This is a genomic window from Undibacterium sp. GrIS 1.2 (assembly GCF_040544435.1).
Lineage (GTDB): Bacteria > Pseudomonadota > Gammaproteobacteria > Burkholderiales > Burkholderiaceae_D > Undibacterium.
Window position 1 is genome coordinate 1 of sequence record NZ_JBEONP010000015.1, and the last position, 57,671, is coordinate 57,671.

The following is a 57,671-nucleotide window of genomic DNA, read 5'->3' on the forward strand; positions in this document are numbered from 1 at the left end:
ATTGGGTCGTGGCTCATGCCTTCTCCTTAACTTTGAAACGAAGGAGTGTGGCGCGTTCATTTCATCATTGCTAGATGGTTGCGTCGGACGCTTACGGTTGATCTACATCAAAGCTGATAACTCGTCGCAGTATTAAACTTCTTGCCATACAAACGATGATTGATGGAGAAGTAAGAATGAAAAACACTATAGCGTTATCGGTAGTAACAGCCGCGCTGTTAAGCATGTTTTCTGCAACTACGTGTGCACAAGAAAGTCCTTGGTTGGTACGAGTAAGGGCAGAGCATTTGTCAACCGCAAATAAGTCAGATCCTATTGGTGGAGTCGGTGCAGCAGACCGTTTACAGGTCTCCGACAAAACGATTCCTGAGTTGGATATTTCTTACTTTTTTAGTCCAAATATTGCGGCAGAATTGGTACTGACTTATCCGCAAAAACATGATGTTTATCTCGATGGCACAAATATCGGTAGCTTTAAACATTTACCTCCGACTTTGCTGATTCAATATCATTTTTTACCCGATGCGCAGTTCAGTCCTTATCTTGGTGCTGGTATAAATTACACCCGTATTTCTGACGTGAATCTACTTAACGGCGCAGGTTCTTTGGAAAACAGCAGCGTCGGTCTAGCGTTACAAGCAGGTGTGGATTACAAGATAGACAAACGATGGTCAATTAATGCTGATATCAAAAAGGTGCAGATACGTAGCGATGTATTTATTTCTGGTACCAAAATCAGTGCAGTAAAAGTCGACCCTTTGATGATAGCTGCTGGTGTAGGTTATCGCTTCTAAATAATCGCCAAAGGCACATAGAGCGCTGTTCTAAAAGAAATTCTGGGTTAACAGGCAATCGAGGCATAGTCTCGATTGCCTGTTTCCGATTAAGTACAATCGATTAATACCATGCTGTTGGAAAAATAGGGATATATATCCACCTTCTTAGGGTGATTTGAGTTCAGAGACCGCTTTCATGTTGCAATAATTTAAATAAAATTTAGCGATGCATTTGCGCTAAACTCAATTCATTGATTACAGTCTCAGGGTTGCAACTTATGAACGCACATCTTCCTCATCTGGCTACGCCAGCAACCACCTCAACGATCCCACCAATCAAATTACAAGATATTCGGGTTCACTGTGCCGCCTGTAGTCTGCATCAATTATGCCTTCCCATGGGATTAGCCGAAGCGGATATGGATAAGTTGGACAGCATCATTGGCCGTAGAAGGCGGATTAAGCGGGACGATGCCTTGTATCGCATGGGTGAACCGTTCACCAATTTATACGCGATCCGGGTTGGGCATTTTAAAACCTCTCAAACAAACTCTATCGGTCAGCAACATATAACCGGTTTTCAAATGGCTGGCGAGTTGCTAGGGATGGACGCGATTGGTAGTAACGCCCATCACTGTGAGGCAATTGCACTGGAAGACAGCGAGGTGTGTGAGATCCCTTTTAATAGCCTGGAGCATCTATTTGGTGAAGTACCAACCTTACTGAGTCATTTTCATCGCATTATGAGTCGTGAAATTAATCGAGAGCAAAACGTGATGCTGCTGTTGGGTAGCATGCGTGCCGACCAGAAATTTGCCGCTTTTTTGGTGAATCTATCCTCGCGCTATGCTGCGCGAGGATATTCGGCAACACGTTTTCAACTTCGCATGTCACGCGAAGAAATCGGTGGTTATCTGGGCTTGACGATAGAAAGTGTCAGTCGCCTGTTAAGCAAATTTAAAAAGTTAGAGTTACTGTCAGTCGGTCAGCGCGATATAGAACTCCTGCAATTACTCACTTTAAAATCAATTGCGGCAGGTACTGATCATTGTGCTTAGACCTTACCTAAGTATTGTTTAAGTATTGTTTGAGTCGAGCTTGATGCCAGCATTTTTTTATCTGCTTCATTTTATTTTCCTTCAGAAAATAACAGTCTTCCTATTCAGCTCACCGCAGGCTTGTACTAAAAAGAGGGTTGGCTCTTAATGCTGCTATCGGAATTAGCCAACAGCAAATAGCAGGTAAGCGCGCTGGATAGTGCACAACATATCCAGAAGCTAAAAAATCCCAAGGTATAGATCGCGGGTCTGGACAACTCAATCGGCACGCCAGAAAACACCAGATTATGCGGATCAAAAATAGAAAAGAACAAACCTTCGGCAGCAACTGCAACCAAAAAAGATGACCATAATATTGCTATAGCGCGTCGCATGTTTGTCTCCTTTGTTATTGTAAAAACTGCTGATCAGTTTGTTGGCTTACTTGCGTATTCAATCAAAGCGGATCTAGGACGATTGCTTGCTGTAAGGGCCAGTTCCAGACTCCACTAAGGCGCCATTGCTTAGGCTGATCTTCTAGCGTGACTTGCCAGGCTGCTTTATCTAATAACGGTAGTGCTAAAGAAAAATTACCTGAATCATCTACTTGCGTTTTGATCGCCAGATCTTTAGATGGTTGGGTAGGGTGAACTAATTTCATCGTTAAGATACCGTTTGATATTTTTTGATTGCTACTGAGTTTTCCTTTAATGATCCCGCTCGCAGCATCGTATTGTATGGATGCGTTTAACTTTAATGCCGCAGCGACCTTGTCACGCCGCAGGTCCTGATTGATTGCCTGGCCTTCTTTATAATAATCATCCACCACCATCGCATCTTGTTCGCGGAAGGCGATCGAAACCATATACGAGCCGGCAACCACGGCAACAATCGGTGGGGCTAACAAGAACCAAAGCCAGATTTGTTTAAACCAAGGTGCTTGCTTAGTGTTGATTGAGATGGGTACTGAAATAGGTGAGGTCGACATCACACGCTCCTAATTGTGGGGAATAATAAATACAGCTTTTTCTTTGACCTGCAAGGCCGGATTATCGATCGCTTCAAGTTGAAACCAAATTTTGTTACTACCTTGCTTACCGTGATCGTGGTCTACATGCACCCGTACTGGTATCGCTTTTGTAGTAGCTCCCGGCAGCTCGATTTGGTCGGGGCTGTCTAAACGGATTGAGTCCAGCCCCGATACTTTGATGCGATAAATATGATTTGCTTCCGCCGTGTTCATAATTTGTAGCTTATAAACATTCTCAATCACGCCTTCATTTAATTCTCTACCCATAGAGCCACGGTCACGGATAACGTCTAGTTTTAAGGGGACACGTGTTAGCAAATTGATCGCTAATACCGATACGATGACGACCAAGATAGCGCTATAGATCAAGACTCTTGAGCGGAAGATTGACTTCAAAACCTGTTGTTCTGACAGATTATTTTTGATCGCATTTGCGGTAGAAAAACGAATCAAGCCCCTTGGTGCTCCGATCTTATCCATCACCGTATCGCAGGCATCCACGCAGGCGGCACAGCCTATACATTCGTATTGCAGGCCGTCCCGGATATCGATGCCGGTCGGGCAAACTTGAACACAAATTGAGCAATCGATACACGACCCAAGTACAGGATTTTTAGCTGTCTTTGTGCTACGAGGCTCCCCGCGCTGTTGATCGTAGGTCACGATCAACGTGTCCTGGTCAAACATCACACTCTGGAAGCGTGCATAGGGGCACATGTATTTACACACTTGCTCACGCATCCAGCCCGCATTGCCATAAGTCGCCAGCGCATAAAATAAAACCCAGAATAATTCCCATGGTCCCAGTGTGACCAATAATATTTCTTGCATTAATGTTTTGATCGGCGTGAAGTAGCCTACAAAGCTGATACCTGTCCACAAAGCGATTCCTAGCCAGATCGCATGCTTGGCACATTTTTTACTGACTTTTGCCAACGTCCAATTTTGCTTACTTAATTTGATACGGGCGCTGCGGCTACCTTCAATCTTCCGTTCTACCCACATAAAAATTTCGGTATAAACCGTTTGTGGGCAAGCGAAGCCACACCAAAGACGGCCAGCAACCGTCGTAAATAAAAATAATGAGTAAGCGCAAATAATTAACAGCGCGGTCAGATAAATAAAATCCTGTGGCCACAACACGATGCCAAACAAATAGAACTTCCTTGCGGTCAAATCAAACAACACTGCCTGACGATCATTCCATGCCAGCCAAGGCAAACCATAAAACACTAGTTGGGTAAGCCAGACGCAAGCCCAGCGCCAGTTGGCAAAAAAACCTGTTACTTCGCGCGGATAAATATCCTCTCTTGACGCGTACATTTTAATGGTCGCGTATTGAGGTTCTACAGGATCTGCGTGATCTCGTATTTCGGGCGGCTGTATATCAGACATAGCGCACAAGATCCCATTGAATGATGATTAGCAAGTTCATTTTTGTGCAGCTTTTGTCTCTGTTTCATTCGATAAACTCCAGACATATGCCGCAAGCACTTGTACTTTTGCCTCACCCAAAAAATCTTTAAATGGCGGCATCGTATTTTTACGACCTTTATTAATCGTCTCCATAATCGTGTCTAGGCTACCGCCATATAACCAGATTTTGTCGTTCAGTGCCGGGGCACCTAAGGCTTGATTACCGATGCCGCCAGCGCTATGGCAGCCAATACAGGCGGTAAATTTAGATTTGCCAAACGCGGCTTTAATCGGGTCATGAGTAGATCCAGACAAACTCAAGACATAGTGAGCCACGTTTCTAACCTCATCATCCGTACCGACAGCCGCGCCCATCGGCGGCATTTGGCCGTTGCGTCCATACATGATGGTCGTTTTGATGACATCTGGAGCGCCGCCATACAGCCAGTCTTTATCCGTCAGATTTGGAAAGCCTTTATTGCCATGCGCGTCCGACCCATGGCACTGCGCACAATAGGTCAGAAATAGCCGCTCACCAATCAGATGTGCTTGTGGATCTGCTGCTACTGCTTTCAGATCTTGATGTAAATATTTTTCAAACAGCGGGCCATATTCAGCATCGGCAATTTTCAATTCTTTTTGGTATTGCCCGCTTGATTGCCAGCCCAATTTACCGGCATAAGTTCCTAAGCCGGGATACAGATAGAGATAAATTCCGCCGAAGATAATCGTCAACACAAACAGCCACATCCACCAGCGGGGAAGAGGATTATTTAACTCGCCCAAATCCTCATCCCACAGATGACCTGTCGTTTCAACAGGGCCTGGTTCCCCATTTGCATCGGTCGATATTTTGACTTTTGCTGTTGCCTGCGTCCACAGCAATACTCCGCAACCAATAATACTTAGCACCGTCAACAGAGCAATATAAGCACCCCAAAAATCACTTGTAAAATCAGCCATGATGAGACTCCGCTGTGTGAGTACTATTGTTGCTATTAGCGGACTGTGCTTGAGGTGTGTCTGGAAGCCCATCTACAAACTCATCTGCAAAGGGCAGATTTGCTGCCTCATCAAATGCAGTTTGTTGTTTGCCGTTATATGACCAGTACACAATGCCGAGAAATACAAGCAAACAAGCAACCGTCGTAATGCTGCGCATGTCAGTTAAGAAAGTGACGAATTCCATTTTTATCTCCTGCTCTTAATTAAGATGCCCAATTCTTGAAGATAGGCAATCAGTGCGTCTTGCTCTGTTTTTCCTTCTAAGGCCTCCGGTGCGTGCAGAATCTCATCGTCGGTGTAGGGATCGCCCAAGCGTTTTAAAGCACGCATTTTGGGGGCAATATCAGCTGGGTCGAGTTTGGTCTTAGCAAGCCATGGATAGCCAGGCATATTCGATTCTGGTACCAGGTCACGCGGGTTGTTTAAATGCGTTTGATGCCATTCATCGCTATATCTTCCACCGACCCGCGCCAGATCAGGACCGGTACGTTTTGATCCCCATTGAAAAGGCCTATCATAGACAGACTCGCCAGCGACCGAATAATGTCCGTAACGCTCGGTCTCGGCACGGAAAGGGCGGATCATTTGTGAGTGACAGTTGTAGCAACCTTCACGTATATAAATATCCCTGCCGGTCAGTCGCAGTGCTGAATAAGGTTTCAGCCCCGTGACTGGTTCGGTCGTCGATTTTTGGAAAAATAGCGGTACGATTTCTACCAGTCCGCCAAAGCTGACAACCAACACAATCAGTACGATTAATAACCATGGATTTTTTTCTATCCACTCGTGTGAGAACTTCGGTGAAAACTTCGATGACAACTTAGAAGGGGACTTCATTGATTACTCCTCAATAGTGTTATTTTCTGTTGCGACTGAGCTAATTCTGCAAAGTGAGTCAAGCTATGCATGCGCACCAGCAAAGACAGGGATGCGGGTATTTACCGGCTGACTATCGCGCATCGTCATAAACACGTTAAATGCCATCATCAACATGCCGCTCAGGTACAACAAACCGCCACTAAATCTCACTACGTAATATGGATAAGTCGCTTTCACGCTCTCTACAAAGGTGTAGGTCAAGGTGCCGTCAGGATTGACTGCACGCCACATCAAGCCCTGCATCACACCGGCAATCCACATAGCAGCGATATATAAAACGATACCGACGGTGGCGACCCAGAAGTGGAGTTCTATCAAGGACTTACTCCACATTTCTACTTTTCCAGACAGGCGAGGGATCATGTAATACATCGAACCCATCGTGATAAAGCCAACCCAACCCAAAGCACCTGAATGCACATGCCCTATCGTCCAGTCGGTGTAATGCGATAAAGCATTGACCGTTTTGATCGACATCATCGGACCTTCAAAGGTAGACATACCGTAGAAGGACAGCGATACCACCAGAAATTTAAGAATAGGATCCGTGCGCAATTTGTGCCATGCGCCAGAGAGGGTCATGATGCCGTTGATCATGCCGCCCCACGAAGGCGCCAGCAGTATCAGAGAGAACACCATGCCTATCGATTGTGTCCAATCAGGCAAAGCGGTGTAATGCAAATGATGCGGGCCCGCCCACATATACGTGAAGATCAGCGCCCAGAAATGGACGATCGACAGACGATATGAATACACAGGACGCTCCGCCTGTTTAGGAATGAAGTAATACATCATTCCCAGGAAGCCCGCCGTTAAAAAGAAGCCGACCGCATTGTGGCCGTACCACCATTCAATCATCGCATCCTGTACGCCGGAATAAGCAGAATAGGATTTGGTCAGCGAGACAGGCATCGCAGCGCTATTCACAATATGTAATAACGCGACTGTCAGAATAAACGCACCGAAGAACCAGTTGGCAACGTAGATATGCGGCACTTTACGTTTAAGCAGGGTGCCAAAAAATACCACTGCATACGACACCCAGACCACCGCCAGCAACAGATCGATAGGCCACTCCAGCTCGGCGTATTCTTTACCTTGAGTCATCCCCAAAGGTAACGTAATCGCTGCCAGCACAATCACCAGCTGCCAGCCCCAGAAAGTAAAAGCGGCTAAGCCATCGGAGAATAATCTGACCTGACAAGTGCGCTGCACGACATAAAACGAGGTCGCCATTAATGCGCTGCCGCCAAAGGCAAAAATCACCGCATTAGTATGTAGTGGCCGCAAGCGGCCGTAGGTAAGCCAGGGGATATCAAAATTCAGTTCCGGCCATGCCAACTGAGCGGCAATCAGCGCACCAACCAGCATACCGACCACACCCCAAACAATAGTCGCGACAGAAAACTGCTGCACGACTTTGTAGTTATAGTTTAGTGCTTTGTCCACTCAGATTCTCCCAGGATATTTCGATCATGGAGGTAGCATAAGTGGCGGTTGATAAAGATTCCTTGATGTGTATCAAGTGAGGCTCAACTTGTCGCTATTGATGTAGAGATTAATGCGTATTTAGTCTGATGGCGCAAACAAGATCGCATTAAACCCAGATTTTCCATTAGACCGCTACCACTTCGCAAAAACGCAGACGGCGTGCGGTCTTCAGAGGGATAGCACGACCGCGATTTGAGTGGGAACGCTACAGCGACAATTGCACTTTTGGCGAACTGCCTGGCGTTGTTGCTCCTCCTAGCAAGATGCAGCTTGCGTCGTCGTCGCGTCTAGCCAGCCAGTTCGCCAAAGGCACACTTGTCGCTGTTCCAATGGAAAATCTGGGTTAAAAGCAATTTGTCTGAATTGATGTGATGGGTATTTTTGTTAGAAGCTCAATTCTTTTGCATGTCATTCCAGCATGGGTTTAGCTGGAATCCCGTGTCGTTATTTTCAGAATGGGGTCGCTAATTTCTAGCCATGTTTTTCTATCCATATAGGTCGCGCAACAAACGTCGCTGGATTCCGGCTAAACATTGCCGGAATGACGCGCTACTTCTTTTTAATCTCAATGTGATTGGCACCAACATTTAATCTGAAAGTAGCCTGTAAATCCATATACTCCCATTAAAAAATATAAAAATAGCTCAATAGTCCATTAAAGATATGGACACCTATAATATACATGGTAGTAGTATAAATTTATGTGATGGATGTTTTGAATCTTAACCCACATCAGCAAAGTCAATGTGACGAATAGTTTTGTGAGCGTATCTGTTAAAAAAATAGTTTGAAGAGGCCTTTGAATTTGGCCCCGAAGATGGCTTTGAAAAAGGCTTTGAAGGTGACCTGACAACTTTTTAAGGTGGATTTTCTATTGGCTTGATTACTGTGTCTGTCGGTACTTCTGTCAATGTCTCTGCTGGTACTTCTGGATTATCATCATCTTGCAAAATTCTCAAAGCTGGACCAACCATGTCGTCAAACTGACCACTATCCGACATCTTAAGAAATACCCAAATTGAAAAAAATACGATGAGTACGCTGACGGGAATGAGCAAATAAAGTGATTCCATTTTGGTTTTCAGATTTCAGGCGATGGTGTTGATGTCGTCAGCGTAATCAGACGATTTTTTTCTACACTCATTTTTTCTAAGTTAAGCTTTTCTGAGTTCGATGCTGGCGTTGCCTTATGCGATTTGGGTAAGCGATGCAAACGTAGTGCATTGAGTACAACCACCATTGAACTAATCGTCATGCCCACGCCAGAGATCAGCGGAGGCAAATAACCGAACGCAGCCGCAGGTATGACGATCAAATTATAGATACTCGCCCAGACCAAATTTTGCCGGATAATCGCCGTAGTTTTTTTTGCGTGATTGATGGTATCAATTAAGGCACTCAGCTTATCCGATAGTAATACAGCATCTGCGCTGACTTGCGCCAACGAGCTTCCGCCCCCCATCGCAAACGAGATATCTGCCGCACTCAGCACGGCAGCATCGTTGATGCCATCACCCACCATCGCCACCACCGCACCTGCGTGTTGTAGCGTCTGGATAAATTGCAATTTTTGTTCTGGCAGGCGATTGCCATACGCCTCAGTAATCCCCGACTGGCGGGCGATCGACTCCACTATGTTTTGATCATCGCCGCTCAGCAAGATGATTTTTTTCCCCATTGTTTGCAATTGTGTGACCGTCTCCAAAGCACCATCACGCAAGCTGTCTTGCAAATCAAAGCGAGCTAGTAATTCAAACTGATTTGCCAGATAAACTGACGTCACCTCCGGTAGCGCGGGATGCATCATTTTTTTGCCGAGCAGGTCTTCAATAAAATCTTGATTCCCAATTCTGTAGGTAATACCATCTTTGCTTGCCTGCAAGCCTTGACCTGGCTTGGAGTCGATATCGGCGACATGGATTGCGTAGTCCAGCGCCGCAGTAGTATCAGGCTTGATCAGATTTTTTATTGTAGCGGCCTTCAGCGCGCGGGTGATTGCATGGGCGATCGCGTGCGAGCTGGCTTGCTCTAAGCTGGCAGCCAGTTGCAGGCATTGATCTCCGGTCATTGCGCCAAATGTGCATAAGGATTGCACTGTAGGCTTGCCCTGAGTCAGCGTACCTGTTTTATCAAATACAACATGGCTGACATGGGTCATGGTTTCTAATGTAGCTGATCGCATAATCAGGACGCCTTGTTTTAACAGGCGATCAGTAGCCGACGCCAGGGCGGTGGGCGTCGCCAGCGACAGGGCGCAAGGGCAGGAGGCAATTAATACTGCAATCGTAACCGGCCAGGCTTGCGCCGGATCAACCAGGTACCAGATGCAAAAAACGAGCAGGGCGAAAACCAGCAGACAGGTCACAAACCTGGAGGCGACTTGATCTGCCCACAGCAGCATGTGCGGCTTAGTTGCGCTAGCATTTTCCGTCAGCCGGATGATGACGGCAAGATGGCTGTCGGCAGCACAGCGGCTGACTTTAGCGATGATGGTTTGCTCAATATTGATGGCGCCGCCGGGCAGTTCATCATTGGTATTTTTGCTGAGCGGCTTACTTTCTCCACTTAATAGCGAGGCGTCTATTGTCGTGCTGCCTTCAATAATCATGCTATCGGTCGCGATCACATCGCCTTGCCGTATCAGAACAATATCGCCTGCATGTAGCTCGCTTGCCGCTACCAGTTCGCTACTGTGATGATGCGGATAATCTTGCAGCCGCGTCGCTGTCACAGGTAATGCATGCTGTAGTTTTTCTAATCCGTCAAAGGCTTTACGTCTGGCACGCAACTCCAGATAGCGACTGCACAACAGCAGAAAGATGAACATAGTGACCGAATCAAAATATACATCTCCCTGCTGACGATAAGTCGCCACGGCGCTGGCAAAGAACGCTGCCAGTAATCCTATACTGACCGGCACATCCATACCCATTTGACGGGTTTTAATATTGAACCAGGCACCCTTAAAAAAAGGCTGTGCCGAATAGCCGATAGCAGGCAAGGTCAATAGCAGGCTTGCCCAACGTAGCAGAGCGATGTGATCTGCCTCCATCTCACCTGGATGAGAAAAATATAAAGGGAAGGTGTACATCATCACCTGCATCATTGACAAGCCAGCGATAAACAATTGACGGAATAATTGCTTGCTGTGGCGACGAATCAACTCTCCATGTTTGAGTGCCTCAAACGGATGCGCGGTATAGCCAATTTCGCGTAAGGTCGAAATGATCTGGCTCGGTTGGCAGAGTAACGTATCCCAGCGCAGAGATAATTTTTCGCTGGAGACATTTAGGTCGGCGCTCAGGATACCCGGCAGCTTACTCAAGCGCCGTTCAACTAGCCACACGCAAGCGGCGCAACGTATGCCTTCAATCGAAAAAATAGCGCTCGTGATACTGGTATATTCTGCCGTGTTTTTTCTATTAGTTAGGGAATTATCACTGGCGATTTGAGCAGACTGAGTTTGACCAACATCGTAAGCCCGTAGTTGTGCCGGAACGATAGTATCTATCTTGTCAGCCGTCAGCGAATACGCACTCCGCGTCAGATAATAATCCTCGCAACCGCTGGCAACGATTGCTTCTGCCACCGCCTGGCAACCCGGACAGCACATTGCTTGGGTAAGACCGTTAATTGTGGCGGTCCAATAGGTTGCCGCGGGTACTGGTTCACCACAATGAAAACAATCGTGACTGACATGGTTAGTGTTCATCACAGACCTACTTTGCGTGGAGCTATTGGGATGACGGAGGTGGCGGGGATGACGGCGGCAGGAGGATTAATACAGAAGGCATCAAGCCACAAGGCCTGCTGACCAGAGTGACCATAAAATGCGCGGAACAATCCTAGTAGTCCAAATACACAGAGCAGCGATCCGGCAAACAAGCGCCATTTTTTATTTTGTAAATGTGATTTGAGTTTTGCCCCCAAGTTTGATCCAACTGCTGCCATCAATAGCAGCGTCGGTAAGGTACCCAGACCAAAAGCCAGCATCACCATTGCACCGGAGTACGCCGACCCGGACAACATAGCAGTGAATAGGATGGAATACACCATGCCACACGGCAGCCAGCCCCACAACGCACCCATTACAAAAGCTTTAGGGTTGCTATCCAAAGGTAATAAGCGTCGTGTCAAAGGGCTGATGCGCCGCCATACCGACTGGCCTAGTAACTCCAGTTTGCTAATCCCGCGCCAGATATCCATCATGTATAAACCGATTGCCAGCAGGACGAAGTTAGCCATCCAGTAAAAACCATTTTGCAGCGATGTCAGGGTGGATAATGCAAACAGACTCAGCAGTCCGCTGCCAACGCTACCCGCAATCACACCAGCCAGCGTATAGCTAGAAATTCTGCCACTGTTGTAGCTGATTGCACGGGTGGCGTAGTCAAATGCCGAGGCGTGTGCCGCTGTTGCCGTGGCAGCTTCGCTAGTCTCTAAGCTCATACGATTCAGATCGCCAGATTGGTTGGCAGAAACAAGCTGGAGAGGGAAGACCCGTTGCTTTTTTATGCCCGTCTTGGATAACTTGCTCGATGCCATAGAAAAAGCACCTACAATCCCGCCGCACATGCCAACACAGTGGACACTACCAATCAGTCCGGTCAGGAAAACAGGGAGCAGGTTGATGCTTGTCATAGTGGTGCTCTGCCTTTAATTTCACGCTTTTGTCTTACTTATGTCTTGCTGTTATCTTGCTTTTGTCTTGCTCCTGCCTTACTTATATCGTCGTAGAAAAACGTATCGTTTCTGCCGGAGGATGATTTTTTTTATCGCGTAGATAATGATCAAAGACCATACAAATATTTCTGATCAACAGTCGCCCTTTGTCGGTGACACACAAACAATCATCCTCAAATTGAATCAGGCCATCTAGCTGAAATTGGTGTAGCTCCGTCAACTCGTCCGCAAAATAGTCGCTAAAGACGATAGGGTAAGACAGTTCAATCAAGCTAAATGAGACTTCAAAATGACACATCAGACTTTGAATCACAGCCCGTCGTATTAAGTCATCCATATTCAGACGCAAGCCTTTTGCCATTGGCAATTCACCCTGATCTAATCTGGCGTAATACGCATCCAAGGTCTTTTCATTTTGGCTGTAAGTCGTGCCGATGGTACTGATGGCCGACACGCCGCAAGCGATCATATCTGCATCTGCATGGGTTGAGTAACCCTGAAAATTTCTATGCAAGCGTCCCTGTTGCTGCGCGATGGCCAGATCGTCAGTCGGCTTGGCAAAATGATCCATTCCGATATATACATAGCCCGCCGCAGTCAGACGAGTAATGCACAAATGCAGCATGTCCAGCTTGCTGTCCGCGCTAGGTAAATCCGATTCGTTGATCCGTCGTTGCGGTTTAAACAGGTGCGGCAAATGAGCGTAGTTATAAATCGCAATCCGGTCTGGTGAGGCAGCAATCACTTTTATCAAAGTGCGCTCCATGCTGGCTACATTTTGTTTAGGCAAGCCGTAAATCAGATCGATGCTGACCGAGCGGAAACCCGCACCCCGCGCCGCATCAATGATGGCGACTGTCTCTTCCTCTGGCTGAATACGGTTGACGGCTTCTTGCACCTCAGGCTCAAAATCTTGTACCCCAAGACTGATGCGATTAAACCCTTGATTACGTAAAGTTCTGACACGTTGCGGCGTCACCGTACGGGGATCAACTTCGATCGAGTATTCACCCACTTCATCTGATGCCAGCTTAAACCAGCGGCGGATGTGCGCCAGCAAATCATCCATCTGCTCATCGTTGAGGTAGGTGGGAGTACCTCCACCGAAATGTAATTGTTCCACCTGATTGATGCCGCTAAACAGCTTGCCTTGCATTTCAATTTCTTGTTTTAAGTAACCCAGATATTTGGCGGCCTTGCTTCTGTCCTTCGTCACAATTTTATTGCAGGCACAGTAGTAGCAAATCGTGTCACAGAAAGGAATATGGATATACAACGACAAAGGACGCGCACCCTGAACCCGCACACTGGCAACCGCATGCAGGTAGTCCCAAGATGTGAACTGGGTTGATAACTGATCCGCAGTTGGGTAGGACGTATAACGCGGTCCGGATTGCTTCATCTTACGGATAAGGTCAGCATCAAAGTCGATGCCATTTGCTGTGCTGGTGGTTAAGTTGGCGGCTGCCATAGTGATTTCCTGCCATGTTCCAAACGGGTGAGTACGTAGGTGCACGCGTGCGAGCATGCATAAGATGGATGGAGTTTAGTCAGCTTGCTTACGAATCACTTTGATGTAAATCAAAACGGAGTAAGTTAATCTGACTGGCAGGGAATGCTTGGACGTGTGGTTAGATAAAATCAGGCCGGCATTTTGCTGGCGCGGAGATACTTAGTTCTACCCGTAATTAACAGGCGTATAATTTTAATACTGGTAGTGAGTATATTTTATTGTCCATATAATCATTGGACACTAAGTGATATTTATTGAAATTGATGGGGAGTATATTATTTTTGGAGGTGGCACAGACACATAAAACGTGTTCAATATTAATCGGTTAACTGTCGATTGGTCGGCATAATAAAGCCGTGATATTGTTTGGCTAACTAAGTTGATTACATTTCGCGGCTCATCTCACTTTTGCCTTAGGGGTATCCAATGAAACATGGCATTTTAATGTTGAGTTTTTGTTTTGCGACAAACCTGTTCGCACAAGGTATAGATCGGATATCGTATTTAGGAAGAATTCTTCTCAAAGGAGGAAATGAAGCAATCGCAGAATGCAAGATAATTGACTACAAACTCCTGATTTCACAAGCGCCTCCCTACTACATTGTGGAGTGCCACGACCCATCTAATATAAAAAATCGAACATTAAGAATCTGGCACACCAAACCTATTACGGAGGAGTGGCAAGGAAAGGAGGAAGACCGTCCGGCTAACATCATCGTTGGAGAAATAGTCCTTCCATGGAGAAAGACAAAAAAGGACGGTTATACGCTGATGAAATGTGAGGACAAGCAAAATGGAACCGCGATCGTTGGAGCTTTTATACGTAACGGTGCTAATGAGGTAACCCAGAAGAACGCCCTTACTATATTTCGCGTACTTGATAGTGGAGAAATTGAAAAGATCAACTTTGATCAAATCCTGCCTTGTATTGAGCCCGGTTGCTGAATTTTTAAGCCATCCACCAGACGGTCACTGCGCTACTACGCCGCGCAGCAACGGTTAAGTCAGACGTTAAGCTTGAATTAAGCCTACCTGATGCATCAAGATTGTAAATCTATCCTATAAAACTCCAACGTTCCAAGAACTTACACCTGATGCCTGATTGTGTTCAGTAGATTGAGTGATAGGTCAATGTTTTGAAGGCAAGTCTAAAGCTTCGCTGCTATGCCATTTTCCAGATGGTTTAATAACTGACTAGTGACCATCACAATCGCTTGCTCATTGCTGATATCGACTTGCTGGTCAATCGCCAGCGACGCTAAGCCATGGACCATTGCCCAGCACGATAACGCTAACATCTCTGTGGACGAGGCGACCAGATCGCCGTTGCCAACCGCTAGCACAACCAAATCCACCATGACGGCTTTGCATTGATCCCCAGCTTGCCGAAGCTGTTCATAGCGTGTTGAATCGACTCGGTCTGCGGTAAACATCAGCCGGAAAAGATGCGGCTGATGTATCGCAAACCGGACGTAGGCAATCCCCACGTTTTTTAACGCGTCGCCCATGTTTTTACTATCGGGCTTTTTTTTAGCCACTTCCATCGCCTCAGTCAGCTGCTCAAATCCAAATACCGCAAGCTCGGCAAGCAGTGCTTCTCTAGTCGGAAAATGGCGCAATGGTGCTGAATGAGACACGCCAATTTCTCGCGCCAGATTCCGCAGGCTTATTGCCTGGGATCCTCCTGCTGTCAGTGTAGTAAGCGCCTGATCAATTAAGGAGCGGCGCAGATCTTTGTGGTGATAGCTTTTAGCGTTTTCGGTAGGCATAGGATTTTTAATTTTAAGGCTGCATGTTGACACCACCTACATTTCATGTCAATAATGTTGTCGTTGCCTACATTGAGGGGGTTGTGATGAAAAATAAAATTTGGATTAGCCTGTGTTTATTGGCAGTGAGCACAATGACCTTGTGTAGCTGCGAATATCTTGCCATTCGTGCCGCTGCGGATAAACAGGCCTCTACAAAGCGCCTGCCATCTGCTGAGAACGCCGACGCGCTATTTTGGAAAATTCTGCATAACGGAGATTACGCAGAAATTGAAGGCGCCTTAAACACGCTGACCGCCGCTTACCTCGATAACCCCTCCGATGCAACCACGGCCGCCCATATTGGCTGGCTCCACATCTGGCGGCTATCGGAACGCTCACGTTTAGACAAGGTTCCCCCAACCATTATCAACGACGCCACGCTTGCCCGCCGATTTTTCCAGGAAGCGGTAGCACTCAAACCAGAAGACGCACGCTTCCTCGGATTTTTAGGTAGCGCGACGCTGGCAGAAGGATCTATCCATAAAAATGAAAAAGAGATACGCGAGGGTTATTACACCTTACGTCACAGCATTGACGCCTGGCCTGAATTCAATTTATTTACAGCCGGTTATGTCCTCAGCCGGACGCCTGCTGACTCGCCTCAATTTAAAGAGGGATTAGATTGGCAATGGAAAAATGCCGACCTCTGTGCCGGTGAAACAGTGGACAGAAATAATCCTTTATTCAAAAAATATATGGCGCTGGAAACTACGACCGGCAATAAACGCGTCTGCTGGAACTCATGGATTGCGCCCCATAACTTTGAGGGATTTTTTATGAATATGGGGGACATGCTAGTCAAAGCAGGAAACTGGCAAACCGCGAAGCAAGTCTATGCCAACGCCCGCTTATCAACGACCTATTCAAGCTGGACATATAAAGATGAATTAGAAAGCCGGATTAAGAACGCAGAAGAAAATGGCGAGAAATTTAGACGCCTTGATACGGTGGTTCAAAGCGGTCAAAAAATGATGATTAGTAGCAGCCATGCTTGTATGGCTTGCCATAAGAATTAGTGGATGTCGTAAGCATAGACTTACTGGGTTTGCTAAAGCTTAGAAAAATTGACCAAACAAAACGAATAACAACGGAAGATTAGTTTGTTTATAACGCCCATTTTCTTAGGATAGTGCAAGTATTTTTGTAAGGCAATTTTTTAAAAGACACACTGTCATCACCTATACTAAATAAACAGAAATATAGCGGAACATTCAAGTTGGTTTGAATCCCGTCCGCTTGATTCCCTGATGTGAGATACTTGGTTTTATATTAATTTTTTAGATATTTAATATGTTTAATCGTAATAAATACCCGCCTCTTAAAATGCCTGCGACACATGCGGAGATTGTTTCGCATTACATTAAGCATCGTCGGCCTGATTTTGCATGTGAGCTACGGTATTTCGCGGAACCGATAAAATTTTCGGAAGCTTTGCTGAGAGCTATAAATGCTGAACATGAAGGTACGCGTTTTTCGCATCAATGTCGGCTTGGAAAAAATGTTATTCCTGATACACGATCAAGTCTTATTTCAAAACAAGCCCAATTGAAAAAAGTTACTTCGTTCGCCGAGCTGTACGAGGTTATCAATTCTTCAATGGAGAATATTTCTGGCGCAGGATCACTCTATGCATATGACACAGCCTTGCGTCTTGGTACATTCATGAAGCTACCTCCTGAACAAGTATTTTTACAAGCTGGTACTCTTGAGGGCGCGAAGAAACTGCTCCCATCAATTCGTGCACGTTCCGTTGACCTTCTTCTTTTTCCACGAGTATTTCATTGCCTCCCGCACCCGCCGAGATGGAACACCTTCTTTGCTCTTATCGGGATCATTTGTAGTTTAAGTAGTTACAATGCCATTTTATTAAGTTGATCTGTGAAAAAATGAACTTTGTTTCGTTAACATAAATTACCCATCCAACTCCGTCGCTCGCACCCCACTCAATGCGACATCAACACAGGCAAAGTCATCGTTGCCAAAACTGTCTTAGTCGCTCCACCCAGTAAAATTTCGCGGAAGCGTGAATGTCCGTAGCCTCCCATTACTAGTAAATCTGATCCTGTATCTGCGGCTTGTGACAGCAGTGCATTGCCTATGTCAGTCGGGACCTCGTACTTGGATACGTTGACCTTAACGCCGTGTCTGGCGACATAGAGTGCAATGTCGGCACCTGGTTGTTCACCGTGTCTGGCGCCGTCGCGCTCAGGATTAAAGACGACGATTTCTGCGATCTTTGCCCGGCTTAATAATGGTATTGCGGCGGTGACTGCGCGTGCTGCTTGTGTGCTTGCATCCCAGGCGATGATTGCCCGCTGGCCGACTGTTTTAAAGTGACCGGTATAGGGCACGATTAACACGGGGCGGCCGCAATTTAATAAGACCGATTCAGGGAAGTCTGGCATCACGGTGGGTGAGGGCGCGGATAAATCGGTTTGTCCGATAATTACCAGGTCGCAGTAGCGGGCTTGCATATTGATGCCAGTCGCGGCTTCGTCGTCTATGACCAGTGTTTCGTAAGATGTATATCCTAAACTCTTTACGATACTTTCAAATTCATGCAGCGCTACGCGGGCGTTATCGCGTAATAAATCCAGATTAATCACCATACCCGGATCGATGAATAGTGGCGAGCTGTTGGCGTAGATCCAGCGTGAGATACCTGTCATCGCGACACCGACCAAGTGAGCATTCTCTTGTATGGCAATGTTGGTGGCGATGCGAATACGCTCTGCTGCGTTTCTGGATTGATCTACATGGACCAGAATAGTTTTATAGCTCATATTTTCCTCGCGTAATGACGATCATTTACATCAATGCCAGCATGATTGCTAGCTTCTATTCAGCGTAGAAGTGAATCACTGCATAGTCCAGTAATACTCGGTCGATAGGCGTCATAAATACAGAAATATTGATGCAGATCAAATGCTGAAATTTTGATGCGATATTCTTGATACAGATCAAATCTGATCGCAATCGCTTTTGCTACAGTGCGGGAATCTTGATTTTAGATTGGTGGGTATTCTCATGTTGCAAAGCGCATTTCCTCGCTTGCAGATTAAAGCGAAAAGCTTGCTGCCAATCGTGCAGGGTGGCATGGGGATTGGCGTCTCGGCGCACCGGCTGGCAGGGACTGTTGCCAGCCTCGGTGGCGTTGGTACGATCTCTAGTGTGGACTTGCGCAGGCATCATCCTGATCTGATGCAGCACACTGGTAAATGTCGTGATAAAGCAGCGATTGATGCTGTGAATCTGATTGCGCTGGACCGGGAAATTACACTGGCAAAACAACTCTCCAATAGCAATGGCATGGTGGCCGTGAATATTATGCGCGCAGTGTCGCAATACGCCGCTTATGTCAGGCAGGCATGCATCAGTGGTGCTGACGCGATCGTCGTTGGTGCTGGCTTACCGCTCGACTTGCCTGACCTGACTAGCGACTTTAGTAAGCTTGCGCTGATACCGATTTTGTCCGATGCGCGTGGCATTGCTGTCGTGCTTAAAAGATGGATGCGCAAAAATCGTCTGCCCGATGCCATCATTATAGAAAGCCCCCAATTTGCAGCCGGTCATTTAGGCGCAGCGCAATTACAAGATGTGAACAATTCCCATTATGGCTATGCGGTCGTATTGGAGCAGACTTTGGCCTTATTCAAAGACTTGCAATTGGAAAGTGAACATATTCCATTAATCGTTGCTGGCGGGATTAATAGTCACCAAAAAATGGTGAGCATGATGGGCTTGGGAGCCAATGCGGTACAGCTCGGCACGCCATTTGCGGTGACGAAGGAGGGCGATGCGCATCCGTTTTTTAAAAAAGTATTAGCGGACGCAAGGCCAGAAGATATCGTGACGTTTATGAGCGTAGCGGGCTTGCCAGCGAGAGCAGTCCGTACACCTTGGCTGGCAAATTATCTGGAAAAAGAAAGCAAGTTGCAAGACAAGGCGGGGCAGAAGGAATGCACGGTCGGTTTCGATTGTTTGCAACAATGTGGATTGCGCGATGGAATTGCGAAGTCAGGTCAGTTTTGCATCGATACGCAACTAGCGTTTGCATTACAGGGTGATGTCGGGCGGGGATTATTTTTCAGGGGATCCGAGGCATTACCGTTTGGTAGTGCGATTCGCTCTGTTAAAGACTTGATGAATCTGATTTTGAACGGTAATCCGTCGGCGGAATTAATGGTTTAAGAAATTCTAAAACTATGCAGGTCATTTCTGCGAGTCTTTAGCGGGAATCCAGAGGCGTTCATAAATCAATCAACGCACCTGGATTCTTGCCGATGAAAGATTACAGACTTAGTTCCAGCACCTTGCGGCTAATATCCAAAGTCACATCCCGTTTTTCACCTAGCGCTACCATCTTATGTGTTTCTAACGCAGCCAGAATCGGTGCAATGTTCTCATCTTTCAGTGCGTAATCGCCAAGACGTGTCTTGACACCCATTTGCTCAAAGAAGTCTTGCGTGCGGCTGATGGCAGCATCGATACGGCTGTCTTCGCTGCCTTCACGCAGATCCCAGACGCGCTCAGCGTATTGCAGCAGTTTTGCCCGTTTGGCTTCTTTACGAATACGCAGCATGCTAGGCAATACGATTGCTAATGTCTGTGCATGGTCGAGGCCGTGCAGCGCTGTGAGTTCGTGGCCGATCATGTGCGTTGCCCAGTCTTGCGGCACACCGGTAGCGATTACGCCATTCAAGGCCATAGTGGCACACCACATCAGATTGGCGCGGACATCGTAGTCTTCTGGGTTGACCAGTGCTTTTGGTCCTTCTTCGATCAGCGTTTTTAAAATCCCTTCGGCGAAGCGATCCTGGACTGGTGAATTGACTGGGTAAGTCATGTACTGTTCCATCACATGCACATAGGCATCGACTGCGCCATTACCAACCTGGCGGATCGGCAAGGTAAAGGTTTTAGTCGGATCGAGGACAGAAAATTTTGGGAAGCAATGACGGCTGGAGAAGGCCATTTTGGCTTTGATTGATTTGCGGGTGACGACTGAGCCGCTGTTCATTTCTGACCCGGTAGCGGGTAATGTCAGTACACTACCGAAAGGCAGGGCTTGCGTTATATTGCTGCCGCGCTTTTCTAAAATTGCCCAAGGATCATCGCCTTCAAATAAAGCGGCCGCTGCGACAAATTTAGTGCCGTCAATCACAGAGCCACCGCCAACAGCGAGTAGAAAATCAATACCGTTTTTCTTGACCGACTCGACTGCTTGCATCAAGGTTTCATAGCTAGGATTTGGCTCGATGCCGCTGAATTCTGTCACGCTGCGGTTGCCTAGCGCTGTCATGACTTCGTCAAAAACGCCATTTTGTTTGATGCTGCCACCACCGTATAAGACTAAGACTTTGGCATTGGAGGGAATGACTTTATCTAAGTCGGCAATACGGCCTTTGCCGAACAGAATTTGAGTAGGGTTATAAAAATCAAAATTTAACATGTGCTGCTCCTGGTGAGGGTTGCTCAAACGCTCGATCCCGATCTGGCGAGCGCGGTTTGAAAAGCGAGTGGGCACTATCCTAGCGCATATTCTGATTTTGTGATCGACCGTACTTTTTTATTGCCCGAGGAACAGGAATACGCTGGGCTTTTTATGGAAGTCGGGCGCTTTGTTTGCTTGTATTTTTGCTTTCCATTCTGCTGCGCTGGTGGTGATGATGCTTTCGCTAGTCAGGCTGAGATCGGTTGCGACGCAAATTAAGCTGTTTGGGTTGCAGGTCGTCGCCAGCGCTTCTAGCATCGCGGCGTTGCGATAAGGCGTTTCAATCAGTAATTGTGTTTGTTTTTCTTTGCGTGAGCGATCTTCCAGCTCTTTAATCCGCTTGGCACGTTGCGCCGCGTCGGTCGGTAAATAACCGTGGAAAGCAAAGCTTTGTCCATTTAAGCCGCTAGCCATCAAAGCCATCAGCAAAGACGATGGACCAACGAGTGGACGCACAGTGATGCCGCGCTGGTGCGCCAGTCGTACCAGATTAGCACCGGGATCAGCCACCGCCGGGACGCCTGCTTCTGAAATTAAGCCGACGTCGTGGCCTTGCAATAGCGGCGTTAATAAGCCTTCTAATGCTTGCGCTGGCGTATTGACGTTGAGTTCGCTCATCTGGATTTCTTGCACTGGTTTGCTCAGCGCATGATGCTGGCTGAGTAATTTGAGATAGGCGCGCGTAGTTTTGGCGTTCTCCACCACAAAATGCGATAAGCCAGCGGTCATTTGCTGAACGGTGTCGGGGATGATGCTTTGCAGCAGGCTTGCTTGCTGATCTTCTGCACAGCCTAACGTATTGGGAATCAAGTAAAGTGTGCCGGTCATATTGTAATTTTAATGATGATACTGGGTTGGGTATGAGTGTTTTATGGTTGGTTGTCCAGGGAAAGTCTGGACATTAGGCATATTGATGGGGATACTCCCCTTTTTTTGATTTTTCTTGCGTACGTTAATCTTGCGTTTGCTCGTGTCTGCTAACTTCTCTGCTAACTTCTCTGCTAACTTCTCTGCTAACTTGTTAGCTAACTTAGTTGAAAAATCTCACGCCTGCGTTACGTAGCATACTGGTGAGTGCAATGAGTGGTAATCCGGTTAACGCCGTCGGGTCGCTATTGTCAATGCGTTCAATAATCGCAATCCCTAGCCCTTCATTTTTGGCGCTGCCTGCGCAATCATAGGGTTGCTCTATGCGCAGATAAGCGTCTAGTTCGGCGTCATCCAACTGGCGGAACTGCACTTTGGTTTGCACATTCTCAATTTGCAGCGCGAATTTCTCGCCAGTCATTTTACGATTATCCAGCAAGCACAAGGCTGTATGGAATATCACATTACGTCCGCGCATTTTTTGTAATTGTTTTAACGCGTTTTCATGAATGCCGGGTTTGCCAATTTGCTCGCCATCTAGCGTCGCGACCTGATCTGAGCCTATAATCAGCGCCCCTGTTGCTCCAGCATTCCCAGTATTATTGGCATCGCCAACAAACAACCTGCTAATTGACTCTGCTTTTTGTTGCGCTAGGCGCATTGCCGTTTGTTCTGGTGATTCTCCTGCAACCGCTTGCTCGTTAATCTCTGGTGCGACGGCTTCAAAAGGTAATTGCAATCGACTTAATAACTCACGCCGATAAGCGGAACTGGATGCAAGAATCAAGCGAGGGGAGGGATAAAAAGTCGGTTTGCTGGCGGACATGTTTGATGAAATTGACAAGAAAATCAGAACTCAGTCAAAGATTGGCACTTCAATTGGAACTTAATCCGTACCTAAAGCACAATAATTGCGCCTAAGCTTTGACTTGGTAGAGGGAATCCTGTTATTATCGCAGGTTTTCTGGGTTCAAATAATCCTATGCAAGCATTTGTGATTGACGCTTTCTCGTTTTGCCAGCTTAACGAGCACCGTGAAGGCAGTGTATTAATTGCAGATTTACCTCGGCTTTCCGAGGAAATCGCCAACAACCAAGGTTCGTTGCAATGGTCTTTGGATGGCGGCAAGGATAAAATCGGCCACCCGCAGCTGACTCTGTCAGTTCGTGGAGAAATGCAAGTCATGTGTCAGCGTTGTTTGACACCATTTGCGTTTAAGCTAGATTCAGAATCAGTATTAATTCTCGCCAAAGATGAAGATAAAGCCGATGAAATAGAAGCTTTATTAAACAATGACGAGGTTGATGTAGTAGTAGGCAGCAAAACATTAGATGTCATGGATTTGATTGAAGATGAGGCGCTGTTAGAAATACCCCAATCGCCCAAACATGCAGTATGCCCGGATGTATCCTTGGATTCTCCAGTGGCAGCGAGTGTTGCAGAAGTTGCGGCAGACGCGAGTAAAAAAGCATCGCCATTCGCTGTGCTGAAGAAGATAAATGGGCGTACCTAGTGGCATTATTCTGAAAAAACACTCAGGTCGAAGTATTGTTAGGGATTCTTGTTTGTTATTAAATCGTACAAGCAAGTGTGTTAAATTTTAGAAACATTTTTTGAAGTATTAGGAGTTATCATGGCCGTTCAGCAAAACAAAAAATCACCATCCAAGCGCGGTATGCACCGTTCACACGATTTCCTGGTTGCTCCGCAATTGGGTATCGAGCCAACAACTGGCGAAACGCATCTGCGTCACCACATCAGCCCAAATGGCTTTTACCGTGGTCGTAAAGTATTGAAAACTAAGAACGACGAGTAATCGTTTTCTTGGGTAAAAAAAGCGGCGTTACAAGTCCTGCACTTGGCGCCGCTTTTTTTACATTCTTATTCAGGACTTACGCAAAATTGTCTCGGCAAGACGTGGTGACGAGGGCAGTGCTTTTATGATGGCTGGGAATTGCAATGCGCTCAGGGCGGTTTTTGCGTAAGTCCTGTTTTTAAAAGCATGTCCGATTCGCCATGTGAGAATAAATTGAATCAGTTGAATTGATGTAATTTTATAAATTTTTTGTTGAGATAGTGCGTGAAATAGTGCGACTTGACCACCTCAATCTTGATAAGATAGCGACCTCGGAATGAAGTTTAGTATCACTACATGACAATAAAAATTTCCATTGACTGCATGGGCGGAGATCACGGCCCGGTAGTTACAGTCGCAGCAGCAGTATCTTTCGCTAATCGTGAACCAGATGCTGAATTTATTCTAGTCGGGCTTGAATCACATATTCAGGCGGAACTGAAAAAAAATCGCGCGCTCAATCATCCTCGTATCTCCATCGTTAACGCTACTGAAGTAGTGACGATGGATGATCCTATTGAAATTGCCTTGCGTCGTAAAAAAGACTCTTCCATGCGGGTCGCATTGAATCAGGTTAAGGACGGGCATGCGCAGGCCTGTGTTTCCGCAGGGAATACTGGCGCACTGATGGCAGTTTCGCGCTACGTGCTGAAAACCATGCAGGGTGTGGATCGACCGGCAATTTGCAGTATGCTGCCGAATCAAAAAAACAAACCAACTTACATGCTAGATCTTGGTGCTAACGTCGATTGTGAACCTCTACATTTGCATCAATTTGCGATCATGGGCTCTGCTTTGGTATCAGCCCTAGAAGGTAAAAGTAAGCCTACTATCGGTTTGCTGAATGTCGGTGAAGAGGACATCAAAGGTAATGATGTCGTTAAAAAAACCGCACAATTGCTACGCGCTGATCACGAAAGAGGTTTGCTGAATTTTTATGGCAATGTAGAGGGTAATGACATTTTTAAGGGTACAACTGACATTGTTGTATGTGACGGATTTGTCGGTAACGTCACCCTTAAGGCAGCGGAAGGTATGGGGCGTTTTGTTAAGACCACTTTGACCGACGCCTTTAAAAGCAGCCCGCTCAACATGTTGGGTGCCTTGATTGCCCGCAGTGCGCTGAAGTCGATTTCTCGCACGATGAACCCGTCAAATTATAATGGCGGTAGCCTATTAGGGCTTCGCGGTCTGGTGTTCAAGAGTCATGGTAGTGCAGATAAATATAGCTACGAATGGGCAATTCAGCGTGCGTTCGATGCTGCTAAAAATGATGTATTGTCGCGTATCTCGACATCAATGGCAGAGCTGATGCCTGCTGTAGAATCGATATCTCCCGAAATCAATGAACCTTTGGTACAGAAAACGGCATGACTTTTTTCAGTAAAATTATCGGCACGGGCAGCTATCTGCCACCCAACAAAGTAAGTAATCAGCAGCTGACCGAGCAGTTAGCTTTAACCGGGATAGAGACCTCAGACGAGTGGATATTTTCGCGTAGCGGAATCTCGGCGCGCCACTACGCAACGGCTGATGTCAACTCCAGTGACTTGGCGGTTGAAGCATCTAAGCGAGCTTTGGATGCAGCCAAGATGCAAGCTAATGATATTGATTTGATTATTCTGGCTACATCAACACCTGATTTTCTAGGTGGCTTTCCAAGTACCGCTTGTGTTTTGCAACATAAATTGGGTATCACTAACGGTGCCGCCGCTGTCGACGTGCAAGCCGTATGTAGTGGCTTTATGTATGCGTTGGCCATGGCCGACAGCATGATTAAATCCGGTGCGCACAAAAACGTCTTGGTAGTCGGTGCCGAAGTATTTTCGCGTATTTTAAATTTTCAAGATCGTACTACTTGCGTGCTATTTGGTGATGGTGCTGGTGCAGTTGTTTTATCTCGTTCATCTGAGCCTGGTGTATTGGCTACCAAGTTACATGCAGATGGTAGCTATGCCAATATTTTGTGCGTGCCAGGTAGCGTTAATTCAGGTGCAATTACAGGTAATGCTTTCTTGTATATGGATGGTCAGGCTGTCTTCAAATTAGCGGTCTCTTTGTTAGAGAAAGTTGCTCACGAAGCGCTGGAGATCGCTGGTTTAGACGTAGCTCAAATTGACTGGCTGGTTCCACATCAGGCAAATATTCGCATCATGCAAAGTACGGCAAAAAAAATGCGTATGTCGATGGATAAAGTTGTAGTGACTGTTGCTCAGCACGGCAATACATCTGCGGCTTCAATTCCATTGGCGCTTGATGTGGCAGTCCGGGATGGTCGCATTAAGCCGGGTCAAACAGTAATGCTGGAAGGCGTGGGCGGTGGCTTTACTTGGGGTGCTGCTATTATAAAAATGTAGCTCATGACTTGGTCAAGAATCTAAGCTTAAAACGTAATCCAAGAATATATTCAAGAAGTAAATATTTAAAATAAATACAGAGACTTTTTAAAATCTATGACTCAATTTGCATTTGTTTTTCCAGGGCAGGGTTCGCAAGCCATTGGTATGTTAAACGGCTTTGCCGATAATCATATTGTGCAGCAAACAATTACTGAAGCGTCGGATGCATTGCAGTTCGATCTGGGTAAATTGATTGCCGATGGGCCAAAAGAATTACTTGATTTAACGACCAATACTCAGCCTGTGATGCTGACAGCAGCGGTAGCTTGTTATCGCGCCTGGATTGCGGCTGGTGGTGCCATGCCTGAGTTGGTCGCGGGACATAGCTTGGGTGAGTATTCCGCTTTAGTCGCTTCCGGCGTGATCGCGTTTAAAGACGCTGTGCCATTGGTGAGATTCCGTGCGCAGGCAATGCAAGACGCTGTGCCTGTTGGTCATGGCGGTATGGCCGCTATTTTGGGGTTATCAGACGAAGATGTAATCGCGGCTTGCGCCGAAGCGATCATAGGTCACGCAGATGAAGTGGTCGAGGCGGTGAATTTTAATGCTCCGGCACAAGTTGTTATCGCAGGTAGTAAGGCTGCGGTTGACCGTGCTTGTGAGATTGCAAAGGCAAAAGGTGCAAAGCGCGCCTTGCCTTTAGCTGTTTCAGCACCATTTCATTCTTCATTGTTGAGACCTGCATCTGATAAGTTGCGGGATTACATAGCAGGTTTGAATTTTTCTGCGCCGGTAATTCCTCTGATAAATAATGTCGATGTGGCGATTATTAATGACGTTGCTGCAATCAAAGATGCGCTGGTGCGTCAGGCGGCAAATCCTGTGCGCTGGGTCGAAACAGTGCAAAAAATTGGCTCTAGTGGAGTATCGCATGTAATTGAATGCGGTCCAGGTAAAGTATTGACTGGTTTGACCAAGCGCATTAATAGTGAGCTGATTGGTGATGCAATCTTTGATCAGGCGTCGCTGGAAAAAGTGATGGAAATTCTAAAATGACACAACAATTAGTAAATCAGGTTGCACTTGTTACTGGTGCATCTCGGGGTATTGGTAAAGCCATAGCCATTGCTTTAGCTACAGCTGGTGCACGCGTGATTGGCACTGCCACATCTGAATCTGGCGCTGCCGCGATTTCAGAATATCTTGCTGAAGTCGGGCCGGACGCAGGCAAGGGCGTCGCTCTCAACGTCAATGATGTCGCGCGTTGTACTTCACTCGTAGATGAAATTCAAAAAGAATTTGGCGGCTTGTCTATCTTGGTTAACAACGCTGGCATTACGCAAGATCAATTAGCGATGCGTATGAAAGAGGAGGAGTGGGATAGTGTTATCTCGACTAATCTAAGTTCCGTCGGGCGTCTTTCACGCGCCGTATTGCGCGGTATGATGAAGGCAAAACACGGGCGTATCATCAATATCACCTCAGTCGTCGGTTCTGCTGGCAATCCTGGGCAAATGAACTACGCAGCCGCAAAAGCTGGTGTTGCCGGCATGAGTCGTGCGCTGGCGCGTGAAATTGGTAGCCGTAACATTACAGTTAATTGTATAGCGCCTGGTTTTATTGACACAGACATGACCAAATCGTTGACAGACGATCAAAAAGTGGCAATTCTGCAGCAAATTCCATTGGCTAGATTAGGTCAGCCGGAAGATATTGCAGCCGCAACTCTTTTTCTCGCATCACCTGCAGCGGGTTATATTACTGGAACAACGCTGCATGTTAATGGTGGGATGTATTTAAGTTAATTTCGATTAATTTAGTTTTATTGGTATTTATCGGGTTAATCGCTGCAAATAAGCGGAGATATGCCTGTAAAATACTTACTTGCTTTTTTTGCGCGCAAACCTGCTAAAATGCGCGCACTTTCTGAAACCACTAATGGAGAATCACATGTCAGATATCGAACAACGCGTTAAGAAAATCGTCGCTGAACAATTGGGCGTCGCTGAAGCAGACATCAAAATCGAATCTTCCTTTGTGGATGATCTGGGTGCTGATTCCCTTGATACAGTTGAATTAGTCATGGCTCTTGAAGATGAGTTCGAAATGGAAATTCCTGACGAACAAGCTGAAAAAATCACTACTGTGCAACAAGCAATCGACTACGCTACTGCGCACGTTAAAGCTTAATATTGGCTTTAAGCCTGTTGAGTTTTAATGTAATCGTCTGCGGTCATCGCTGTATTGCCGCAACGAAATCCAAGCATAACCAGTTTTCAAGTCCAGGAGAAGCGCTTGAGCCGTACGCTTAAACGTCGTGTCGTGGTCACCGGTCTCGGTTGCGTTTCCCCAGTTGGCAATACTATTGCCGATGCATGGGGTGGCGTAACTGCAGGCAAATCCGGTATTGCCACTATTACCAAATTTGATGCAACACCTTTCTCTACGCATTTTGCGGGAGAGGTTAAAGGCTTCAATATCGAGGAATATATCCCCGCTAAAGAAGCTCGCAATATGGATACGTTTATCCATTACGGTGTGGCTGCTGGAATGCAGGCTTTCCGTGATAGTGGTCTTAACGTCACTGAAGAAAATGCTGAGCGTATCGGCGTAATCGTTGGTTCTGGGATTGGTGGTTTGCCACTGATTGAAGAAACTAAAGATATTTTGACTGAGCGTGGCCCACGTCGTATCAGTCCGTTCTTCGTTCCTGCCTCAATCATTAATATGATTTCTGGTCACTTATCGATTAAGTTTGGCTTAAAAGGGCCAAATCTGGCGATTGTTACTGCTTGTACCACCGGCTTACATTGTATTGGTTCTGCCGCTCGTATGATCGAGTACGGTGATGCTGACGTCATGATTGCTGGGGGTGCGGAATCTACTATTTCTCCACTGGGTTTAGGCGGCTTTGCTTCTGCTCGCGCACTCTCTTCACGTAATGATGACCCAGCTACTGCATCCCGTCCATGGGATAAGGATAGAGATGGTTTTGTCTTAGGTGAAGGTGCCGGTGTCATGGTGCTGGAAGAATACGAACACGCCAAAGCACGCGGAGCCAAAATTTATGCAGAAGTGCTAGGTTTTGGTATGAGTGGAGATGCGTATCACATCACATCGCCATCAATGGATGGGCCTCGTCGCAGTATGGTCAATGCAATGAAAAATGCAGAAATCAATCCTGATCAAATTAATTACCTAAATGCACACGGTACGTCCACGTCTTTAGGTGATAAGAATGAAACAGATGCGATCAAAGCAACCTTCGGTGATTATGCTTATAAAATAACTGTCAATTCGACCAAATCGATGACCGGACATTTATTAGGCGGCGCTGGTGGTTTGGAATCTGTATTTACCGTTTTGGCGCTGCATCATCAAATTTCACCACCAACAATTAATATTTTTAATCAAGATCCAGAATGCGATCTCGATTACTGCGCTAATACGGCTAGAGAAATGAACATCAATTTTGCGATGAAAAACTCTTTTGGCTTTGGTGGTACAAACGGCACATTAATTTTTGGTAAAGTTTAAATTACTATTTTTGTAATTGATTTGCAAATCTAATTTGCCAGTTTAAATGAAATAATTCGGCACTTCAGTTCTTAGGAACGAAGTGCCGCTTTCTTTTGGTGACTCATGTCGATAAGCCTGTCTGCCACTATTGCACCATCACGCTGCCTATTATTAGCGACCGCCTGTATGTGTGTTCTGGTAACTGGTATCGTTGTGTGCAGTGTATGGTCGTTTGGGTGGCAACTAAGTTGGCATTTATTTTTTCGGTTGTTATTAATATTCGTAAGTCTAGTATTAATAGCTTATCGATTTATGGCATTTTTAAATAATCGTTTGTCAGTAAAAATAGATATTACCGCTTCTGGCAGAATTATCTTGCGACGCTTTATAAAACAATCCGACGCATGGCAGTCATATGTAGTTACCATGACTGACGCTACTACTTTATGGTCGCATTTGTTACTGCTACATTTGCAGTCGCAAGATGATCAGGGACGGCGCATACATATTGTTCCCATTTTGCCTGACTGCGTTGATGCGCGCTCCTGGCGTAAATTATCCGTAGCGTTGCGCTGGATTGCTATTCATCAGCAGGCGCAGAAAAATACAGCAGCACAACCTGGGAACTTTTAACCGGTGTATGTGATCTACACAGCATATCGCGTTTAAATTCTCCCGAAAATAGGAAACAGTGAGTGACGACAGAGCGCGAGATTGATCAACTACTTGTTGAGCGCGTCCAGCGTGGTGACAAAAAAGCATTTGAGCTATTGGTTTCTAAATATCAAAGGAAACTCATGCGGCTTGTGTCTCGTCTCGTCCATGATCAGGCAGAAGCTGAAGACGTGGTGCAAGAATCTTTTATTAAAGCTTACCGCGCGATGGGGAATTTTCGTGGAGATGCCGCTTTCTATACTTGGTTGTACAGAATCGGTGTGAATACTGCTAAAAATTATCTGGTGACGCAAGGACGGCGTGCACCCACTTCGACAGATGCTGATATCGAAGAGGCAGAAACTTTTGTCGACGCGGACGGACTAAGGGATATCAATACACCAGAGTCTTTGTTGGCCAGTAAGCAGATCGCAGATACTGTGAATAATGCAATGCTTGCCCTGCCAGAAGAATTGCGTAGTGCGATTACTTTGCGTGAAATTGAAGGTTTGAGTTATGACGAAATTGCAGAAGTCATGTTGTGCCCGATTGGCACCGTGAGGAGCCGCATTTTTCGGGCAAGGGAGGCGATCGCTGAGAAGTTGCGTCCCATGCTGGGGACAACTCTGGATCAGCGATGGTGAAGCCAGACTGAGGCAGCGTCGAACACTTACAAGATAGACTGACAAAGCAGATTTGAATATATTAAGTAGTAAAAATTGCGGATAAGATCATGAAGACAGATACCACTAAACAAGAACGCATTTCAGCTTTGCTCGATAATCAGCTAACTGATGCACAACTCGATATGGCGCTTGCCAGCCTGAGTGCTGCAGATCACGCGGAATCGAAAGAAGCATGGGAAATTTATCATCAAATTGGTGATGTATTGCGCTCCGATGATTTGTCGTTTAACTTAAGTGCTGATTTTTCTTCAAAAATGAAAGCGCTGCTAGACGCTGAACCTGTCGTCCTCGCGCCACAACGCCAGCTAAGTCAAGCAAGTTCGACTCCAGCAGAGCCAACGCTGAGCTTCACCAATCGCTCGCGTTTTTCTCGCTACATGACAATGTCGGGTGTTGCTGCAGCTGTGTTGCTTGCGTTTGTATTAGTGCCGCAAATACCATCCAATTCAGGTGGCGATAACTTGCAAGCTAATCTCAACACTCAAGCCAATGTCGCCCAGATAAATACGCCATCTAATACGCCAAGCTCAGCGTCACAAAATTCATCTCTGACAAATGGAGATTTAGTACAGCTGGTTTCTAATACCACCGCACCGGAAGTAAAAGCTAAATTATCCGATCAGATAGAAATGTTGCGTGATCCTCGGCTGGATAGTTATTTACAGGCGCATCAGAAATTTTCTCCGTCTATAGAAAATGGTACGCAGTACGCAACCCGTGCTAACGTCCCTTATTCCAGTTCTGCAGCTCCCGCTTCTTTAGTATCGGAAAAATAGACACTATGCTGTTGCCGCGTTCAAGTTTTCCTTTATTTTTGCTGATTGCAGGTATTGCTGCGAGTCCTTTGCTGTATGCGCAAAGTCAGGAAGCGCAGGACATACCAAGCCTGCTGCGTAAGATGCAAAGTTCAGCGCAAAAGCTCAATTACTCCGGTACCTTCGTATATCAGCAAGCGAATCAAATGCGCACCTCGCGCATTACGCATTTGTTGGAAGCCAATAACGAGCTAGAAAAACTAGAAATTCTGGATGGCAAGCCAAGAGAATACGTTAGACATAATGACGAGGTAACTTGTTATCTGCCTGAAAGTAAAACCATACAGGTTGAAAAACAAGTTACCCAAGAAGTATTCCCTTCTTTGCTCACCAGCAATGCACAATCCTTGCCAGAATCGTACTCGATTAAAAAAGCCGAACTTAGTCGCGTCGCAGGCTCCCAATGTCAGGTATTGAGCTTCGAGCCTAAAGATATTTATCGCTATGGCTATCGCTTGTGCATGGATCAGACCTCAGGTTTGTTATTACGTGCACAAACCGTTAATGCAAAAAATGAAGTGATAGAGCAAATTGCCTTCACCCAGCTTTACTTGGGTGATATCGATAAGAGCCGCGTTAAGCCAAGTTTTCAAAATACGGCACAATGGCATGTTGAAAACCTCACAGTACAGCCTAATATCAATTCTGGTTGGGTAGTGATGGCTTTACCCGCAGGATTTAAGAAAAACCGTGAGATGAAGCGCTTGATTCCTGTGTCAATTGCATCAAATGGTTCAACTACGGCAGCGGCATCCGCAGCTAGTCAGCCTAAACCTCATGAAGTCATACAAATGATTTTTTCTGATGGCATTGCTGCGATTTCGGTCTTTATCGAGCCAGATACTCAAGGCCGGACTGAGGGTAGTTTGCAGCAAGGCGCGGTTACAATTATGGGTAAGCGTCATGGAGATTATTGGTTGACCGCTGTAGGCGAGGTACCATTTGCTGCAATTAAACAAGTCATAAACTCCATTGAATTTAAACCTAAGTGATGATGCCATGAAAATAACACCACGCTTCCCTGTCAAAAATTTTGTTTCCACCGTCATTTCCACTTTAACGATCAGTGCCTGTTTTGGCTTTATCGCCCCAACCGTGATGGGTGCGACATTGGCCGAGGCCGCACCAGCATCTGCAACAGCTCCCCTAGTTACTGGCTTACCTGATTTTACGGACTTGGTGGATAAAACCAGTCCTGCCGTAGTGAATATCCGCACCACAGAAAAAGTCCAGCAAGGGCAAATGGAAATGGGCGGAGATGACGAGCAGATGCAAGAGTTTTTCCGTCGCTTCTTCGGTATGCCAATTCCCAAGCAGCAACCTGCACCAACACCAAAGGGTCGTAAAAAAGCACCTCAGCGGCAAGAAGAAGAAATTCCGCGCGGCGTAGGCTCCGGTTTTATCATCTCGCAAGACGGTTATGTTCTGACCAACACCCACGTAGTTGAAGGCGCTTCAGAAGTCTACGTTAAACTCACCGACAAGCGCGAATTCAAAGCCAAAGTTATAGGCTCAGATCAACGTACTGACGTCGCCGTATTAAAAATCGAAGGCAGCAAGTTGCCACGTTTGTCGATTGGTGATTCAGACAAAATTAGAGCAGGCGAATGGGTACTGGCGATCGGTTCTCCGTTTGATCTGGACAACACAGTTACCGCCGGGATTATCTCTGCTAAAGCCCGTGATACAGGAGATTATCTGCCTTTGATCCAAACAGACGTTGCCGTCAATCCTGGCAATTCAGGCGGTCCGCTGATCAATATGCGTGGCGAAGTGATCGGTATCAACTCCCAGATTTATAGTCGCTCTGGCGGTTATATGGGTATTTCCTTCGCGATTCCGATCAATGAGGCGATGCGGGTCGCCGACCAGTTAAAATCAGGTGGCAAAGTCACACGCGGTCGTATCGGTGTATTGCTCGGCGAAATGTCTAAAGAGGTCGCAGAATCCATCGGTTTGTCCAAAGCCCAAGGTGCCTTAGTCAGCCAGGTCGAGCCAGGTGCGCCGGCAGACAAAGCAGGCGTCCAAGATGGCGACGTTATCCTTAAATTTAATGGCATCGCTATAGAAAAATCTAGCGATCTGCCACGTATTGTTGGCATGGTGAAGCCGGGTTCAAAAGCCACTATCTCCATTTGGCGTAAAGGTGCCGCACGTGAGTTATCCGTTGTGGTGGCGGAAGCAGAAGCTGATAATAAAGTCGCTGCGAAAACGGATAAAAAACCTAAGCGTGAACAAGCAACAAACGTCTTAGGTATTTTTGTCACCGACATGACCGACGCGCAAAAGAAAGAATTGCCAGGCGCCAGCGGTGTGGTTATCGATTCTGTTGAAGGCCCCGCAGCGCAAGCAGGTCTGCAGCAAGGTGACATCATCCTGACCTTGAATAATGTCGATGTCAAAGATGCTAAGCAGTTTGCTGCTATGGTCGCAAAACTTGATGCGAAAAAAGCTGCCGTCTTGTTAGTCCGCCGGGACAATATTTCTAAATTCATCCCGATTCGTCCTGCTGCTCAGTAATTTGATTTTACGTGCGTCACCACATTAACAAAAACTGCCCGCACTCGTGTGGGCAGTTTTTTTGTAAGTGCTTGAAAGACTTCTGTAGTAGTCGCTTAGACCGAATCTATCCACTTATAATGACGTCAGAATTGTTTGGCAGTTTTTCGCCAGTTACATAATGATTGGCTTGAATGCTGAAAATATACTCTAGGTAAGTATATTTTAATTGTCCAATAGATCATTGGACAATCTGGCATATTAATGAAAATAATCGGGGAGTATAGGTAATATTCCTCTCAGATCAAAGTAAAATGACCGAATTCACCCTTTATTCCCGCAGTTATTGCCATCTTTGCGACGACATGCTGGCGCAGTTGCAAGCGTTTTCCAACGACTTTAACTTCACCGTACATGTGCTGGATGTTGATGCCGACGATGCTTTGCTCGCTTTATATGATGAGTTAGTGCCAGTGCTTGTGGGTAAAAAAGTCAATGCGCCGGAGCAGCAGATTTGCCATTATTTTTTAGACCAAGCCAAATTGAAAGCATTTTTAGATGAGTAAAATCGACTCCACCTTCTCGCTGTTTGATTATGAAGGCGAATTAATTTGTGGTGTAGACGAAGCGGGGCGCGGTCCGTTAGCTGGTCCTGTGATGGCTGCGGCAGTGATCCTTAATCCTGCGCATCCGATTGCCGGTTTGCGCGATTCTAAGAAACTGAGTGAGGCCAGGCGCGACCAGTTAGCGATTGAGATTAAGCAATATGCGCTGGCCTGGTCTATTGCCGAATGTTCTGAGCAAGAAATTGATGAGCTTAATATTTTGCAGGCCACCATGCTGGCAATGCGCCGCGCAGTAGAGGGTTTAGCCATCCAGCCGACACTGGCACTGATTGACGGCAATCGTTGTCCTGTCATGTCGGTACGATCAGAGGCGATCGTCAAAGGCGATGACAAAGTACAAGCTATTTCAGCCGCCTCGATTTTGGCAAAAACGGCTCGTGACCACCGTCTGGCACAATTGCATTTGCAGTATCCGCAATACGCTTTGGATCAGCACAAAGGTTATCCTACCGCCTTACATTTGGCGTTATTGCGTGAACATGGCGTCTCGCCAATTCATAGAAAATCTTATGCGCCGGTAAGAGCGTTGTTAAGCTCTAGCTTCCAAAAGACTGACCCCAATTTCTGACTCAATGAAATCAATTACTTCCCGCGATAATCCGCTCTTTAAAGAACTGAAGCTGCTTGCCACCAGCTCGCAAGCGCGTCGTAAGTCTGGCCGTACTTTGCTGGATGGCGTGCATTTATGTCAGGCATATTGGCAGCATCTGGGCGCACCGCAAATCTGTATTATTTCTGAGGGCAGCGTCCATCACCCTGAGGTGGAATCAATACTCTCGCTGTGTAGCGAAAAGGCGCAATGTATTTGTTTGCCTGATGCTTTGTACAATGCGTTGAGTCAGGTCGAACACGGCATTGGTGTCATGTTTATCATCGCCACGCCTGATCCGGTATTCCCGGCACTGCTGCAAGAATCCTCAGTCTTGCTCGATAATTTACAAGATCCTGGCAACTTAGGATCGATCTTGCGCAGCGCCGCTGGCGCAGGCATTCGCAACGTATTTTGTAGTCCCGGTACCGCTTTTGCGTGGTCGCCTAAAGTGATGCGGGCTGGGATGGGCGCACATTTTTTGCTAAATATTTTTGAAAATGTTGATCTGCACAGTTTACTCAACAATACCCGCATACCGATTCTGGCAACCAGCTCGCATACGACACAGACGATTTATCAGGTAAATTTAAATCAGCCTGTCGCATGGCTATTCGGTCATGAAGGGCAGGGCGTAGCAGAGGATTTGATGGCGCTGGCAAGCCACACCGTTACTATCCCGCAGCGGGCAGAAATCGAGTCGCTGAATGTTGCTGCCAGTGCTGCAATTTGTTTTTTTGAGCAAGTCAGACAATCGCTGTAAATTGTAAGGTTACATAAAAAATAGAGCGCCAATTTCTCGCTCTATTTTTTTGATTTTTTGATCAAGACTACCTAACAGGCATCAAGGATGCAGCCGATACCAATAATGATAACAACGGCTAAACCCCAGTTTTTCATACACCCGGATGGCTGTTGCATTCGCCGCTACGACTTGCAGATAAGCATCGCTGGCACCGCCTGATTTACCCCATACCATGAGTTTGCTGCAAAGTTGTTGTGCCAACCCTCGCCCGCGAAAATCGGGATGCGTGACGACATCAAATAATCCCAACTGTGTGCCAGTGATCACACCAAGCCCGCAGCAGACTATCTGGCCGCCTTCTCGCAATACCGCAAAAGCGCATTGACCTTGGATCGCCTGCAGCATTCGCAGATGGATTTTTTATCCTATTGCCTCATAACCAGATAGTTCTTGGAAAGCGCTCAGCCACGGTTTTACCTCAATGAGGAAGCCCTGTTCATGAGCATCATCGCCCATATCGTTATTACGACTTTCAGCCAAATTGACTGTCATTACCAGCGACAAATCGGCAAACTGATAGCCTTGTTTTTCTAAGCTCTGGTCAACCTCGGGCGACGTACAAAATGACGCCAGGCGGAAAATAGGCGTTAGCTTGCGTGCGTGGAAAATCTCTTCGATGTGCTTGATCTGTGTTTCTGGCAAGCTTGTGATCCTGACTAAGGCATTCGCAGAATTGGCGCGCTTGGTATACCCCTCAGAAAAACGCAGCCGCCAGCCGTCAACATCTTGTTGCTCCAGCGCAGGCCATGCGGCAAACGCCGCTTGTTCTATCGTATGCATAAAAATATCTGTTTTTGGTTTTCTCAGCAGAAAATCAGCTACAGGTTTTCCTTTAATGATTTTTATACTGCCGGTGGGTATATATTAAGCGTCCATATAATCATTGGATACTGTGGCATATTTATTAAAAATAACGGGGAGTATATTGATTTGTACCGGAATTTTTTGGTATTAAACATACGAGTTAGCTTGAAAATGAGTGCGTAACACAGAGGTACAAAGAACGCAAAGGTGATTTACTCTCTGCGTTTTTTGCTTCTACTCAGCGCCATGCCTACTTGACTTCAAGCTACTTAGTAAATCCTCACATCCGATTTAATCTCTTGCAAAATTGTGGTGGAGATTTCTTCGATTGACTTGGTGGTGGATGATAACCAGCGTATGCCTTCACGCTTCATCATCGCTTCTGCTTCGTTGACTTCATAGCGACAATTTTCTAAAGACGCATATTTGCTACCAGGGCGGCGCTCGTTGCGGATCTCGGATAAGCGCTCCGGCGCGATGCTCAAGCCAAAAATTTTTGCCTTATACGGCGGCAGGTTAGACGGTAATTTGCCACGCTCAAAATCATCCGGTATTAAAGGATAATTCGCTGCTTTAATCCCGTATTGCATTGCCAGGTATAAGCTGGTCGGAGTTTTGCCCGAGCGCGATACGCCGACCAGAATGACATCGGCTGCCGACAGATTTTTATGCGATTGACCGTCGTCATGCGCTAATGAAAAGTTGATTGCCTCGATACGGTTTTTATATTCTTCCGAATCGGTCATGTTGTGGCTGCGACCGATGGTGTGGCTGGATTTCACGCCCAGCTCGTGCTCCAGTGGCGCGACAAAGGTTTGGATCAAATCCATATGCATGCCTTTGGATTTAAATACCACTTCGGCCAGATCAGTTTTAACCAAGGTAGAAAAAATAATAGGGCGATTGCCGTCAACAGCCAAAGCCTCATTAATTTTGCGCGCCGCGTCATGCGCTTTGTCTAAGGTGTCGATGAAAGGTAATCGAACTTGCTTAAACTTTAAGTCAAATTGGGTTAAAACTGAATGACCAAAAGTTTCGGCAGTAATACCCGTACCATCCGATACAAAAAATACGGTCCGGTTAGCGGGTGGGATGGGCGGTTGTAGTGGATCAGGCATGGAGTCTTTGCTCGGCTGGGTGGATGACTTGTTTGCACAGCGATTTATTTCGCCGCACAAAAATTCTTTCTATACTTATAACAAAAAAGACGCTAAATTCTAACTTTACGTGGGCAAATTAGCTGGCACTCCATGTAAAATGGCAGCCAGCAAGTTGCACGCAATAGTTACTTTTCTTTCAGCTCCTCTTTGTCTTCGCGCATTGATACTAAGAATAACAAAAAAAACAGCGATGGACGAAGTAGTTTGCACTAAGTAAGAGCATTCAGAGCAGTAAAGATCCGTATCGATTAGCATGTGCCATGACTAGTACAGATTTCTTACCATCAAAAAGAGGTTGTTATGTCCAACGCAGCAATTACCGAGGCAACTTATGTCGCCTCGTTTGAGCATTTACGAATGACGGATGTTGAATCCGTCGGCGGGAAAAATGCATCTTTAGGCGAAATGATTAGCCAGCTGGCAACGGCAGGTGTCCGTGTTCCGGGTGGTTTTGCCACAACAGCACAGGCTTTCCGTGATTTTTTATCGTATAGCGAAAACGGCGGCGCACCATTGGCGCAGCGTATCGCTGATCGCCTCGTCAGTTTAGATATTGAAGACGTCAAAGAACTGGCAAGAGCGGGTGCCGAAATCCGTCAATGGATTATTGATACGCCGTTTCAGCCACGTTTGCAAAAAGAGATTGAAGAGTTTTATAACCGCTTGGTTGCAGACTCGACGGCGGAAATGTCATTTGCTGTGCGCTCCTCAGCCACGGCAGAAGATTTACCAGATGCCTCATTTGCAGGTCAGCAAGAGACTTTCCTCAACGTGGTCGGCATCGACAACGTGTTAGAAGCGATGAAGCATGTTTTTGCATCGCTGTATAACGACCGTGCCATTTCCTACCGTGTACACAAAGGCTTTACGCATGCTGAGGTCGCCTTGTCGGCGGGGGTGCAGCGCATGGTACGTTCTGATCTGGGCGCGGCTGGTGTGATGTTCACGATTGATACCGAGTCCGGTTTTAAGGATGTGGTTTTCATCACATCCAGCTACGGTCTGGGCGAAACAGTAGTGCAGGGCGCGGTCAATCCTGATGAATTTTATGTTCATAAGCCGATGCTGGAACTAGGTAAATTGCCAGTGATCCGCCGCAATATCGGTTCCAAGCTGATCAAAATGGAATTTACTGGCGAAGCCAAAGCAGGTCGCTCTGTTAAAACAGTCGATGTCCCTATCGAACTGCGCAATCGCTATTCGCTCAACGATACTGAAGTGGTTGAGCTGGCCAAGTACGCTGTCATCATCGAAAAACACTACGGTCGTCCTATGGATATCGAGTGGGGCAAAGATGGTCGTGACGGCAAACTCTACATTTTGCAGGCACGTCCAGAAACCGTTAAATCACAACAAAAATCAACCGATGCGCAGCAACGCTTTAAGCTCAAAGGTACCGGCACAGTTATTACGTCTGGCCGTGCCATTGGACAGAAAATCGGCGCAGGTCGCGTCCGTGTGATCCATGATCCATCCGAAATGGAGCGCGTGCAACCAGGTGACGTATTAGTTGCCGACATGACCGATCCTAACTGGGAACCCGTCATGAAGCGTGCTGCAGCGATCGTGACTAATCGCGGTGGCCGTACTTGCCACGCAGCGATTATTGCGCGTGAGTTGGGTGTGCCTGCGGTAGTTGGTTGCGGCGATGCGACTGAATTGCTTAAAGACGGCACGCTGGTCACCGTATCTTGTGCCGAGGGTGACGAAGGCAAAATCTACGACGGTTTGCTAGAGACAGAAATCACAGAAGAAATGCGTGGCGAATTGCCTAAGCTGCCACTCAAAATTATGCTCAATGTGGGCAATCCGCAATTGGCATTTGATTTCCAATCCGTACCAAACGAAGGTGTGGGTCTGGCGCGTTTAGAGTTCATCATCAACAACAATATCGGTGTTCATCCAAAAGCGATTCTGGAATATCCGAATATTGATGCAGATCTGAAAAAAGCAGTTGAATCGGTCGCGCGTGGACATGCTTCTCCAAGAGCGTTCTATGTTGACAAATTAGCCGAAGGTATCGCTACGATCGCAGCCGCATTCTGGCCGAAAAAAGTCATCGTGCGTTTGTCTGATTTTAAATCGAACGAATATAAAAAGTTGATCGGCGGATCACGTTACGAGCCGGATGAAGAAAATCCGATGTTAGGCTTCCGCGGTGCAGCGCGTTATTTGGCAGGTGACTTTGCTGAGTCGTTTGAGATGGAATGCCTGGCAATGAAACGTGTCCGTAACGATATGGGTCTCACCAATGTCGAGATCATGGTGCCTTTCGTCCGTACTTTGGGGCAGGCAGAAAAAGTAGTGAATCTGCTCGCCAAAAACGGCCTCAAGCGTGGTGAAAACGGCTTGCGCATTATCATGATGTGCGAGGTCCCATCTAATGCGATTTTGGCAGAAGAATTCTTGCAATTCTTTGATGGCTTCTCGATCGGTTCCAACGATCTGACTCAGCTTACACTGGGCTTGGATCGAGATTCCGGCATGGAGTTGCTGGCGGCTGATTTTGATGAGCGTGATCCTGCTGTGCGTGCTTTGCTGTCACGCGCCATTGCTGCCTGCATCAAATTGAATAAGTACGTTGGTATTTGCGGTCAGGGCCCATCCGATCATCCTGACTTTGCAGAATGGTTGATGAAGGAAGGTATAGAGTCTATTTCACTCAATCCTGATTCTGTCATTGATACCTGGCAAAAACTGGCGGCTGTGAGCAAATAAAAAACTCACCAATTTCAGTCGTCAGTAGCAAAATAAAGCGTGAGCCTGTATCAAAAACAGGCTCACGCTTTTTTGTTGGTGCGCCGCAACAAGACTGATTTTAGTGGTTGTAGTTTACGGAATTTAGACTAGACTACCGATGCCTTAACAGTAATAAAAATAAAATCAATACTCCAACAAAATTCATAAAAATAGCCCTCGCTGCCAAAAGGTAGCGGGGGCTTTTTTTTACAGAATTTGGTGAGTAAATTCTCAACGCGATTACCGATGACCGTTTGAAACAAATCGCGCAGAATACGACGATTCACCGATGTTGGCGATATTGAACTTGAATAGTGATGAAAAAAGATAAGGAGAAAAAACGACTATGAACGCATGGATGATGTGGCTGGTGTTGGCGGGTTTGGTGGTGATACTAGAATTGTTTACTGGCACTTTTTATTTGTTAATGATTTCTATCGGCATTGTGGCTGGTGCCTTGGTTGCTTTCTTCAATTTTGGTGTCTCCACACAATTGATTATTGCCGCTTTGGTGGGTGCGGTTGCTACGGTCACGCTGCATAAAAGCAAGTACGGTTTTACAAAAAACGTGGATGCTGCGCGTGATCCGAATGTGAATATGGACATCGGTCAGACCCTGCAAATCGATGAATGGAAAGATGCCGGTAACGGTAAATTTAATGCGCGTTCCATGTATCGCGGTGCAATGTGGGATGTAGAGTTGCAGCACTCAGCTGGGTATCCTGGCGTATATGTGATTGATGAAATACAAGGAAGTCGTTTAATTGTAAAACCGTCGTAAAACACGGCAATGCCGTTGCAACTGTTTAGTCGTAATGACTTAGTAGTCGTGCTTGGTAGTGGTACTTAGTCACTATATTGAGTCATCTTAATTTGTCTGAAACCGATTTGAATTTTATGGAGTGTATATGGGTAGTTTTAGTGGTGTAGCTTTAATTCTGTTTGTTCTGGCAATGGTCTTTGTCATCAAAACCATTAATGTCGTGCCGCAACAGCATGCTTGGGTAGTCGAGCGTTTGGGTAAATATCATGCAACTCTGGGGCCAGGTTTAAACATTGTTGTTCCTTTTGTTGATCGCATAGCCTACAAACATATTTTGAAAGAAATCCCGTTGGATGTGCCACCGCAAGTATGTATTACGCGCGACAACACACAGTTGCAAGTGGACGGTATTTTGTATTTTCAAATTACGGATGCGATGCGCGCATCGTATGGGTCTTCCAATTACATCGCTGCGATTACGCAACTGGCACAAACCACCTTGCGTTCTGTCATCGGTAAGATGGAACTGGACAAAACATTTGAAGAGCGCGACCACATCAATACAACGATCGTGAATGCGATTGATGAATCCGCCGCTAATTGGGGTGTCAAAGTCTTGCGTTACGAAATCAAAGACCTCACACCACCCAAAGAGATTCTGCATGCGATGCAGGCGCAGATTACTGCCGAGCGTGAAAAACGTGCCCTGATCGCCGCGTCGGAAGGTCGTAAGCAAGAACAAATCAATATTGCAACCGGTGAGAGAGAAGCTTCCATCGCCAAATCAGAAGGTGAAATGCAAGCATCGATTAATCGTGCGCAAGGTCAGGCAGCCGCTATCCTCTCTATTGCAGAAGCGAGTGCAGAAGCGATTCGTAAAACTGCCGCTGCGATGCAATTACCAGGTGGCTCTGATGCCGCTAATCTTAAAGTTGCTGAGCAATATGTAGCGGCTTTTGCCAATTTGGCTAAGACCAATAATTCCATCATTATCCCAGCCAATTTGGGTGATATGAGTGGCCTGATCGCTACCGCAATGCAAGTCGTTAAGTCCCAAAAAGTCATCGCAACAGAAGTGCCGCGACGACCTTCTTAATTTTCTTATGGAGCGTGACAGGCTCCCTATTTTTCCACAAAAAAAGCAAACAGTAGTTCAGCTAGCGCTTATCCAGTGCTAGTCAGGCCGCTGCATTTCCAGAAATTCGGGATTCATAAAAAAAGGATTCATCATGCTTGAAATTATTTTGGCAGTCTCCGTACTTGCCCTCGTTATTTTGGTGTACGCCAGCAATATGCTGGTGTATATCTCCAACGAAAAAATCGGTATCGTAGAAAAGAAATGGTCACTGTCAGGTTCCTTAGAACATGGATTTATCGCCTTAAGCGGTGAGGCTGGTTTTCAGCCCGAAGTCTTACGTGGTGGCTTCCATTTATTCTTCCCATTTCAATATGCGATTCATCGGCATGATCTAGTAACGATACAGCAGGGCACGCTTGCCTATGTATTTGCCCGCGACGGACAAGCGATGGCGCCGACACAAAATCTAGCCTGCAATAAAACGGCAAATGACTTTACGGATGTGCGTGGATTTTTGACCAGCGCAGGTCAAAAGGGCTTGCAAAGAAAAATTCTGCGCGAAGGTACTTATGCGATCAACCTTGCTCAATTCGTCGTCTTGAGTTCTGAAAAAGTCTACGCCTTGCCTTTGCCAGGCGACACCAATATCAATAGCGAAGGTCAGGTCGTTGGTCAATTGGCAGAAATGTTAAATGAACTCAGAAAGCGTAACGGCTTTCAGCCTCTTGTGATCCGTGACGATAAACTAGCTGTCATTACTACGCATGAAGGCCAATCTCTGCCAGAGGGCACCATCGTTGCACCCGTGGTTGGTGCCGATCCCCATCACGCTGCTAGCTATCACCATGATTATCAAAATCCTGAAGTCTTTATCGATGCCGGTGGTTATAAAGGTCGCCAATTACAAGTCTTGGTGGAAGGTACTTATTATCTGAATGCACGTTTCGCTAGTTATGAAATCGTGGAGAAACGCGTGGTCGCGGTGGGCTATGTCGGTGTGGTTGTCTCTTACACTGGCAAAGCCGGTAATGATGTGACAGGTGAGGCATATCGTCATGGTGAACTGGTGGGCAGTGATGAAAAAGGTGTACAAGCCGCGCCGCTATTACCTGGAAAATACGCACTTAATCCTTATGCTAAACGGGTCATCGATGTCCCAACAACGAATTTCATTTTGAAATGGCAATCAGGGGCTGTTGGTTCGCATGAGTTAGATAAGCATTTGAGCGAAGTGTCCTTAATTACCAAAGATGCGTTTGAGCCTGATTTGCCATTATCTGTAGTCGTTAATATCGACTACAAAATGGCACCGCTTGTGATTCAGCGCTTCGGCGATATCCAAAAATTGGTTGAGCAAACGCTGGACCCGATGGTTGCTGCTTATTTTAAAAATATAGGACAAGGCAAAACGCTGATCGAATTATTGCAAGAGCGTTCCGATATCCAAGAGCGTGCCAAAGCAGAAATGCGCAAAAACTTTGAAGGCTATAACCTGACTTTAAATGAAGTCCTGATCGGCACTCCGCGCGCCAAAACAGGGGATACGCAAATTGAAGTCATCCTAAAACAACTGCGTGAACGCCAAGTGTCGAGAGAACAATTAGAGACCTACAAAACCAAAGAAACTGCAGCAGTACAAGAACGTATTTTGCGTGAGGCAGAGGCCAAAGCGAAACAACAAACGGCCATTACCGAATCAGAATTAGCCGTCAAAATCGCCGAAAACCAAGGTAGTGCAGCAGTTCAGAAAGCGATCAAAGCAGCGGAAGAAGCACGCCAAACGGCGTCTGGTGCCGCCGATGCCAAACGTACTCTGGCCAACGCCGAAGCGTATCAACTTCAACAAGTCGGTGAGGCGCAAGCAAAAGCAACTCGCTTGAATGTAGAAGCCTATGGCGGTCCAGAACTGCAATTCCAGCAAACAGTCTTACTGCGCTTTGCTGAAGCGATTGAAAAAGGTCACATCGCCATGGTACCAAGCATACAAACCGGTGGCGCAAGTGCGTCAGCAGTTGATGCATTTCTTGCATTGGCAGCGAAGGATTTATTAAATAAATCAGAGAAAAAAGAAGCGATCGTTATTTGATCACCTAAGCTCGATCTGATTGGAGTAGACCACAAAAGCACCGCATGACTTTGAAAAGAGTCATGCGGTTTTTGTTGTAATTCAGGAGTGATGCAAATCACGGATTGGTTCTCATACTTTGTGACGGAAACATCTTTCACTCAATACCACGAATAAAAAGAGTATTTAATATACTCCCTATCATTTTTATGAAATATGCCTCATTGCCCAATGATTATATGGACAATAAATTATACTAGCTGGGAGTATTTAATACTAGTCTATGGCAATGATATCTAAAACCTAGCTGAACTGATGCCTGAGACAACAAATCAATTGGCATGTTTCTGATCTATTCACGATGTCTTGCCCACATTGATTGAAGCAAATTTTTGTCAAAAATATCATGATCTGACTTAAGATACGGCTTGATTGCAACTACACCATTCTTGTTTCGCTTTTCGGTCTTACAGCCTTAGCAACTCAATCCAACTTTGCCGACACACGTAATTACTTCATGAGCCAATCTCGCAAAATTATTCTCGCCATTGCCGCCCTAGTTGTTACGGCTTTGGTCGCATCAGGCGCTTATATTTTTTCTACCAGCAAGACAACAAAGCCAGAGCAGGGAAAGGCCGATCTCGTTGATATCGCTCCATCGCAAAACAAGTTGCCGAAAGAGTTAGGCGATATTCTGGCAGCGTACAGAAAAGTGATCGTACTGTTAGGCGACGAAAAGTCACTCAATGCCAAAGAGAAAACCGCTGCTAACCGGATTGGTCAAGCCTTGTTTCATGAAAATCTGGGGCGACTGCTTGCTGTTGATGATTATCTGGAGTCATTAAAAAAGCTCAAAGCGCCAGAGCGCGAAGCTGCTTATGACGCCATGCTCAATTTTATTGAATCCGGTGAGGGCTTGTTCGACGCTGATCGGCTGGCTTTCCGTGAAGTCTTACTCAAACTGCAAAAAGCGATTGCGACAGAACAAACTTTGCCAGCGATTAAATTACATAAACGCGTTGGTGATGATCTTACTGCTTTGGATGAGATCGAAAGAGAATACGATAAAGAATTAAAAGACATTTTCTCCCGGTTTGAGACCCGCTCGATAGAGCTAAAACGGGAGCGTTGGGATGATTACCTCAACAAGCTGCGCAAACTCTATCCGCGTGAACAGATCCTTAAAGACTATGGCGTGATCTTGCCTTACCCTGAGATTCCGGAACCGGTTGATCCTGCTGCTGCAGCCAAAGACAAGGATATTTTTGGCACTGGCTTGCCCGCCAAAACAATCGTCTTAACGTTTGATGATGGTCCACATGCGACTTATACCGACGAGATCGCAGCGATACTCAAACAATACAATGTGCCTGCGGTATTTTTTCAAGTCGGGCGCAACGTTGGTACCGTTGATGCGCAAGGTAAAGAAAAGTTGAATAAAAACGCGGATATCAGCAAAAAATTATTGGCATCCGGGTATGCGATTGGAAATCATAGCTTTAGCCATGCCTTGCTCTCGAAAGAAAATGGCGATAGTTTGCATGCCGAGATCGCACAAACCGACCAGTTATTAAAAGCGATTGATCCCGCGCGCTCGTCCTTGTTCCGCTTTCCGTATGGTGCCAAAAATAAGGAAGGCATGCAGATTTTGTCCAGCCTTGGTTTGCGTTCAGTGTTGTGGAATATTGATTCCTTGGACTGGGCCGATCCCGTCCCCAATTCCATCGCGAACCGTGTATTGGCGACAGTCGATAAAGAGCAGCGCGGCATTATTTTATTCCACGATATTCACGAGCGTACCGTCAAGGCGTTGCCGCTGGTGCTGGATAAACTGATCGCCGATGGGTATCACTTTGCTGGATGGAATGGCAGCGAATTTAAGGTAGGGAAAGAAACTACCGCGCCAGTAGAAAAAATTAGCATTACGACCGATTACCAAAATAGCTGGGCAGTCGTCATCGGAATTAATGATTATGCTAAATGGCCCAAGTTGCAGTACGCGGTACAAGATGCGAATTCGATTCGTGACATGCTGATTGGCCGTCTGGGTTTTTCCAGCGACAAAGTCATTACTCTGACCAATGCCGACGCCACCAGGAACAATATCCTGAGCGTATTTCATGACAAACTAGGTCATGGACAACTGAAAAAAGATGACCGTGTTTTTGTATTTTTTGCCGGCCACGGTGCTACCCGCAAACTGAGTTCTGGTCGCAATTTGGGCTACATCATTCCTGTTGATTCCGATCCTGAACAAATCTCCGTCGATGCGATCCCGATGACGGATTTGCAGAACATCGCCGAGAGTCTGAATGCCAAGCACATCCTGTTTGTGATGGACGCCTGCTACAGTGGCCTTGGCTTAACCCGCGGTGGCGGCACCAGCAGTTTCCTGCGTGAGAATGCCAAGCGGCTGGGTCGTCAGATGCTGACTGCCGGTGGCGCGGATCAGTTAGTCGCTGATGGAGGGCCAAACGGCCATTCGGTCTTCACCTGGACGCTACTACAAGCCCTGTCCGGCAAAGCGGATCTCAATGGTGACGGCATGATCACCGCTACCGAGCTGGCAGCTTACATCGCACCTGCAGTGTCCAGTGTATCGCAACAGACACCCGCATTTGGCAGCCTGCCAGGATCAGAAGGCGGTGAATTTGTGTTTGAAGTACGGAGCGAATCCGAGTTCTTAAATGCCAAGACAGATCAGTTGTCCGCAGATGCGATTGCGCTCAACAGCAAGATTGACGACGCCCGTAACAAGGTCGGTACAGACGCACCGATCGTGATTAAAAATCTGAACGGCGGCGAGCAAAAAATCGCTGCGCCTAAACCGGTCGACGCTTCATCCCGGCAGCTAGCGCAACGTGCCAATGATCAGGGCTTGCAACTTTATCGGGAAAAACAATACCCGCAGGCAGAGGCGGCCTTCACAGAGGCGCTTAAGTACCGACCTGACTTTGGTTTGGCCGCGAATAATCTGGGTTTCGTTTACTTTAAACAAGAGAAGTTTGCCGAGGCGGCACGCTGGTTTGAAAACACCTTGCAAATCGATCCCTCCAGAGCCATCGCCTACCTCAATCTGGGCGATGCAAGAGCAAGGCTGAATGACAACGAAAAGGCAAAAGCCGCCTACAACACCTTCTTGCAGCTATCGCCGAATAGTCCCAATGCGGCGTATGTGAAAGAAGCGTTGAAGAAGTTGAATTAATCTTGATGGAAGCGGGGGGCTGATTTAATAAAGTTGAATCAGCGAGCTTAAATCAGCGTACTTAAATCCGCAAAATTGAACTTATAAAATTCAATCCGCGTTGAATCCGCGCATAGCTAAGCAAACTAAACACATCACTCCTTCTCCCGCAAGCGGGAGAAGGCTGGGGTGAGGGCAGATGCAAGCGGCAAGGCAATTTATCTCAAATCACTAGCACCGAATTTACCACCAGCATTTGGAAACTCTATACACGTAGGGTGCGCCATGCGCACCATTTGCAACTCGATCCCGCAGCTCAAGTTTATCGGTGCGCACGGCGCACCCTAGCTATTTTCTTGCCGCTGCAATGTAAATCCTGTTTCTTCAACCAAAAATCACATCAGGTGTGTATCAAACGACCACCGCCAAATGACCAGTTTTCCCAGGTCGTTTCTTTAAAACAGACCATCACGTTTTCCGGATTGTGGCCCAGCGCTGTTAGTCGTTGTATCAAATCGCCGAGTAACTTTTTCTTGATCTTCACACTGCGCCCGACTGACCACAGAATTTCAATGAAGACAAAATCATTAGTACGCGGAGATGTCAGATCTGGGTAAGTGCTATCAAATCGAAAATCATCCGCCTCTAATTCCAATACACGATGGAATTTGTCAGTCACGGGCACGCCAGACTCAACCAGTGCAGCATGCACGGAATCTAAAACGCCGGATTTGAATTCACTCGATTTTGGCTTACGGACAGTAATAGTGACTAAAGGCATGATCTTTCCTCTCATGAAAAAAAGATCACTATACCTGTTAGTTCACATTTAGTTTTGTGCTGCAAATGTAGATGCCACAACCGTCTAAGCAACACATGAGAGGTCAACGCACAGCTATCTTTGGTTCTGGCGGCGTCATTTTTGCGTAAGTCCTAAAGTAGCCAGCAGATCATTCTGCGCGTCGTTCAAAGTGCAATAAGTCCTGCCATTCCCCGTGCAATTTTACGCTGCGAATTGACCGGCCAAATTGGCTAAACCCGTTTTTCTCTAAGACCTTCGCCGAACCGATATTCGCTGGGCGAACTACCGCTTCAATACGCCATAGTTTGAGTGAACCGAAAGCTTCTTCCAGTAATAATTTAATGGCGCAACTGACGATGCCTTTGCCGGTTGCCTGTTGTGCCATGCGGTAGCCCAGCGTCGCTTTGTTGTAATGCGGTCTGACGATATTGGTGAGATTAATTCTGCCAGCTAACTGAGGCTGATCAGCCTCAGAATCATCTACCCAGATCAGATATTGAAACGACTTATCCTGCTCGCGCTCAACCTCTGCAGCATGCAACGTAGCCCGGACATGTGCCAGATCATAATAGGCGTCGGTGCGGCTGTGCACCCATTGCTCAAAGTAGTCGCGGTTCTGCAATTCAAATGCAAGCACTGCGTCAGCATCTGCAATGCGAGCGGGTTGGATGATGATTGTCATGGACTTGGATTAAAAGTGGGGTAGGTTGTGCTGTACAAAAATGCGATGTCAAATGATCGCATCAAATATGACAATTTTAATATACTCCCCATGATTTTAATTAAATATCTCTCATCGTCCAATGATTGTATGGACGATTAAATTTACTGGGTTAGAGTATGTTAATTACTTGTTTTTTTGAGCCTTTTGTCACGTTCTGATAGCTTGCTATTTCGCGCAGAAAATATCCCAAGTAGGTACGATTAGCGCAGCGTAATCGTACGAATGTTGAATACTCCAATCACATCAACGAATACCTGATTCATGTCTAATCGCTTTCGTATATTTTTACTGATGGAGGTGTCAGGTGAGCAATGATGTGTGTGCGATTACGCCGCGCTAATCGCACCTACTTGGTTGACTTAATGAAGCTAATTTCTTTACGACACGGCCTCCAAAAACTCCTGCTGCTCCAGCCAATCTGCCTCAGTTTGTTCAAGCTCTTTCACCAGATACGCCTGATCCAGTAAGAGGCCTTTTAGCTTCTCTTTGTTCGCATCGCTGTAGATATTGCTATCTTCAAGCTGGGCTGAGATGTCTTGTTTCTTGGCGTTGAGCCTGGCCATTTGCTCTTCCAGACGTTTGATCTTTGATTCGATCGGTTTGCGTTGTGTGGCGAGCTTTTGTCTTTGCTCTGCGTCCCTGCGTTTTTTTTCTTTATCTTCGACCTGATCTTCTACCGGGATCGGTTTTGCCAGCGGTAAGCTGTCTTGCTTTTCTTTGGTTTTGACTGGCAAACTTGGGGCGGCTTCTTTGGCTAATTTATTTTTGAATAGCCAGTCTTTGTAGTCGTCCAGATCGCCGTCAAACGGGAGTAGTTTTCCATCGGCGACGATGATGAATTGGTCGGTGGTGGCGCGTAATAAGTGGCGGTCATGTGAGACGACGATCAGAGTACCTTCAAACTGGGCTAGCGCTTCGGTTAGTGCTTCGCGGGTTTCCAAGTCCAGATGGTTGGTTGGTTCATCGAGCAGCAGCAGGTTAGGGCGCTGCCATACGATCATGGCTAGTGCGAGGCGGGCTTTTTCGCCACCGGAGAAAGGTGCGATGGGACTGGCCACCATGTTGCCGGGGAAATTGAAGCCACCGAGGAAATTGCGTAATTCTTGCTCACGTACATTGGGTGCGATGTGGGCGAGATGCCAGAGTGGTGATTCGTCGTGGCGTAACATTTCTACCTGATGCTGGGCGAAGTAGCCGATCTCTAAGCCTTTGCCTGTTTGCATATCGCCGCACAAAGGCGCGATGTCGCCGACGATGGTTTTGATCAGGGTGGACTTACCTGCACCGTTGACGCCCAATAAACCGATTCGCTGGCCGATTTGTAGTGAAAATTTGACGTCGGAGACGATGGTTTTTTCAGTGAAACTGTGATCAGTTTTTGATTCAACCCGGTAGCCGCAGTTGACGTCTTCCATGACCAACATAGGATTTGGCGCGCTGAGTGGTTCGCGGAATTGGAATTTGAATTCAGCCGCAGCCCTCAGCGGCGCGAGTTCTTCCATCTTAGCCAATGCTTTGATGCGGCTTTGAGCTTGTTTGGCTTTGCTTGCCTTGGCGGCGAAACGATCAATAAAAGATTGCAGGTGATCGCGTTTGCGGGTTTGTTTTTCTAAGGTACCTTGTGCCAGGATTAACTGGGCGGCGCGCTGCCGTTCAAACGCGGAATAGTTGCCTGAATAGCGCTTGAGTTTACGCTCATCAATGTGTACGACGACGTTGACGACGACGTCCAGAAAATCGCGATCATGCGAGATGATGAGCAGTGTACCTGCGTAGCGTTTTAGCCATTCTTCCAGCCAAATAATCGCGTCCAGATCCAGATGGTTGGTGGGTTCATCGAGCAACAATAAATCGGATTTGCACATCAGGGCTTGCGCCAGATTTAAACGCATGCGCCAGCCACCGGAGAAGCTGGCAACGGATTGTTCCATTTGTGCCAGCGTAAAACCGAGACCCAGCAATAATTGTTCGCCGCGTGAGCGCACGGTGTAGGCGTCGGCATCGGCCAGTGCGCCGTACATTTCGCCAATGGCGAGGCCGTTTTCTGCGCTCTCGGGTTGTGCTTCCAGCGCGGCTAATTGTGCTTCTAGTTTGCGTAAGGTGGTGTCACCATCAATCGCATAATCAATGGCGCTGCGTTCCAGTGCGGGTGTTTCTTGTGCGACGTGGGCGAGTTGCCATTTGGCGGGAAATTCGATGCTACCTTGATCTGGATGCAGCTCTCCACGCAACATGGCGAACAGGCTGGATTTACCCGCGCCGTTAGAACCGATCAAGCCTATCTTGTCGCCGGGATTGAGCGTGACATCGACGCTATCGAATAGAGGTTTGGTGCCGCGCGCCAGGATGACTTGTTGAAGACGTATCATTATTTACTTATTTCTAAAATTTCAAAAAACGGGGAGTATGTGATTCTAAGTGCGGATCGTCCAGGTTTTTTCTAGACGATCTTCAATGTAATGTTGATACTTATAGTGAGTATCTTATTTTTGGCAGTGCGATATTAGCTGCTTGTTCAGGGTCTATTCAGTGCTTATTTGTTGCTTAGCTGACTGGCATTGATTAAAAATACCATGTCGTCACCCGCGCTGGTAGATAGCCAGGTCAAATCGAGGTCAGCAAATGCTTGCTCTGCAAAGGCTCGTTCATTGCCGATTTCTACCATCAGGATGCCATTTTTGGTCAGACGTTTGCCTGCGCCTGCGACGATTTTACGCACCAGATCCATGCCATCCTCGCCACCAGCCAGGGCGATTTGCGGCTCATGCAAATATTCTTGCGGCAGTTTGCCCATAGAGCTGGAATTAACATACGGCGGATTGGTAATAATCAGGTCGTATTTTTTGTCCGGCACATTGGCGTATAGGTCCGACTCAATCAGCGTAATGCGATCTTGCAGTTCGTAGGTGTCTACATTGCGTTGGGCGACTGCCAACGCGTCTTTAGAGATATCGACGGCATCGACTTGCGCACCCGTGAACGCGTCAGCCAGCATGATCGGCAAACAGCCAGAGCCGGTACAAAGTTCCAGAATTTGCGTGATTGCGTCCGGCTCTTGCACCCATGGTGAAAAATGCTCAGGGATCAGTTCTGCGATGAATGAACGCGGTACGATGACGCGCTCATCGACATAAAAATTATACGTGCCTAGCCAGGCTTCGTTCGTGATGTAAGACGCCGGCACGCGATCGGTCGAGCGACGATGAATTACAGTCAGACAGGCTTCGACTTCTTCTGGTAGCAAGCGTGCATCCAGAAACGGATCAATTTTATCAATCGGTAATTTGAGCGTATGCAGCAGCAGATAGGCAGCTTCATCCAGCGCGTTAGCACTGCCGTGACCGAAAAATAATTTTTCCGTATTGAAGCGCGTCACCGCATAGCGCAACAAATCACGCAACGTTAAAAATAGGGTGGAGGGCAATTTGCTCATGTCAGCAGGTTTTCTAAAGTACGGCGGTAAATGTTTTTGAGTGGATCGATAAAGCGGACTTCGATATGTTCATCAATCTTGTGGATACTGGCATTGGGCGGGCCAAACTCAACCACTTGCGGACAAATTTTGGCGATAAAGCGTCCGTCGGAGGTGCCGCCAGTGGTGGATAATTCTGTCGTCAGGCCGGTTTCAGATTGAATCGCGGCACCGAGTGCATCGCTTAACTCACCTTTTGGCGTGAGGAAGGGATGACCGCCGATGGTCCATTTTAAATCGTAGTCCATACCGTTTTTGTCGAGGATGGCATGCACGCGTTGCTGCAAACCTTCTGCTGTACTGGCGGTAGAAAAACGGAAATTGAAGTCAACCACGGCGGTGCCAGGAATGACATTAGAGGCACCAGTACCGGAGTGAATGTTCGACATTTGCCATGAAGTTGGCAGGTAATACTCGTTACCTTCATCCCATACCTCTGCCACCATCTCTGCCAGCGCAGGGGCAACCAGGTGGATGGGATTTTTTGCCAGTTGCGGATAGGCGATATGACCTTGCACCCCTTTAATGGTGAGCTTGCCGGACATCGTGCCGCGTCTGCCATTTTTAATGGTGTCACCCAACAGATCAACTGAGGTTGGTTCGCCAACGATACAGTAATCCAATTGCTCACCACGGGCTTTGAGTTGTTCGCAAACGACGGCGGTGCCGTCGGTTGCTGGACCTTCTTCATCGCTGGTGATCAGGAAAGCGATAGAGCCTTTGTGATATGGATGGGCTGCAATAAATTCTTCGCAAGCGACTACAAATGCGGCAATCGAGGTTTTCATATCCGCTGCGCCGCGGCCATATAACTTGCCATCTCTGTGGGTAGGCGTAAATGGTAACGACTGCCATTGATCAACTGGCCCGGTTGGTACTACGTCGGTATGACCGGCAAATACTAATAAGGGTTGTGTAGTGCCTTTACGCGCCCACAGGTTGGTGACGTCACCGGACTGTATCGTCTCGCACTGAAAACCAAGAGGTGTCAGCAAAGAGATCAGTTCATCCTGGCAGCCTTTGTCTTCTGGTGTGACAGAAGATAGCGCGATCAGTTTTTCTGTCAGCGCAAGTGTTTTGCTCATGGCGATTATTTGAAAAGAGGTTGGTATTGTTGGGCTGAAAATCCGACTTCGATATGTGTGACTTTGGCACCGGAGGATAGCATTTGCAACACAGGGCGTTTAATAATGGAGGGCGATGCAATCATCAAGGCGATTGCTGCATCGATATCGCTGACCGAGGTTTTTTGCTCATCTGTAAGCGCGCGCCAGGTAGTACCTTTGCGATTGATTAGCACGTCAAGACTGGTGTGCTGAAGCCAGCCTTCAACTGTTGCGCGCTCTAGTCCCTGTTTTTTAAAATCATGAAAATCGAAAGTAAAATTGTAAGTAAGAGCGTGCTCCTGTAACCAGGTGCGTGCCTTTTTGACGGTATCGCAATTCGGGATGCCATATAAAACGAGTGATTGCATGTTCTAATTTTTCTATTATTTCTTTGTATAAACTTAGCTATAAATTTGTTTATACGTTGTTTATACATTCAGTGTAAATTCGGTGAAAGACGCTTCTTCTTTTTGCTCTGGTTCAGGCTCTGCTGCGGTTGGACTTGGTCCAGCTTCGTTATTGAGCAACCACAGTAAGTTATTAGCAGAATCGGCATTAGCCAAACCTTCTTCCTGACTGATCAGACCTTCTTTAATCAGATGCATCAACGCACGTTCAAACGTCTGCGAGCCCGGTGACAAACTCTTTTCAATCGCTTCTTTAATCTGGAAAATATCGCCTTGCTCAATTAACTCTGCGACATAGCGCGTATTGAGCATAATTTCTACTGCCGGGCAACGACCTCCATCGACAGCACGTATTAGTCGTTGCGACACGATCGCGCGGATCGAAGATGACAAATCTAATAACAGTGCGTTGCGATTTTCCATCGGGAAGAAACTGATAATACGATTCAGTGCCTGATAACTATTATTGGCATGCAATGTTGCTAATACCAGATGACCTGATTGGGCATAAGCAATCGCCGCCAGCATGGTTTCCAGATCACGAATCTCACCGATCAAAATACAATCCGGTGCCTGACGCAGAGAATTTTTTAAGGCAGTTTTTAAACTGTCCGAGTCAGTGCCAATTTCGCGCTGATTGACGATGGATTTTTTACTTTTAAACAGATATTCAATCGGATCTTCTAAGGTCAGAATATGACCAGTTCTGATTTCATTACGATGATCCAACATAGAGGCAATGGTGGTGGATTTTCCGGAGCCGGTGGCACCCACGACCAGGATCAAACCACGCTTTTCCATAATCAGTTCGGACAAGACCAGCGGTAAGTGCAGCGTATTTAATGCAGGGATATTTCCCGGTACAAAACGCAGTACCGCTGATACTGTGCCGCGCTGACGGAAAGCAGACAGGCGGAAACGACCGATACCCGGCGCGCCAATACCGATATTAAGTTCATTCTCTCGTTCCAGTTGTGCCATGTGTTCTGGCGATACCACTTCACTAAGCAGCGACAGAATATTCGCCTGATCCATCTTTTGCTGGTTAATCGGCAGAAGATTGCCATTAATCTTGAGATGGATAGGCGAGTTCATGGCGAGAAACATGTCTGACGCATGTTTTTCTTTCATCAACTGGAATAAGCGATCCATTGCCATGGTGTGTCCCTATACAAAAAGGAAAAGAGTAAAAACTTTAAAAGTCGATGTATTTCTTTTTACAGAGACACACCGAAACAAGGATCTAAACGAAAAATTAAACGCCGCGCAGCAACTCGTTAATACTAGTTTTAGAGCGCGTTTGCGCATCAACACGTTTGACGATCACTGCACAATACAAACTGTATTTGCCATCTGAAGAGGGTAGGTTTCCAGAGACTACAACAGAACCGGAAGGAATGCGACCATAGCTGACTTCACCTGTAGCGCGATCGTAGATTTTAGTTGATTGACCAATATAAACACCCATGGAAATCACGGAGTTTTCTTCAACGATGACGCCTTCTACGACTTCAGAACGGGCACCGATAAAGCAATTGTCTTCAATGATGGTTGGATTAGCTTGCATTGGCTCTAAAACGCCACCAATTCCTACGCCGCCTGATAAATGTACGTTTTTACCGATTTGTGCGCAGGAGCCGACGGTGGCCCAGGTGTCAACCATCGCGCCTTCATCGACATACGCACCAATATTGACGTAGGACGGCATCAATACAACATTTTTACCAATAAAACTACCGCTACGTGCAACGGCTGGTGGTACCACGCGGAAACCACCTTTAACAAAATCTTCTGCGGTGTAGTCAGCAAACTTAGTCGGTACTTTGTCGTAGAACTGCATGTGATCGCCGGATGGCATGACGATGTTGTCTTCCAGGCGGAAGGACAGCAAGACCGCTTTTTTAATCCATTGATTGACTTGCCAGTTACCGACGCTGATTTTGTCAGCGACCCGCATTGTTCCGGCATCAAGCTGGGATAACACATGGGCAACGGCTTCGCGTAATTCTGCAGGTGCCGATTTAGGTGAAAAACTGGCGCGATCTTCCCAAGCCTGGTCAATGATTTGCTGTAATTGTTGAGTCATATTATTTTTTCAGTTTTTAGAAAAGAGAGTGAATAGGTAGGTCGTTGATTCAATTAAAAGATCAAAATAAGAACCAATATTTTAGTTAGGACTTATGCAAAATCACCCCAGCTGCGTTGCAGCTCCTAGCGGTACTTAAAGTACTGTCGTCGTCGCTACGCCTTGCTGGGACAATTTTTCGTAAGTACTTTCAGTAGTTAATTCGATTAATCAATTCAGTAAATCAAAGACCGGCAAGTTTTTTGGTGAAAGCGACAATACGTTGTGCTGCTTCCATACATTCTTCAACCTCGGCTACCAGCGCCATACGAATACGGTTTTGTCCCGGATTGCTACCATGTGCATCCCTTGCTAAATAGCTGCCAGGTAGCACAGTCACATTATATTCTTGGTATAAGCGCTTAGCGAAGTCTGTATCTGAAATGGATAACAGCTTATCGACCCTAGCCCACAGATAGAAGGCAGCATCAGGCAAATTCACGTCCAGAACTTCTTGTAAAAGTGGTGTGACTTGTGCAAATTTTTGACGGTATTTCTCTCGATTTTCATGTACGTGTAATTCATCATTCCAGGCCAGAATCGATGCCGACTGTATGCTAGGGCTCATCGCACTGCCGTGATAAGTGCGATATAGCAGAAAGTTTTTGATAATACTTGCATCACCAGCGACAAATCCAGAGCGCATACCAGGCACATTAGAACGTTTAGATAAACTGGATAAGGTGATTAAGCCTCGGTAGTCATTTCTGCCTAAAGCATGCGCTGCTTGCAAGCTGCCTAGCGGTGCCTCTGACTTGAAGTAAATTTCGGAATAGCATTCGTCCGCTGCAATCACAAAACCGTATTTGTCTGATAAATCGAATAATTCTTTCCAGTCTGATAGTGTCAACAC

55 protein-coding genes (1 of these 55 running past the window's edge) are annotated in these 57,671 nt (G+C 46.6%); 27 read left to right on the forward strand and 28 right to left on the reverse strand.

Annotation, left to right across the window (positions count from 1 at the left end; all coding sequences use genetic code 11):
- Positions 1-176: 176 nt before the first annotated feature.
- Both AAKU61_RS08430 and fnr read left to right on the forward strand, forming a co-directional pair.
- On the forward strand, positions 177-794 hold the full coding sequence (locus AAKU61_RS08430; RefSeq protein WP_354331302.1) for an OmpW/AlkL family protein: 618 nt from the start codon (positions 177-179) through the stop codon (positions 792-794).
- A gap of 260 nt (positions 795-1,054) precedes the next feature.
- Positions 1,055-1,834 (forward strand): fumarate/nitrate reduction transcriptional regulator Fnr, encoded by a 780-nt coding sequence (fnr, locus tag AAKU61_RS08435; protein ID WP_354331304.1) that lies wholly within the window; start codon positions 1,055-1,057, stop codon positions 1,832-1,834.
- 125 nt (positions 1,835-1,959) lie between these two features.
- Here fnr and AAKU61_RS08440 read toward each other — a convergent pair whose 3' ends face one another.
- The 11 genes from AAKU61_RS08440 to hemN form a co-directional block, all read right to left on the reverse strand.
- The gene (locus AAKU61_RS08440) at positions 1,960-2,208 is read right to left on the reverse strand and encodes a hypothetical protein (protein ID WP_354331306.1); all 249 of its coding nucleotides are present in this window, start codon (positions 2,206-2,208) and stop codon (positions 1,960-1,962) included.
- 62 nt (positions 2,209-2,270) lie between these two features.
- Positions 2,271-2,801, reverse strand: a complete 531-nt coding sequence (locus AAKU61_RS08445; RefSeq protein ID WP_354331308.1) for a FixH family protein — start codon at positions 2,799-2,801, stop codon at positions 2,271-2,273.
- A 9-nt stretch (positions 2,802-2,810) separates the two neighbouring features.
- Positions 2,811-4,238 (reverse strand): cytochrome c oxidase accessory protein CcoG, encoded by a 1,428-nt coding sequence (ccoG, locus tag AAKU61_RS08450; protein ID WP_354331309.1) that lies wholly within the window; start codon positions 4,236-4,238, stop codon positions 2,811-2,813.
- Between the two features lie 36 nt (positions 4,239-4,274).
- Positions 4,275-5,222: a cytochrome-c oxidase, cbb3-type subunit III gene (ccoP, locus tag AAKU61_RS08455; protein ID WP_354331311.1), complete on the reverse strand. Its 948-nt coding sequence runs from the start codon at positions 5,220-5,222 to the stop codon at positions 4,275-4,277.
- Positions 5,215-5,448 carry a cbb3-type cytochrome oxidase subunit 3 gene (locus tag AAKU61_RS08460; RefSeq protein ID WP_354331313.1) on the reverse strand — a complete coding sequence of 78 codons (234 nt, stop codon included), beginning with the start codon at positions 5,446-5,448 and terminating at the stop codon, positions 5,215-5,217. Before AAKU61_RS08460 ends, ccoP begins: the two co-directional genes overlap by 8 nt.
- Positions 5,449-5,450: 2 nt before the next feature.
- The gene (ccoO, locus tag AAKU61_RS08465) at positions 5,451-6,101 is read right to left on the reverse strand and encodes a cytochrome-c oxidase, cbb3-type subunit II (protein WP_322119327.1); all 651 of its coding nucleotides are present in this window, start codon (positions 6,099-6,101) and stop codon (positions 5,451-5,453) included.
- A gap of 63 nt (positions 6,102-6,164) precedes the next feature.
- A complete protein-coding gene (ccoN, locus tag AAKU61_RS08470; protein ID WP_322119326.1) occupies positions 6,165-7,592 on the reverse strand; it encodes a cytochrome-c oxidase, cbb3-type subunit I in 1,428 nt (475 codons plus the stop codon).
- Positions 7,593-8,491: 899 nt separating this feature from the next.
- Positions 8,492-8,707 carry a cbb3-type cytochrome oxidase assembly protein CcoS gene (gene ccoS / locus AAKU61_RS08475; protein ID WP_354331316.1) on the reverse strand — a complete coding sequence of 72 codons (216 nt, stop codon included), beginning with the start codon at positions 8,705-8,707 and terminating at the stop codon, positions 8,492-8,494.
- Between the two features lie 8 nt (positions 8,708-8,715).
- Positions 8,716-11,346, reverse strand: coding sequence for a heavy metal translocating P-type ATPase (locus AAKU61_RS08480; protein ID WP_354331318.1), 2,631 nt, complete (start codon positions 11,344-11,346; stop codon positions 8,716-8,718).
- Positions 11,346-12,275 (reverse strand): sulfite exporter TauE/SafE family protein, encoded by a 930-nt coding sequence (locus AAKU61_RS08485; protein WP_354331320.1) that lies wholly within the window; start codon positions 12,273-12,275, stop codon positions 11,346-11,348. Before AAKU61_RS08485 ends, AAKU61_RS08480 begins: the two co-directional genes overlap by 1 nt.
- An 82-nt stretch (positions 12,276-12,357) precedes the next feature.
- A complete protein-coding gene (hemN, locus tag AAKU61_RS08490) occupies positions 12,358-13,788 on the reverse strand; it encodes an oxygen-independent coproporphyrinogen III oxidase (RefSeq protein WP_354331322.1) in 1,431 nt (476 codons plus the stop codon).
- A 468-nt stretch (positions 13,789-14,256) separates the two neighbouring features.
- Here hemN and AAKU61_RS08495 point away from each other — a divergent pair, with 468 nt between their 5' ends.
- Positions 14,257-14,775 (forward strand): hypothetical protein, encoded by a 519-nt coding sequence (locus tag AAKU61_RS08495; RefSeq protein WP_354331324.1) that lies wholly within the window; start codon positions 14,257-14,259, stop codon positions 14,773-14,775.
- Positions 14,776-14,978: 203 nt separating this feature from the next.
- Here the strand turns inward: AAKU61_RS08495 and AAKU61_RS08500 are convergent, their stop codons facing one another.
- The gene (locus AAKU61_RS08500) at positions 14,979-15,599 is read right to left on the reverse strand and encodes a TetR/AcrR family transcriptional regulator (protein WP_354331326.1); all 621 of its coding nucleotides are present in this window, start codon (positions 15,597-15,599) and stop codon (positions 14,979-14,981) included.
- Positions 15,600-15,685: 86 nt separating this feature from the next.
- Here AAKU61_RS08500 and AAKU61_RS08505 point away from each other — a divergent pair, with 86 nt between their 5' ends.
- Together AAKU61_RS08505 and AAKU61_RS08510 are read left to right on the forward strand one after the other, a co-directional pair.
- A complete protein-coding gene (locus AAKU61_RS08505) occupies positions 15,686-16,657 on the forward strand; it encodes a tetratricopeptide repeat protein (RefSeq protein ID WP_354331328.1) in 972 nt (323 codons plus the stop codon).
- Positions 16,658-16,931: 274 nt separating this feature from the next.
- Complete coding sequence (locus AAKU61_RS08510; RefSeq protein ID WP_354331330.1) at positions 16,932-17,516, forward strand: hypothetical protein; 585 nt, start codon at positions 16,932-16,934, stop codon at positions 17,514-17,516.
- A gap of 68 nt (positions 17,517-17,584) precedes the next feature.
- On the opposite strand, the gene AAKU61_RS08515 is transcribed toward AAKU61_RS08510, so the two are convergent.
- On the reverse strand, positions 17,585-18,424 hold the full coding sequence (locus tag AAKU61_RS08515) for a universal stress protein (RefSeq protein WP_354331332.1): 840 nt from the start codon (positions 18,422-18,424) through the stop codon (positions 17,585-17,587).
- Positions 18,425-18,668: 244 nt separating this feature from the next.
- On the opposite strand from AAKU61_RS08515, the gene AAKU61_RS08520 reads away from it, so the two are divergent.
- Positions 18,669-19,832 carry an NAD(P)H-dependent flavin oxidoreductase gene (locus AAKU61_RS08520; protein WP_354331334.1) on the forward strand — a complete coding sequence of 388 codons (1,164 nt, stop codon included), beginning with the start codon at positions 18,669-18,671 and terminating at the stop codon, positions 19,830-19,832.
- Between the two features lie 100 nt (positions 19,833-19,932).
- On the opposite strand, the gene AAKU61_RS08525 is transcribed toward AAKU61_RS08520, so the two are convergent.
- The 3 genes from AAKU61_RS08525 to AAKU61_RS08535 form a co-directional block, all read right to left on the reverse strand.
- A complete protein-coding gene (locus AAKU61_RS08525; protein ID WP_354331336.1) occupies positions 19,933-21,093 on the reverse strand; it encodes an iron-containing alcohol dehydrogenase in 1,161 nt (386 codons plus the stop codon).
- Between the two features lie 117 nt (positions 21,094-21,210).
- Positions 21,211-21,963, reverse strand: coding sequence for an SAM-dependent methyltransferase (locus AAKU61_RS08530; protein ID WP_354331338.1), 753 nt, complete (start codon positions 21,961-21,963; stop codon positions 21,211-21,213).
- A 202-nt stretch (positions 21,964-22,165) separates the two neighbouring features.
- A complete protein-coding gene (locus AAKU61_RS08535) occupies positions 22,166-22,828 on the reverse strand; it encodes a Maf-like protein (RefSeq protein ID WP_354331340.1) in 663 nt (220 codons plus the stop codon).
- Between the two features lie 156 nt (positions 22,829-22,984).
- Between AAKU61_RS08535 and AAKU61_RS08540 the strand changes: the two genes are divergently transcribed.
- The 16 genes from AAKU61_RS08540 (at position 22,985) to AAKU61_RS08615 (ending at position 36,347) form a co-directional block, all read left to right on the forward strand.
- Positions 22,985-23,515: a YceD family protein gene (locus tag AAKU61_RS08540; protein WP_322119314.1), complete on the forward strand. Its 531-nt coding sequence runs from the start codon at positions 22,985-22,987 to the stop codon at positions 23,513-23,515.
- Between the two features lie 120 nt (positions 23,516-23,635).
- On the forward strand, positions 23,636-23,818 hold the full coding sequence (rpmF, locus tag AAKU61_RS08545) for a 50S ribosomal protein L32 (protein ID WP_008449924.1): 183 nt from the start codon (positions 23,636-23,638) through the stop codon (positions 23,816-23,818).
- Positions 23,819-24,154: 336 nt separating this feature from the next.
- Complete coding sequence (gene plsX / locus AAKU61_RS08550) at positions 24,155-25,231, forward strand: phosphate acyltransferase PlsX (protein ID WP_354331343.1); 1,077 nt, start codon at positions 24,155-24,157, stop codon at positions 25,229-25,231.
- The gene (locus tag AAKU61_RS08555) at positions 25,228-26,214 is read left to right on the forward strand and encodes a beta-ketoacyl-ACP synthase III (protein ID WP_323492932.1); all 987 of its coding nucleotides are present in this window, start codon (positions 25,228-25,230) and stop codon (positions 26,212-26,214) included. Before plsX ends, AAKU61_RS08555 begins: the two co-directional genes overlap by 4 nt.
- A 96-nt stretch (positions 26,215-26,310) precedes the next feature.
- Positions 26,311-27,252: an ACP S-malonyltransferase gene (fabD, locus tag AAKU61_RS08560; protein ID WP_354331345.1), complete on the forward strand. Its 942-nt coding sequence runs from the start codon at positions 26,311-26,313 to the stop codon at positions 27,250-27,252.
- Positions 27,249-28,001, forward strand: coding sequence for a 3-oxoacyl-ACP reductase FabG (fabG, locus tag AAKU61_RS08565; protein ID WP_354331347.1), 753 nt, complete (start codon positions 27,249-27,251; stop codon positions 27,999-28,001). The genes fabD and fabG overlap by 4 nt, the downstream gene beginning before the upstream one ends.
- Before the next feature lie 145 nt (positions 28,002-28,146).
- Positions 28,147-28,386 (forward strand): acyl carrier protein, encoded by a 240-nt coding sequence (gene acpP, locus AAKU61_RS08570; protein WP_008449912.1) that lies wholly within the window; start codon positions 28,147-28,149, stop codon positions 28,384-28,386.
- Between the two features lie 105 nt (positions 28,387-28,491).
- The gene (gene fabF, locus AAKU61_RS08575) at positions 28,492-29,733 is read left to right on the forward strand and encodes a beta-ketoacyl-ACP synthase II (RefSeq protein ID WP_354331350.1); all 1,242 of its coding nucleotides are present in this window, start codon (positions 28,492-28,494) and stop codon (positions 29,731-29,733) included.
- A 105-nt stretch (positions 29,734-29,838) separates the two neighbouring features.
- Positions 29,839-30,348 carry a protein YgfX gene (locus AAKU61_RS08580; protein WP_354331352.1) on the forward strand — a complete coding sequence of 170 codons (510 nt, stop codon included), beginning with the start codon at positions 29,839-29,841 and terminating at the stop codon, positions 30,346-30,348.
- A 62-nt stretch (positions 30,349-30,410) separates the two neighbouring features.
- Positions 30,411-31,013: an RNA polymerase sigma factor RpoE gene (rpoE, locus tag AAKU61_RS08585; protein ID WP_354331354.1), complete on the forward strand. Its 603-nt coding sequence runs from the start codon at positions 30,411-30,413 to the stop codon at positions 31,011-31,013.
- An 89-nt stretch (positions 31,014-31,102) separates the two neighbouring features.
- On the forward strand, positions 31,103-31,831 hold the full coding sequence (locus tag AAKU61_RS08590) for a sigma-E factor negative regulatory protein (protein WP_354331356.1): 729 nt from the start codon (positions 31,103-31,105) through the stop codon (positions 31,829-31,831).
- Positions 31,832-31,836: 5 nt separating this feature from the next.
- Complete coding sequence (locus AAKU61_RS08595; RefSeq protein ID WP_354331358.1) at positions 31,837-32,862, forward strand: MucB/RseB C-terminal domain-containing protein; 1,026 nt, start codon at positions 31,837-31,839, stop codon at positions 32,860-32,862.
- Between the two features lie 7 nt (positions 32,863-32,869).
- Positions 32,870-34,390, forward strand: coding sequence for a DegQ family serine endoprotease (locus tag AAKU61_RS08600; protein WP_503012595.1), 1,521 nt, complete (start codon positions 32,870-32,872; stop codon positions 34,388-34,390).
- A gap of 293 nt (positions 34,391-34,683) precedes the next feature.
- Positions 34,684-34,935: a glutaredoxin family protein gene (locus tag AAKU61_RS08605; RefSeq protein ID WP_354331360.1), complete on the forward strand. Its 252-nt coding sequence runs from the start codon at positions 34,684-34,686 to the stop codon at positions 34,933-34,935.
- Positions 34,928-35,563, forward strand: a complete 636-nt coding sequence (gene rnhB, locus AAKU61_RS08610) for a ribonuclease HII (protein WP_354331362.1) — start codon at positions 34,928-34,930, stop codon at positions 35,561-35,563. The genes AAKU61_RS08605 and rnhB overlap by 8 nt, the downstream gene beginning before the upstream one ends.
- A 4-nt stretch (positions 35,564-35,567) precedes the next feature.
- Positions 35,568-36,347, forward strand: a complete 780-nt coding sequence (locus AAKU61_RS08615) for a TrmH family RNA methyltransferase (protein ID WP_354331364.1) — start codon at positions 35,568-35,570, stop codon at positions 36,345-36,347.
- An 81-nt stretch (positions 36,348-36,428) separates the two neighbouring features.
- Here AAKU61_RS08615 and AAKU61_RS08620 read toward each other — a convergent pair whose 3' ends face one another.
- The 3 genes from AAKU61_RS08620 to ppsR all read right to left on the reverse strand — a co-directional run bounded on the left by AAKU61_RS08620 (position 36,429) and on the right by ppsR (position 38,311).
- Positions 36,429-36,734 (reverse strand): GNAT family N-acetyltransferase, encoded by a 306-nt coding sequence (locus AAKU61_RS08620; protein ID WP_354331366.1) that lies wholly within the window; start codon positions 36,732-36,734, stop codon positions 36,429-36,431.
- A 15-nt stretch (positions 36,735-36,749) separates the two neighbouring features.
- The gene (locus AAKU61_RS08625) at positions 36,750-37,169 is read right to left on the reverse strand and encodes a GNAT family N-acetyltransferase, cg3035/Rv0428c family (RefSeq protein WP_354331368.1); all 420 of its coding nucleotides are present in this window, start codon (positions 37,167-37,169) and stop codon (positions 36,750-36,752) included.
- A 293-nt stretch (positions 37,170-37,462) separates the two neighbouring features.
- The gene (gene ppsR / locus AAKU61_RS08630) at positions 37,463-38,311 is read right to left on the reverse strand and encodes a posphoenolpyruvate synthetase regulatory kinase/phosphorylase PpsR (protein ID WP_322119301.1); all 849 of its coding nucleotides are present in this window, start codon (positions 38,309-38,311) and stop codon (positions 37,463-37,465) included.
- A gap of 342 nt (positions 38,312-38,653) precedes the next feature.
- On the opposite strand from ppsR, the gene ppsA reads away from it, so the two are divergent.
- From ppsA to AAKU61_RS08655, 5 genes are all read left to right on the forward strand, one after another.
- A complete protein-coding gene (gene ppsA, locus AAKU61_RS08635) occupies positions 38,654-41,071 on the forward strand; it encodes a phosphoenolpyruvate synthase (protein WP_354331370.1) in 2,418 nt (805 codons plus the stop codon).
- A gap of 367 nt (positions 41,072-41,438) precedes the next feature.
- Entirely contained in the window at positions 41,439-41,873 is a 435-nt protein-coding gene (locus AAKU61_RS08640; RefSeq protein WP_354331372.1) for an NfeD family protein, read from the forward strand.
- Positions 41,874-42,000: 127 nt separating this feature from the next.
- Positions 42,001-42,951 carry an SPFH domain-containing protein gene (locus AAKU61_RS08645; RefSeq protein WP_322119298.1) on the forward strand — a complete coding sequence of 317 codons (951 nt, stop codon included), beginning with the start codon at positions 42,001-42,003 and terminating at the stop codon, positions 42,949-42,951.
- Between the two features lie 133 nt (positions 42,952-43,084).
- Positions 43,085-45,019: an SPFH domain-containing protein gene (locus AAKU61_RS08650; protein ID WP_354331374.1), complete on the forward strand. Its 1,935-nt coding sequence runs from the start codon at positions 43,085-43,087 to the stop codon at positions 45,017-45,019.
- A 496-nt stretch (positions 45,020-45,515) separates the two neighbouring features.
- On the forward strand, positions 45,516-48,203 hold the full coding sequence (locus AAKU61_RS08655; RefSeq protein WP_354331376.1) for a polysaccharide deacetylase family protein: 2,688 nt from the start codon (positions 45,516-45,518) through the stop codon (positions 48,201-48,203).
- A gap of 379 nt (positions 48,204-48,582) precedes the next feature.
- Here the strand turns inward: AAKU61_RS08655 and AAKU61_RS08660 are convergent, their stop codons facing one another.
- The 9 genes from AAKU61_RS08660 to dapC all read right to left on the reverse strand — a co-directional run.
- Positions 48,583-48,963, reverse strand: a complete 381-nt coding sequence (locus AAKU61_RS08660; RefSeq protein WP_354331378.1) for a tautomerase family protein — start codon at positions 48,961-48,963, stop codon at positions 48,583-48,585.
- 169 nt (positions 48,964-49,132) lie between these two features.
- Positions 49,133-49,666, reverse strand: coding sequence for a GNAT family N-acetyltransferase (locus AAKU61_RS08665; RefSeq protein WP_354331380.1), 534 nt, complete (start codon positions 49,664-49,666; stop codon positions 49,133-49,135).
- Positions 49,667-50,085: 419 nt separating this feature from the next.
- On the reverse strand, positions 50,086-52,077 hold the full coding sequence (locus AAKU61_RS08670; protein WP_354331382.1) for an ATP-binding cassette domain-containing protein: 1,992 nt from the start codon (positions 52,075-52,077) through the stop codon (positions 50,086-50,088).
- A 164-nt stretch (positions 52,078-52,241) separates the two neighbouring features.
- Positions 52,242-53,141 carry a 50S ribosomal protein L3 N(5)-glutamine methyltransferase gene (prmB, locus tag AAKU61_RS08675; RefSeq protein WP_354331384.1) on the reverse strand — a complete coding sequence of 300 codons (900 nt, stop codon included), beginning with the start codon at positions 53,139-53,141 and terminating at the stop codon, positions 52,242-52,244.
- Positions 53,138-54,265, reverse strand: coding sequence for a succinyl-diaminopimelate desuccinylase (dapE, locus tag AAKU61_RS08680; RefSeq protein ID WP_354331386.1), 1,128 nt, complete (start codon positions 54,263-54,265; stop codon positions 53,138-53,140). Before dapE ends, prmB begins: the two co-directional genes overlap by 4 nt.
- 5 nt (positions 54,266-54,270) lie before the next feature.
- On the reverse strand, positions 54,271-54,654 hold the full coding sequence (locus tag AAKU61_RS08685; RefSeq protein ID WP_354331388.1) for an arsenate reductase: 384 nt from the start codon (positions 54,652-54,654) through the stop codon (positions 54,271-54,273).
- Positions 54,655-54,714: 60 nt separating this feature from the next.
- Positions 54,715-55,851 carry a PilT/PilU family type 4a pilus ATPase gene (locus tag AAKU61_RS08690; RefSeq protein WP_354331390.1) on the reverse strand — a complete coding sequence of 379 codons (1,137 nt, stop codon included), beginning with the start codon at positions 55,849-55,851 and terminating at the stop codon, positions 54,715-54,717.
- A gap of 97 nt (positions 55,852-55,948) precedes the next feature.
- Positions 55,949-56,779, reverse strand: coding sequence for a 2,3,4,5-tetrahydropyridine-2,6-dicarboxylate N-succinyltransferase (gene dapD / locus AAKU61_RS08695; protein WP_354331392.1), 831 nt, complete (start codon positions 56,777-56,779; stop codon positions 55,949-55,951).
- 223 nt (positions 56,780-57,002) lie between these two features.
- Positions 57,003-57,671: the 3' portion of a succinyldiaminopimelate transaminase gene (dapC, locus tag AAKU61_RS08700; RefSeq protein WP_354331461.1), read on the reverse strand. It continues 552 nt past the right edge of the window; 669 of the gene's 1,221 nt are visible here — the last part of the coding sequence; its start codon lies off the right edge, out of view — the gene reads right to left on this strand; it ends in the stop codon at positions 57,003-57,005.

Excerpts from the sequence above, each read along its gene's own strand:
- AAKU61_RS08430 (WP_354331302.1), top strand. The coding sequence starts at position 177 with ATGAAAAACACTATAGCGTTATCGGTAGTAACAGCCGCGCTGTTAAGC.
- fnr (WP_354331304.1), top strand. The coding sequence starts at position 1,055 with ATGAACGCACATCTTCCTCATCTGGCTACGCCAGCAACCACCTCAACG.
- AAKU61_RS08440 (WP_354331306.1), bottom strand. The coding sequence starts at position 2,208 with ATGCGACGCGCTATAGCAATATTATGGTCATCTTTTTTGGTTGCAGTT.
- AAKU61_RS08445 (WP_354331308.1), bottom strand. The coding sequence starts at position 2,801 with ATGTCGACCTCACCTATTTCAGTACCCATCTCAATCAACACTAAGCAA.
- ccoG (WP_354331309.1), bottom strand. The coding sequence starts at position 4,238 with ATGTCTGATATACAGCCGCCCGAAATACGAGATCACGCAGATCCTGTA.
- ccoP (WP_354331311.1), bottom strand. The coding sequence starts at position 5,222 with ATGGCTGATTTTACAAGTGATTTTTGGGGTGCTTATATTGCTCTGTTG.
- AAKU61_RS08460 (WP_354331313.1), bottom strand. The coding sequence starts at position 5,448 with ATGGAATTCGTCACTTTCTTAACTGACATGCGCAGCATTACGACGGTT.
- ccoO (WP_322119327.1), bottom strand. The coding sequence starts at position 6,101 with ATGAAGTCCCCTTCTAAGTTGTCATCGAAGTTTTCACCGAAGTTCTCA.
- ccoS (WP_354331316.1), bottom strand. The coding sequence starts at position 8,707 with ATGGAATCACTTTATTTGCTCATTCCCGTCAGCGTACTCATCGTATTT.
- AAKU61_RS08480 (WP_354331318.1), bottom strand. The coding sequence starts at position 11,346 with ATGAACACTAACCATGTCAGTCACGATTGTTTTCATTGTGGTGAACCA.
- AAKU61_RS08485 (WP_354331320.1), bottom strand. The coding sequence starts at position 12,275 with ATGACAAGCATCAACCTGCTCCCTGTTTTCCTGACCGGACTGATTGGT.
- hemN (WP_354331322.1), bottom strand. The coding sequence starts at position 13,788 with ATGGCAGCCGCCAACTTAACCACCAGCACAGCAAATGGCATCGACTTT.
- AAKU61_RS08495 (WP_354331324.1), top strand. The coding sequence starts at position 14,257 with ATGAAACATGGCATTTTAATGTTGAGTTTTTGTTTTGCGACAAACCTG.
- AAKU61_RS08500 (WP_354331326.1), bottom strand. The coding sequence starts at position 15,599 with ATGCCTACCGAAAACGCTAAAAGCTATCACCACAAAGATCTGCGCCGC.
- AAKU61_RS08505 (WP_354331328.1), top strand. The coding sequence starts at position 15,686 with ATGAAAAATAAAATTTGGATTAGCCTGTGTTTATTGGCAGTGAGCACA.
- AAKU61_RS08510 (WP_354331330.1), top strand. The coding sequence starts at position 16,932 with ATGTTTAATCGTAATAAATACCCGCCTCTTAAAATGCCTGCGACACAT.
- AAKU61_RS08515 (WP_354331332.1), bottom strand. The coding sequence starts at position 18,424 with ATGAGCTATAAAACTATTCTGGTCCATGTAGATCAATCCAGAAACGCA.
- AAKU61_RS08520 (WP_354331334.1), top strand. The coding sequence starts at position 18,669 with ATGTTGCAAAGCGCATTTCCTCGCTTGCAGATTAAAGCGAAAAGCTTG.
- AAKU61_RS08525 (WP_354331336.1), bottom strand. The coding sequence starts at position 21,093 with ATGTTAAATTTTGATTTTTATAACCCTACTCAAATTCTGTTCGGCAAA.
- AAKU61_RS08530 (WP_354331338.1), bottom strand. The coding sequence starts at position 21,963 with ATGACCGGCACACTTTACTTGATTCCCAATACGTTAGGCTGTGCAGAA.
- AAKU61_RS08535 (WP_354331340.1), bottom strand. The coding sequence starts at position 22,828 with ATGTCCGCCAGCAAACCGACTTTTTATCCCTCCCCTCGCTTGATTCTT.
- AAKU61_RS08540 (WP_322119314.1), top strand. The coding sequence starts at position 22,985 with ATGCAAGCATTTGTGATTGACGCTTTCTCGTTTTGCCAGCTTAACGAG.
- rpmF (WP_008449924.1), top strand. The coding sequence starts at position 23,636 with ATGGCCGTTCAGCAAAACAAAAAATCACCATCCAAGCGCGGTATGCAC.
- plsX (WP_354331343.1), top strand. The coding sequence starts at position 24,155 with ATGACAATAAAAATTTCCATTGACTGCATGGGCGGAGATCACGGCCCG.
- AAKU61_RS08555 (WP_323492932.1), top strand. The coding sequence starts at position 25,228 with ATGACTTTTTTCAGTAAAATTATCGGCACGGGCAGCTATCTGCCACCC.
- fabD (WP_354331345.1), top strand. The coding sequence starts at position 26,311 with ATGACTCAATTTGCATTTGTTTTTCCAGGGCAGGGTTCGCAAGCCATT.
- fabG (WP_354331347.1), top strand. The coding sequence starts at position 27,249 with ATGACACAACAATTAGTAAATCAGGTTGCACTTGTTACTGGTGCATCT.
- acpP (WP_008449912.1), top strand. The coding sequence starts at position 28,147 with ATGTCAGATATCGAACAACGCGTTAAGAAAATCGTCGCTGAACAATTG.
- AAKU61_RS08580 (WP_354331352.1), top strand. The coding sequence starts at position 29,839 with ATGTCGATAAGCCTGTCTGCCACTATTGCACCATCACGCTGCCTATTA.
- AAKU61_RS08590 (WP_354331356.1), top strand. The coding sequence starts at position 31,103 with ATGAAGACAGATACCACTAAACAAGAACGCATTTCAGCTTTGCTCGAT.
- AAKU61_RS08595 (WP_354331358.1), top strand. The coding sequence starts at position 31,837 with ATGCTGTTGCCGCGTTCAAGTTTTCCTTTATTTTTGCTGATTGCAGGT.
- AAKU61_RS08600 (WP_503012595.1), top strand. The coding sequence starts at position 32,870 with ATGAAAATAACACCACGCTTCCCTGTCAAAAATTTTGTTTCCACCGTC.
- AAKU61_RS08605 (WP_354331360.1), top strand. The coding sequence starts at position 34,684 with ATGACCGAATTCACCCTTTATTCCCGCAGTTATTGCCATCTTTGCGAC.
- rnhB (WP_354331362.1), top strand. The coding sequence starts at position 34,928 with ATGAGTAAAATCGACTCCACCTTCTCGCTGTTTGATTATGAAGGCGAA.
- AAKU61_RS08615 (WP_354331364.1), top strand. The coding sequence starts at position 35,568 with ATGAAATCAATTACTTCCCGCGATAATCCGCTCTTTAAAGAACTGAAG.
- AAKU61_RS08620 (WP_354331366.1), bottom strand. The coding sequence starts at position 36,734 with ATGCTGCAGGCGATCCAAGGTCAATGCGCTTTTGCGGTATTGCGAGAA.
- AAKU61_RS08625 (WP_354331368.1), bottom strand. The coding sequence starts at position 37,169 with ATGCATACGATAGAACAAGCGGCGTTTGCCGCATGGCCTGCGCTGGAG.
- ppsR (WP_322119301.1), bottom strand. The coding sequence starts at position 38,311 with ATGCCTGATCCACTACAACCGCCCATCCCACCCGCTAACCGGACCGTA.
- ppsA (WP_354331370.1), top strand. The coding sequence starts at position 38,654 with ATGTCCAACGCAGCAATTACCGAGGCAACTTATGTCGCCTCGTTTGAG.
- AAKU61_RS08640 (WP_354331372.1), top strand. The coding sequence starts at position 41,439 with ATGAACGCATGGATGATGTGGCTGGTGTTGGCGGGTTTGGTGGTGATA.
- AAKU61_RS08645 (WP_322119298.1), top strand. The coding sequence starts at position 42,001 with ATGGGTAGTTTTAGTGGTGTAGCTTTAATTCTGTTTGTTCTGGCAATG.
- AAKU61_RS08650 (WP_354331374.1), top strand. The coding sequence starts at position 43,085 with ATGCTTGAAATTATTTTGGCAGTCTCCGTACTTGCCCTCGTTATTTTG.
- AAKU61_RS08655 (WP_354331376.1), top strand. The coding sequence starts at position 45,516 with ATGAGCCAATCTCGCAAAATTATTCTCGCCATTGCCGCCCTAGTTGTT.
- AAKU61_RS08660 (WP_354331378.1), bottom strand. The coding sequence starts at position 48,963 with ATGCCTTTAGTCACTATTACTGTCCGTAAGCCAAAATCGAGTGAATTC.
- AAKU61_RS08665 (WP_354331380.1), bottom strand. The coding sequence starts at position 49,666 with ATGACAATCATCATCCAACCCGCTCGCATTGCAGATGCTGACGCAGTG.
- AAKU61_RS08670 (WP_354331382.1), bottom strand. The coding sequence starts at position 52,077 with ATGATACGTCTTCAACAAGTCATCCTGGCGCGCGGCACCAAACCTCTA.
- prmB (WP_354331384.1), bottom strand. The coding sequence starts at position 53,141 with ATGAGCAAATTGCCCTCCACCCTATTTTTAACGTTGCGTGATTTGTTG.
- dapE (WP_354331386.1), bottom strand. The coding sequence starts at position 54,265 with ATGAGCAAAACACTTGCGCTGACAGAAAAACTGATCGCGCTATCTTCT.
- AAKU61_RS08685 (WP_354331388.1), bottom strand. The coding sequence starts at position 54,654 with ATGCAATCACTCGTTTTATATGGCATCCCGAATTGCGATACCGTCAAA.
- AAKU61_RS08690 (WP_354331390.1), bottom strand. The coding sequence starts at position 55,851 with ATGGCAATGGATCGCTTATTCCAGTTGATGAAAGAAAAACATGCGTCA.
- dapD (WP_354331392.1), bottom strand. The coding sequence starts at position 56,779 with ATGACTCAACAATTACAGCAAATCATTGACCAGGCTTGGGAAGATCGC.